49 protein-coding genes, 3 tRNA genes and 1 pseudogene (2 of these 53 cut by a window edge) are annotated in these 57,671 nt (G+C 68.9%); 27 read left to right on the top strand and 26 right to left on the bottom strand.

Annotation, left to right across the window (positions count from 1 at the left end; translation table 11 throughout):
• From murJ to G361_RS0136085, 6 genes are all read left to right on the top strand, one after another.
• On the top strand, positions 1–1,474 hold the 3' end of the coding sequence (murJ, locus tag G361_RS0136110; RefSeq protein ID WP_155982035.1) for a murein biosynthesis integral membrane protein MurJ. The gene continues 2,531 nt to the left of window position 1, outside the view; only the last 1,474 of its 4,005 coding nucleotides appear in the window; its start codon lies beyond the left edge, outside the window; it ends in the stop codon at positions 1,472–1,474.
• A 319-nt stretch (positions 1,475–1,793) separates the two neighbouring features.
• Positions 1,794–2,327, top strand: a complete 534-nt coding sequence (gene sigM, locus G361_RS0136105) for an RNA polymerase sigma factor SigM (protein WP_019932020.1) — start codon at positions 1,794–1,796, stop codon at positions 2,325–2,327.
• Between the two features lie 67 nt (positions 2,328–2,394).
• Positions 2,395–3,174, top strand: coding sequence for a hypothetical protein (locus tag G361_RS0136100; protein WP_019932019.1), 780 nt, complete (start codon positions 2,395–2,397; stop codon positions 3,172–3,174).
• A gap of 113 nt (positions 3,175–3,287) precedes the next feature.
• Positions 3,288–4,238, top strand: a complete 951-nt coding sequence (gene trxB, locus G361_RS0136095) for a thioredoxin-disulfide reductase (protein WP_019932018.1) — start codon at positions 3,288–3,290, stop codon at positions 4,236–4,238.
• A 56-nt stretch (positions 4,239–4,294) separates the two neighbouring features.
• Positions 4,295–4,624 carry a thioredoxin gene (gene trxA, locus G361_RS0136090; protein WP_019932017.1) on the top strand — a complete coding sequence of 110 codons (330 nt, stop codon included), beginning with the start codon at positions 4,295–4,297 and terminating at the stop codon, positions 4,622–4,624.
• 104 nt (positions 4,625–4,728) lie between these two features.
• Positions 4,729–5,919, top strand: a complete 1,191-nt coding sequence (locus G361_RS0136085) for an N-acetylmuramoyl-L-alanine amidase (protein ID WP_019932016.1) — start codon at positions 4,729–4,731, stop codon at positions 5,917–5,919.
• A gap of 88 nt (positions 5,920–6,007) precedes the next feature.
• Here G361_RS0136085 and G361_RS45960 read toward each other — a convergent pair whose 3' ends face one another.
• From G361_RS45960 to rpmH, 9 genes and pseudogenes are all read right to left on the bottom strand, one after another.
• Entirely contained in the window at positions 6,008–6,769 is a 762-nt protein-coding gene (locus G361_RS45960) for a hypothetical protein (RefSeq protein ID WP_036496195.1), read from the bottom strand.
• A 229-nt stretch (positions 6,770–6,998) separates the two neighbouring features.
• Positions 6,999–8,000, bottom strand: a complete 1,002-nt coding sequence (locus G361_RS0136075; RefSeq protein ID WP_026343924.1) for a ParB/RepB/Spo0J family partition protein — start codon at positions 7,998–8,000, stop codon at positions 6,999–7,001.
• 46 nt (positions 8,001–8,046) lie between these two features.
• The gene (locus G361_RS0136070) at positions 8,047–8,976 is read right to left on the bottom strand and encodes a ParA family protein (RefSeq protein WP_019932013.1); all 930 of its coding nucleotides are present in this window, start codon (positions 8,974–8,976) and stop codon (positions 8,047–8,049) included.
• A gap of 379 nt (positions 8,977–9,355) precedes the next feature.
• Positions 9,356–10,111 (bottom strand): 16S rRNA (guanine(527)-N(7))-methyltransferase RsmG, encoded by a 756-nt coding sequence (gene rsmG / locus G361_RS45955; RefSeq protein ID WP_081635742.1) that lies wholly within the window; start codon positions 10,109–10,111, stop codon positions 9,356–9,358.
• Positions 10,112–10,193: 82 nt separating this feature from the next.
• Complete coding sequence (locus tag G361_RS0136060; RefSeq protein ID WP_019932011.1) at positions 10,194–10,763, bottom strand: protein jag; 570 nt, start codon at positions 10,761–10,763, stop codon at positions 10,194–10,196.
• 74 nt (positions 10,764–10,837) lie between these two features.
• Positions 10,838–11,989: a membrane protein insertase YidC gene (yidC, locus tag G361_RS0136055; protein ID WP_019932010.1), complete on the bottom strand. Its 1,152-nt coding sequence runs from the start codon at positions 11,987–11,989 to the stop codon at positions 10,838–10,840.
• Between the two features lie 4 nt (positions 11,990–11,993).
• Entirely contained in the window at positions 11,994–12,371 is a 378-nt protein-coding gene (yidD, locus tag G361_RS0136050) for a membrane protein insertion efficiency factor YidD (protein ID WP_019932009.1), read from the bottom strand.
• 131 nt (positions 12,372–12,502) lie between these two features.
• Positions 12,503–12,865, bottom strand: a pseudogene (rnpA, locus tag G361_RS48845) (ribonuclease P protein component); the annotation flags it as partial.
• A gap of 79 nt (positions 12,866–12,944) precedes the next feature.
• Positions 12,945–13,088, bottom strand: a complete 144-nt coding sequence (gene rpmH, locus G361_RS48840) for a 50S ribosomal protein L34 (protein ID WP_033085250.1) — start codon at positions 13,086–13,088, stop codon at positions 12,945–12,947.
• A gap of 598 nt (positions 13,089–13,686) precedes the next feature.
• On the opposite strand from rpmH, the gene dnaA reads away from it, so the two are divergent.
• From dnaA to G361_RS0135980, 13 genes are all read left to right on the top strand, one after another.
• Complete coding sequence (dnaA, locus tag G361_RS0136040; RefSeq protein ID WP_019932007.1) at positions 13,687–15,492, top strand: chromosomal replication initiator protein DnaA; 1,806 nt, start codon at positions 13,687–13,689, stop codon at positions 15,490–15,492.
• Between the two features lie 930 nt (positions 15,493–16,422).
• Positions 16,423–17,592 (top strand): DNA polymerase III subunit beta, encoded by a 1,170-nt coding sequence (gene dnaN, locus G361_RS0136035; protein WP_026343921.1) that lies wholly within the window; start codon positions 16,423–16,425, stop codon positions 17,590–17,592.
• A 132-nt stretch (positions 17,593–17,724) separates the two neighbouring features.
• On the top strand, positions 17,725–18,951 hold the full coding sequence (recF, locus tag G361_RS0136030; RefSeq protein ID WP_019932005.1) for a DNA replication/repair protein RecF: 1,227 nt from the start codon (positions 17,725–17,727) through the stop codon (positions 18,949–18,951).
• A gap of 172 nt (positions 18,952–19,123) precedes the next feature.
• Positions 19,124–19,762 carry a DUF721 family protein gene (locus tag G361_RS0136025; protein ID WP_019932004.1) on the top strand — a complete coding sequence of 213 codons (639 nt, stop codon included), beginning with the start codon at positions 19,124–19,126 and terminating at the stop codon, positions 19,760–19,762.
• A 329-nt stretch (positions 19,763–20,091) separates the two neighbouring features.
• Positions 20,092–22,134, top strand: coding sequence for a DNA topoisomerase (ATP-hydrolyzing) subunit B (gene gyrB / locus G361_RS0136020; protein ID WP_019932003.1), 2,043 nt, complete (start codon positions 20,092–20,094; stop codon positions 22,132–22,134).
• A 97-nt stretch (positions 22,135–22,231) separates the two neighbouring features.
• Positions 22,232–24,733 (top strand): DNA gyrase subunit A, encoded by a 2,502-nt coding sequence (gyrA, locus tag G361_RS0136015; protein WP_019932002.1) that lies wholly within the window; start codon positions 22,232–22,234, stop codon positions 24,731–24,733.
• 56 nt (positions 24,734–24,789) lie between these two features.
• The gene (locus G361_RS51310) at positions 24,790–25,803 is read left to right on the top strand and encodes a DUF3566 domain-containing protein (protein WP_019932001.1); all 1,014 of its coding nucleotides are present in this window, start codon (positions 24,790–24,792) and stop codon (positions 25,801–25,803) included.
• A 128-nt stretch (positions 25,804–25,931) separates the two neighbouring features.
• A tRNA-Ile gene (locus G361_RS0136005) sits at positions 25,932–26,005 on the top strand.
• A gap of 29 nt (positions 26,006–26,034) precedes the next feature.
• Entirely contained in the window at positions 26,035–26,142 is a 108-nt protein-coding gene (locus G361_RS51305) for a DLW-39 family protein (RefSeq protein ID WP_231387196.1), read from the top strand.
• Positions 26,143–26,155: 13 nt separating this feature from the next.
• Positions 26,156–26,231, top strand: a tRNA-Ala gene (locus tag G361_RS0135995).
• A 142-nt stretch (positions 26,232–26,373) separates the two neighbouring features.
• Positions 26,374–27,384: an adenylate/guanylate cyclase domain-containing protein gene (locus G361_RS0135990; RefSeq protein WP_196814746.1), complete on the top strand. Its 1,011-nt coding sequence runs from the start codon at positions 26,374–26,376 to the stop codon at positions 27,382–27,384.
• Between the two features lie 888 nt (positions 27,385–28,272).
• On the top strand, positions 28,273–29,262 hold the full coding sequence (locus G361_RS0135985) for a daunorubicin resistance protein DrrA family ABC transporter ATP-binding protein (RefSeq protein WP_019931998.1): 990 nt from the start codon (positions 28,273–28,275) through the stop codon (positions 29,260–29,262).
• Positions 29,259–30,104 carry an ABC transporter permease gene (locus G361_RS0135980; RefSeq protein ID WP_019931997.1) on the top strand — a complete coding sequence of 282 codons (846 nt, stop codon included), beginning with the start codon at positions 29,259–29,261 and terminating at the stop codon, positions 30,102–30,104. The genes G361_RS0135985 and G361_RS0135980 overlap by 4 nt, the downstream gene beginning before the upstream one ends.
• 23 nt (positions 30,105–30,127) lie before the next feature.
• Here the strand turns inward: G361_RS0135980 and G361_RS0135975 are convergent, their stop codons facing one another.
• Entirely contained in the window at positions 30,128–30,325 is a 198-nt protein-coding gene (locus G361_RS0135975; RefSeq protein ID WP_019931996.1) for a hypothetical protein, read from the bottom strand.
• A gap of 132 nt (positions 30,326–30,457) precedes the next feature.
• Between G361_RS0135975 and G361_RS0135970 the strand changes: the two genes are divergently transcribed.
• Together G361_RS0135970 and G361_RS0135965 are read left to right on the top strand one after the other, a co-directional pair.
• On the top strand, positions 30,458–30,991 hold the full coding sequence (locus G361_RS0135970; RefSeq protein WP_026343918.1) for a peptidylprolyl isomerase: 534 nt from the start codon (positions 30,458–30,460) through the stop codon (positions 30,989–30,991).
• Positions 30,992–31,000: 9 nt separating this feature from the next.
• Positions 31,001–31,882 carry a rhomboid family intramembrane serine protease gene (locus G361_RS0135965; protein ID WP_036496194.1) on the top strand — a complete coding sequence of 294 codons (882 nt, stop codon included), beginning with the start codon at positions 31,001–31,003 and terminating at the stop codon, positions 31,880–31,882.
• 187 nt (positions 31,883–32,069) lie between these two features.
• Here G361_RS0135965 and G361_RS0135960 read toward each other — a convergent pair whose 3' ends face one another.
• Both G361_RS0135960 and crgA read right to left on the bottom strand, forming a co-directional pair.
• Positions 32,070–32,600: a PH domain-containing protein gene (locus G361_RS0135960; protein WP_019931993.1), complete on the bottom strand. Its 531-nt coding sequence runs from the start codon at positions 32,598–32,600 to the stop codon at positions 32,070–32,072.
• 67 nt (positions 32,601–32,667) lie between these two features.
• Entirely contained in the window at positions 32,668–32,934 is a 267-nt protein-coding gene (crgA, locus tag G361_RS0135955; protein WP_019931992.1) for a cell division protein CrgA, read from the bottom strand.
• A gap of 182 nt (positions 32,935–33,116) precedes the next feature.
• Here crgA and G361_RS0135950 point away from each other — a divergent pair, with 182 nt between their 5' ends.
• The 3 genes from G361_RS0135950 to G361_RS0135935 all read left to right on the top strand — a co-directional run bounded on the left by G361_RS0135950 (position 33,117) and on the right by G361_RS0135935 (position 35,847).
• Positions 33,117–33,758 carry an aminodeoxychorismate/anthranilate synthase component II gene (locus G361_RS0135950; protein ID WP_019931991.1) on the top strand — a complete coding sequence of 214 codons (642 nt, stop codon included), beginning with the start codon at positions 33,117–33,119 and terminating at the stop codon, positions 33,756–33,758.
• A gap of 678 nt (positions 33,759–34,436) precedes the next feature.
• Positions 34,437–35,147, top strand: a complete 711-nt coding sequence (locus G361_RS0135940; protein WP_019931989.1) for a dihydrofolate reductase family protein — start codon at positions 34,437–34,439, stop codon at positions 35,145–35,147.
• Positions 35,148–35,361: 214 nt separating this feature from the next.
• Entirely contained in the window at positions 35,362–35,847 is a 486-nt protein-coding gene (locus tag G361_RS0135935) for a hypothetical protein (RefSeq protein ID WP_019931988.1), read from the top strand.
• 6 nt (positions 35,848–35,853) lie between these two features.
• Here the strand turns inward: G361_RS0135935 and pknB are convergent, their stop codons facing one another.
• The 7 genes from pknB to G361_RS0135900 all read right to left on the bottom strand — a co-directional run bounded on the left by pknB (position 35,854) and on the right by G361_RS0135900 (position 45,752).
• Complete coding sequence (gene pknB / locus G361_RS0135930; RefSeq protein ID WP_019931987.1) at positions 35,854–37,746, bottom strand: Stk1 family PASTA domain-containing Ser/Thr kinase; 1,893 nt, start codon at positions 37,744–37,746, stop codon at positions 35,854–35,856.
• Positions 37,743–39,269: a protein kinase domain-containing protein gene (locus tag G361_RS0135925; protein ID WP_019931986.1), complete on the bottom strand. Its 1,527-nt coding sequence runs from the start codon at positions 39,267–39,269 to the stop codon at positions 37,743–37,745. Before G361_RS0135925 ends, pknB begins: the two co-directional genes overlap by 4 nt.
• A gap of 34 nt (positions 39,270–39,303) precedes the next feature.
• Positions 39,304–40,770, bottom strand: a complete 1,467-nt coding sequence (locus G361_RS0135920; protein WP_019931985.1) for a penicillin-binding protein 2 — start codon at positions 40,768–40,770, stop codon at positions 39,304–39,306.
• The gene (locus G361_RS0135915; protein WP_026343915.1) at positions 40,767–42,236 is read right to left on the bottom strand and encodes an FtsW/RodA/SpoVE family cell cycle protein; all 1,470 of its coding nucleotides are present in this window, start codon (positions 42,234–42,236) and stop codon (positions 40,767–40,769) included. The genes G361_RS0135920 and G361_RS0135915 overlap by 4 nt, the downstream gene beginning before the upstream one ends.
• A complete protein-coding gene (locus G361_RS0135910) occupies positions 42,236–43,696 on the bottom strand; it encodes a PP2C family serine/threonine-protein phosphatase (RefSeq protein WP_019931983.1) in 1,461 nt (486 codons plus the stop codon). Before G361_RS0135910 ends, G361_RS0135915 begins: the two co-directional genes overlap by 1 nt.
• On the bottom strand, positions 43,693–44,160 hold the full coding sequence (locus G361_RS0135905; RefSeq protein ID WP_019931982.1) for an FHA domain-containing protein: 468 nt from the start codon (positions 44,158–44,160) through the stop codon (positions 43,693–43,695). The genes G361_RS0135910 and G361_RS0135905 overlap by 4 nt, the downstream gene beginning before the upstream one ends.
• Positions 44,161–44,354: 194 nt before the next feature.
• Complete coding sequence (locus tag G361_RS0135900; RefSeq protein WP_026343914.1) at positions 44,355–45,752, bottom strand: DUF3662 and FHA domain-containing protein; 1,398 nt, start codon at positions 45,750–45,752, stop codon at positions 44,355–44,357.
• Between the two features lie 271 nt (positions 45,753–46,023).
• On the opposite strand from G361_RS0135900, the gene G361_RS0135895 reads away from it, so the two are divergent.
• Positions 46,024–46,106: transfer RNA gene (locus G361_RS0135895), tRNA-Leu, on the top strand.
• Between the two features lie 148 nt (positions 46,107–46,254).
• On the opposite strand, the gene G361_RS0135890 is transcribed toward G361_RS0135895, so the two are convergent.
• A complete protein-coding gene (locus tag G361_RS0135890; RefSeq protein WP_019931980.1) occupies positions 46,255–46,917 on the bottom strand; it encodes a PhoU domain-containing protein in 663 nt (220 codons plus the stop codon).
• 799 nt (positions 46,918–47,716) lie between these two features.
• The gene (locus G361_RS0135885) at positions 47,717–48,679 is read right to left on the bottom strand and encodes a stage II sporulation protein M (protein ID WP_019931979.1); all 963 of its coding nucleotides are present in this window, start codon (positions 48,677–48,679) and stop codon (positions 47,717–47,719) included.
• A gap of 82 nt (positions 48,680–48,761) precedes the next feature.
• Here G361_RS0135885 and G361_RS0135880 point away from each other — a divergent pair, with 82 nt between their 5' ends.
• The gene (locus G361_RS0135880) at positions 48,762–49,553 is read left to right on the top strand and encodes an RDD family protein (RefSeq protein ID WP_019931978.1); all 792 of its coding nucleotides are present in this window, start codon (positions 48,762–48,764) and stop codon (positions 49,551–49,553) included.
• Positions 49,554–49,556: 3 nt separating this feature from the next.
• Here G361_RS0135880 and G361_RS51300 read toward each other — a convergent pair whose 3' ends face one another.
• The 5 genes from G361_RS51300 to G361_RS45940 form a co-directional block, all read right to left on the bottom strand.
• Positions 49,557–51,137, bottom strand: coding sequence for a DUF58 domain-containing protein (locus G361_RS51300; RefSeq protein ID WP_019931977.1), 1,581 nt, complete (start codon positions 51,135–51,137; stop codon positions 49,557–49,559).
• Positions 51,138–51,140: 3 nt separating this feature from the next.
• Positions 51,141–52,196: a MoxR family ATPase gene (locus tag G361_RS0135870; protein ID WP_081635775.1), complete on the bottom strand. Its 1,056-nt coding sequence runs from the start codon at positions 52,194–52,196 to the stop codon at positions 51,141–51,143.
• Positions 52,197–52,663: 467 nt separating this feature from the next.
• The gene (locus G361_RS45945; RefSeq protein WP_019931975.1) at positions 52,664–53,752 is read right to left on the bottom strand and encodes a DUF4129 domain-containing protein; all 1,089 of its coding nucleotides are present in this window, start codon (positions 53,750–53,752) and stop codon (positions 52,664–52,666) included.
• Positions 53,749–54,651 (bottom strand): hypothetical protein, encoded by a 903-nt coding sequence (locus G361_RS0135860; protein ID WP_026344019.1) that lies wholly within the window; start codon positions 54,649–54,651, stop codon positions 53,749–53,751. The genes G361_RS45945 and G361_RS0135860 overlap by 4 nt, the downstream gene beginning before the upstream one ends.
• Positions 54,652–54,810: 159 nt before the next feature.
• On the bottom strand, positions 54,811–56,427 hold the full coding sequence (locus G361_RS45940; RefSeq protein ID WP_019931973.1) for a DUF4407 domain-containing protein: 1,617 nt from the start codon (positions 56,425–56,427) through the stop codon (positions 54,811–54,813).
• A 917-nt stretch (positions 56,428–57,344) separates the two neighbouring features.
• Between G361_RS45940 and gltB the strand changes: the two genes are divergently transcribed.
• Positions 57,345–57,671: the 5' portion of a glutamate synthase large subunit gene (gltB, locus tag G361_RS0135850; RefSeq protein ID WP_026343912.1), read on the top strand. It continues 4,341 nt past the right edge of the window; only the first 327 of its 4,668 coding nucleotides appear in the window; it begins with the start codon at positions 57,345–57,347; its stop codon lies beyond the right edge, outside the window.

Genomic DNA, 57,671 nt, shown 5'->3' with positions numbered 1-57,671 from the left:
CGCCCGTGGCCTGCGCTTCTGGCAGGCCCTGGACGTGAAGCTCGATCGCGAGGTCGCCCTGACCTTCGTCGACGCCGATCAGAAGGCCACCGACAACTCCGGCCAGGACGGCCCGCAGGGCATCCTGTCGCGCACGCTGCGGCTGGGCCGGATCAACTCGCCGGGCCTGGCCCGCGTACTGGATGTGGTGCGCGGCAGTTCCGGCGGCATCGTGGTGGCCGAGTGGACACCCGGCCGATCGCTGCGGGAGATGGCCGAGACCAGGCCGTCGCCGATCGGCGCGGCCCGGGCCATCCGGGCGCTCGCCGCCGCGGCCGAGCTGGCGCACCGCGGCGGTGGTTCGCTGTCCATCGATCATCCGGACCGGGTGCGCATCAGCGCCTCCGGTGACGCGGTCCTGGCCTTCCCCGGCACGCTGTCGGATTCGGAGCCGCAGGCGGATGTGCGCGGCCTCGGCGCCATGCTCTACGCGCTGATGACCGCCCGCTGGCCGATCCGGGTCGGCGGGGTCTCCGGCGCCGCCGCGACCGTGGGCGGGCTGCCGCTGGCCGATTTCGGCCCGGACGGCACGCCGGTGGAGCCGCGGCAGATCCGGCCCGAGGTGCCCTTCGAGATCTCCGCGGTCGCGGTGCGCTCGCTGGAGTCCAACAAGGGTGTGCGGACCGCCGCGACGGTGCAGCACGTGCTGGAGCAGGCCTCGGTCGTCGACCAGAAGACCGATTTCATCCCGGTGCTGCGGCTGGGCCAGCGGGCGACCGCACCCAGCGATTCGCTCGCCGATCCGGAGCTGCTGGCGGCCGAGAAGGAACGCTCGCAGCGCATGGTGTGGGTGCTGGTCGGTCTCGGCATCCTGGCGGCGCTGGCGGTCGGCGTGATCATCTGGTGGCTGCTGAGCGTCTTCGCGCCCAGCTCCTCCAACGCCCCGCTCAACGAGCAGCGTCAGTTGGGCCTCACCACGGCCAATACGGCGCCGGCCGATCCGGCCACCGGTGGCGCCCCGGCCGCGCCGGGTGCGCCGCAGTCGGCCACCGGTGGTGTTCCGGTGCCGGTGACGGCCGCGTCGGTGTTCTCCCCGGAGGGCACCCCGGACGGCACCGCCAACGTCACCGCGGTACTGGACGGCAACCCGGCCACCATGTGGCGGACCGATCAGTACTTCCAGCAGTTCCCGGCGCTGAAGAAGGGCGTCGGGATCCTGACCACGCTGGGCAGTCCGAGCAAGCTCACCAAGGTGACCATCGATTCGCCGAGCGCGGGCACCGTGGTCGAGATCCGCACCTCGCCCACCGCGGCGACCACGCTCGACCAGACCCAGCTGATCGGCCAGGCGACCCTGGCCGACGGCGCCACCTCGATCGCGGTGCGCGCGGACCAGCCGGCCCGGTACGTGCTGGTGTGGATCACCGCGCTGGCCAATTCCGGTGGTCAGTACCAGACCTCGATCGGCGACATCCGCTTCGAGGCCGCCCCGTAACGGCCCCCGGCCGCGTTTGTGGAAGGGGTGCGAATCTTTCGCGCCCCGTACGTCTGGTTGCTGCCTGTTCGTCGCAGCCGATATGATTCTCAGCGCGCTCTCAGCAGGGAGTTTCCTGGGATCTGGCGTTTCGGTCCTGGATGACGCGAAGGATGCGACGGTTGCCCGTCTCGGTTCCGGGCAATGACGCCGTCGTCTGCGCCGATCCTAGGGGTTTGTATTGCCGTTCGATGTCGATGGGTACGCCGGGGGGACGTCCGAGTCATCCGCAGTAGTCCGTCGTCGTTCGTTCGATCGCGAGGCGGCCACCGATCAGGAGTTGCTCACCGCACATGTCGCGGGGGACCGGCACGCCTTCGGCGTGCTGTTCCGCCGACACTACGACCGGCTCTGGCAGCTGGCGTTGCGCACGTCGTACACGCCGGAGGACGCCGCCGACTCGTTGCAGGACGCGCTGCTGTCCGCGCATCGCAACGCGGGCTCCTTCCGCGGCGACGCCGGGGTGGGCAGCTGGTTGCACCGCATCGTGGTCAACGCGTGCCTGGATCGGATCCGCCGCAACAAGTCCCGGCACAGCCTGTCGCTGTCGGACGAGGCGGTGGGGGAGCCGGCCGCCGCACGGGACGAGTTCGCCGAACTGGAGATGTCGATGGTGGTCGACGCGGCGCTGTTCGCGCTTCCACCGGAGCAGCGCACCGCTTTGGTTGCCGTCGATCTGGAGCGGTATACGGTAGCCGAGGCCGCAGCGATGCTGGGGGTGGCCGAGGGCACGATCAAGAGCAGATGCGCCCGGGGCCGGGAACGACTCAAACAACATTTGGACTTCCTGAGAGAACCGGGGAACCGGAGGTAGCGTCGCAACGTCTTAATTTGCGACGAGATATTTCGAGGTGGCAGCGCCGACCGAGGAGGTGTGCAGAATGACGGCTCGACCGGTGCCGCAACCTCCGTTCTCGCCGACCCTGCTGGCCGATCTGCACGCCGGCAATCTCGCACCCGAGCTGTCCGATCGACTGCGACCGGCGGTCTGCGACGATCCGGAGGCCACGCGTTTCCTGCGTTCCCTCGACGACGTCAGCACCGAATTGCACCGGCTCGGCACCGATCCGCTGATCCTGCATCCCGTTCCGCCGCGCGTGAGCGCCAATCTGGATCGGCTGCTGGACGCGCTCGCCGCCGGGGCCGACCCCGCGGCGCTGGCCTCGGGCCGCCCGCCCGCCGCGACGGCCGCGGTACTGCCGTTGCCCCGGCGCCCGAGATCCCCCCGCCGGGAAGTCCCCCGGCCGCGCTGGGGTGTGGCCGTCGCGGCGGCCGCCGCGGTCGCCGCGGGCGGGGTGGGCGTGGGGGTCGCCGTGCACAACCGCCCGGCCGCGCCGAATGCGCTGCCCGCCACGAGTACCGCACCGCACGCCGACAGCGCCGTCCCCACCGGCGGTCTGTCGGCCGCCGCACTGCTCGACGCGCTCGGCCGCAACGATGTCTCCGGCCCGCTGGCCCGGCCGGGCGCGCTCGCCGCGTGCGCCGCCGCCGCGGGCCTCGACCGCACCGTCCTCGGCGCCATGAACACCCGGTACGGCAGCGATCCCGCCGTCCTGATCCTGCTGGCCGGTCCGCAGCCGCCCACCGTCACCGCCCTGGTCGTCGGTCCCGGTTGTGGCCCCGGCGATCCGCAACTGCTGGAGACCCGCGACATCGGCTGACCGCCGCGGGGCGCGCTGCCGGACGGGCCCGGGAACAACGGCGTTTACGCTGTTGTTGTCCGACACGCCCGCCACAGATTTTCGATACCAGACCAACCCCTCGGAAGGGCTCCATGAGTACGCCAGTTCGCGACCTGATCATCGTCGGCTCCGGCCCCGCCGGTTATACCGCCGCCGTCTACGCGGCCCGCGCCGACCTCGAGCCGCTGCTGTTCGAGGGCACCCAATTCGGCGGCGCGCTGATGACGACCACCGAGGTGGAGAACTTCCCCGGCTTCCGCGACGGCATCATGGGCCCGGATCTGATGGAGCAGATGCGCGCGCAGGCCAAGCGGTTCGGCGCCGATATCCGCACCGAGGACGTCGATGAGATGGATCTCACCGGTCCGATCAAGAAGGTCACCGTCGGCGGCGAGACGTATCAGGCCTACGCCGTCATCCTGGCCATGGGTTCGGCCGCGCGCTACCTGAACGTGCCCGGTGAGCAGAAGCTGCTCGGCCGCGGCGTGAGCGCCTGCGCCACCTGCGACGGCTTCTTCTTCAAGGGCCAGGACATCGTGGTGATCGGCGGCGGCGATTCGGCGATGGAGGAGGCCACCTTCCTCACCAAGTTCGCCACCAGCGTCACCATCGTGCACCGCCGCGAGGAGTTCCGGGCCTCCCGGATCATGCTGGACCGCGCCCGGGCCAACGACAAGATCCGCTTCGTCACCAACGCCGAGGTCACCGAGGTGCACGGCGACACCGCCGTCACGAGCCTGACCCTGCGCGACATCCGCACCGGGGAGACCTCGGAGCTGCCCGCGACCGGTCTGTTCGTCGCCATCGGCCACGATCCGCGCAGCGATCTGGTCCGCGGTCAGCTCGACGTGGACGACGAGGGTTACGTGCTGGTCGAGCAGCCCAGCACCGCCACCACGCTGCCCGGCGTCTTCGCGGCCGGCGATCTGGTCGACCACACCTACCGGCAGGCGATCACCGCGGCCGGGACCGGCTGCCGCGCGGCCATCGACGCCGAGCGGTGGCTCGCCGAGAAGGGCGACATCGCCGCCAACACGCTCTGAATCCGGTCCGGCACGTCGCCGGCCGGGCCCGGCCCAGCAAGTTCGAGGAGACAACCATGTCCGATTCCGCCACCAAGACCGTCACCGACGCCACCTTCCAGGAGGAGGTGCTCGGCAGCGAGAAGCCGGTGCTGGTCGATTTCTGGGCGGCGTGGTGCGGCCCCTGCAAGATGGTCGCCCCGGTCCTGGAGGAGATCGCCGCAGAGCATTCGGACAAGCTGACCATCGCCAAGATCGACGCCGATGCGAATCCGACGGTGTCGCGGGACTATGGCATTCTGTCGCTGCCCACCCTGGTCCTCTTCACGGAGGGCAAGGAGGCGAAGCGGATCGTCGGCGCCAAGGGCAAGGCCGCCCTGCTGCGCGAACTCGGCGACGTGATCTGACCCCGGGCAGGTAGGATGCCGGGCACCGGTCGTGCGACGGACGGCGGGTGTGAGCCGTCGCACGAGTGGGTACCTGGGTTGGCAGAAGGAAAGGGCTCTGACGCATGCACCGACTCCGTCACGGCGACACCGGTCCTGCCGTCGCCGAGGTTCGGGGCACTCTGGCAAGCCTAGGCTTCCTGCACTCCCATGCCGCCGGTGCCGACGGCCACGGTGAGTACTGGAAGGACGCCGACGCCGGCTTCGACGAGAATCTCGACTCGGCGGTGCGGGCCTTCCAGCAGCATCGAGGTCTCCTGGTCGACGGTGTCGTCGGCCCGGCGACGTATCGGGCGCTCAAGGAGGCCTCGTATCGGCTGGGCGCACGCACTCTCATCTATCAGCTGTCCGCGCCGCTGTACGGGGACGATGTCGCCACCCTGCAGCGCCGCCTGCAGGATCTGGGCTTCTACGTGCACCGGGTCGACGGCTACTTCGGCCCGCACACCCACGACGGGCTGACGGCGTTCCAGCGCGAGATCGGGCTGTCCGCCGACGGCATCTGCGGTCCGGATACGCTGCGTGCGCTGGAACTGCTCGGCGCGCGGGTCACCGGCGGCAATCCGCATCGGATCGCCGAGGAGGAGGTCGTGCACCGGGCCGGGCCGCAGCTCAGCGGCAAGCGGATCGTGATCGATCCGGGCCTCGGCGGTTCGGACCACGGCTATCCGGTCCCGACCGAATTCGGCGACGTGTACGAATCGGAGATCCTCTGGGATCTGGCCAGCCGACTCGAGGGCCGGATGGCGGCCACCGGCATGGAGACCTTCCTGTCGCGGCCCTGGGGCACCGGTCCCACCGACGCCGAACGCGCCGACACCTCCAACACCTTCGACGCCGATCTGATGATCTCGCTGCGCTGCGCGACCAATCCGAGCCCGCTGGCCAACGGCATCGCGAGTTTCCATTTCGGCAATTCGCACGGCTCGGTCTCGATGATCGGTCAGGTGCTGGCCGGCTTCATCCAGCGCGAGATCGTGGCCCGAACCTCCTTGCAGGACTGCCGGACCCACGCCCGCACCTGGGATCTGCTGCGGCTCACCAAGATGCCGACCGTGCAGGTCGACATCGGTTATCTCACCAACGAATACGATGCCGCGGTATTGACCAATCCGCGGATGCGCGATGTCATCGCGGAGGCGATCCTGGTCTCGGTGAAGCGGCTGTACCTGCTCGGCCAGGACGACCAGCCCACCGGCACCTACACTTTCGCCGAACTGCTCGCCGAGGAACTGGCGGCTGCCGAGCGAATCTGACGGTGGCCGGGCATCTTTCGCCCGGATCCCCACGAACGACGAAGCCCACCCGAATCGGATTTCGGGTGGGCTTCGTGGTTCCGGTGGTCTAGACGCGCAGCGGCGGTCCCGCACCGATCCGGGTCGGGGCGGTCATCGAGGCGGCGGCCAGCAACTGATCCAGCGCCCGCTCGACGTCCTCCTTCCAGAGATGGTCGCTGTCGAGCTCCATCCGCAGCCGGGGGAACCGATGATGCGGCGCCACCACCTCGAAGCCGACGTCCTCCAGGAAGTCCGCGGCGATCATGCAACTGTCCGGCGTACAGCCGCCATTGGACGATCGGTGCGCGGACGCCGGCGGCGCGAATCCGGTCGGCGGGGTATCGATCCGCTCCATGAGCAGCATCGAACCCTCCGCCCGGGCCGACAGGGTCACCGCGGTCGGATCCTGCCGGATGCCGAACGCCTCGATGGCCCGCACGCCACGACGCATCAGATCGGCCACCACGGCCTTGATGAGTCGTTCGGCTATCTCGTCAGGCTGGTGGGGGAGTTCGGCCCGCAGCGTGGTCAGCAGGACGGCATCCGGACTCACCGGTGAGGTGGGGAACAATGCCGCCCGCGGTACCGCGCTGGGCGGTGAGTAGAGGGCGCATCCGGCGGGCTGTCCGTCGACGAGGGCCACCTGTCCACAGGAGCCCCATTCCAGCAGCACCGTCGACAGCCATGCTTCCTTCTCGAAGACCGGATCGCTGAATGCACGAGAGTCCTCGGCTACGGCGGGGTCGATCTCCCAGAACACACACCGCCGGGCATGTGTGGGGAGTTTGTCGAGTCCGCCGAGAGTTAGTGCGGTCACGCTGGTCGACACCGCTCTGCTCAGCCTCCAGCTGTCCGATTCATCCACACTCACGCTTCCCGCCAGCAAGAATATGCGATCAAACCCAAGACGCCTCATTTCCATCGCTGTCTGTGACGACGGCAACCCGAGACACTCCGCCCATCACCGGGCGATACCCGAACGGAATCGTCACAGTGACGTTTCAACGCCAGGGCCCAGTATCTCGCGTGCACGCGCCTTTTTCGGGTCTATCGATCGGTCACTGAAGCTCGGCCTGTTCCATCAGGCCGACGATGCGTTCCAGATCCGAGACGTCGCCGAATTCGACGACGATGCGTCCCTTCTTCTTCCCCATCGTCACCGTCACCCGGGTGTCGAAGGAGTTCGCCAGGCGCTCCGCGACCTTGTCCAGCCCGGGGGCGTGGATCGGCTTCCGCTTGGCCGCGGGACGGGCATCCGGTTCGGGGTAGCGGTTGGCGAGGGTGACCGCCTCCTCGGTGGCGCGGACGGACAGCCCCTCGGCCACGATCCGCTCGGCCAGCTTCTCCTGGGATTCGGCGCCTGCCTCGAGCCCGAGCAGCGCCCGGGCATGACCGGCGGACAGCACGCCGGCCGCCACCCGCCGCTGCACCGGGATGGGCAGTTTCAGCAGGCGGATCATATTCGTGACGACGGGCCGGGATCGGCCGATCCGATTCGCCAGCTCCTCGTGCGTGACCCCGAATTCCTCGAGCAGCTGGGAATAGGCCGCCGCCTCTTCGAGCGGATTGAGCTGCACCCGATGGATGTTCTCCAGCAGCGCGTCGCGCAGCATGGATTCGTCCGCGGTCTCCCGGACGATCGCCGGGATCGTGCTCAGGCCGGCGGATTGGCAAGCGCGCCAGCGCCGCTCGCCCATGACGATCTGATAGCGCGGCGTCGCCGATCCTTCGACCCGGCGCACCACGATCGGCTGCATCAGACCGAACTCACGAATGGAATGGATCAGCTCGTCCAGGGCCTCCTGCTCGAAGACCTGGCGGGGCTGGCGGGGGTTCGGCTCGATATCGTCCGGCGAGATCTCCCGATAAACCGCCCCGGCCTCCGATTCCACCGGGTCGGGCACCCGGTGCAGATAGGCCGACGCGGGATGCGGACCTATCGGGTCGAGACCGATCACGGTATTCGCCGCCGCATTACCGAGTCCCTGTACCTCGGCGGGACCCGTCGGGATCAGCGAGGCCAATCCCCGTCCCAGACCACCCTTTTTCGCCCCACTCATCGGCCCACCGGCCCCTTTCCCTGAATTACCACCACGCCACGCACGGTCAACGCACGACTGCCCGCGAAGCGATTTCGCGACCGGCGTCGAGATAGCTCATCGCACCGCGGGAACCCGGATCGTAATCCAGGACGGTCATGCCGAATCCCGGTGCCTCCGAAACCTTCACACTGCGCGGAATCACCGAGCGGAGCACCACGTCGCCGAAATGCCCGCGCACTTCGTCGGCAACCTGGTCGGCAAGCTTCGTGCGGCCGTCGTACATCGTGAGAATCACGGTGGAGACGTGCAATTCGGGATTCAGATGCGCCTGCACCAGACCGATGTTGCGGAGCAGCTGTCCCACACCCTCCAGCGCGTAGTACTCGCACTGGATCGGGATCAGCACCTCCTTCGCCGCCACCATCGCGTTGACCGTCAGCAGGCCCAGCGAGGGCGGGCAGTCGATCATCACGTAGTCGATGTCGTAGCCGGCCAGATTCGCTTCCTGGATGGCCGATTTGAGGCGGCCCTCCCGGGCCACCATCGAGACGAGTTCGATCTCCGCACCCGCCAGATCGATGGTCGCCGGAATGCACAGCAGCCGTTCGTTGTGCGGGCTCTGCTGGATCGCGTCCTGCACCGGAATCTCGCCGATGAGCAGTTCATAGCTGGACGGCACGCCGGAGTGATGCTCGACGCCCAGCGCGGTGCTCGCGTTGCCCTGCGGATCGAGATCGATGACGAGGACGGTCATACCCTGCAGAGCGAGCGCCGCCGCGAGATTGACGGTCGTGGTGGTCTTTCCGACGCCTCCCTTTTGATTGGCGACAGTGATGATGCGTTGTTCGCGAGGCTTCGGGATCGTCATGGAACCAGGATGCAGTACCTGGCTGGCACGTTCCGCCTCGATGGCGATCGGGGTATCAGCGGCAGAGATGTTCCCGAAGGAGGTTCGATTGAGTTCGTCCAACTCGTAGGTGCTCCCTTCCAGCATTCCAGGCACCCGCGATGTTGTTTCCCGTGAAACATTCGCTGGACCGTTCGACATACCCAGGCTCCTAACCGAAGAACTTCAAGACGCGTGTCGGCCGCAGCACCAGTGCCGCATCGCTCCAGGAGCCGGAGGGCTCTGCTGAGCAAGGCGCGGACGTAATCCGCTCTGCCCGAAGCTCGTCGGAAGCTTGTCTGAACCAGTCCGGCGAGCGGTTTCGGACACTGCGAGGATGCGCTCACGCTCGACGATACTTAGCTTGCCAGTACCGGACACAATACGGAAGTTGAACCGCAGCAATCCCGTTGCGACACGCACAGAATCGCGCGACTCGCCGAGTGCGGCGATGTTTCACATGAAACATCGCCTCGCCGAGACCGACTCAGCGACGGTTCCGGCCGCGCTTTCCGCCCGCCGTACGCGATGGGCGGGGGAGCCGTTCGACGCTCACGACAACCGTCGGCGGATCGACGATTCCGGCTCCGCATTCGAGCACCTCGGCCGCGCCGCCACCCAGCCGGGTCAGTTCCACCCGATCGCGCTCGATCTCCTCCGCCGCGCTCGACCCCTTCAGCGCGAGCATCCGGCCGTGATCGCGAACGAGGGGGAGCGACCACCGCGCCAGCTTGCCCAGCGGGGCGACCGCGCGCGAGGTCACCACATCCGCCTCGCCGGCCGCGGCCAGCACGGCCGGCTCCTCCGCGCGGCCGCGCACCACCGCCACCGGCAGGCCGGCCGATTCGATGAACTCCGACAGGAAGACGGTACGGCGCAACAGCGGTTCCACCAACGTGATCCGGAGATCCGGCCGCGCCAGCGCGAGTGGGATGCCGGGCAGTCCCGCTCCGCTCCCGATGTCCACGATGGTGGCGTCCGCCGGAACGAGTTCGCCGAGCACCGCGCAATTGAGGATGTGCCGATCCCACAGCCGCGGCACCTCCCGGGGGCCGATCAGTCCGCGCTCGACGCCCGCCGTCGACAGCAGCTCCCAATACCGGCGCGCCAGCGGCAGCCGATCGCCGAACACTCGGGCGGCGACCACCGGCGGCTCCGATGTCACAGTGACGTTCGCGTCCGGACCCTCGGTATCCGCCGCCGCAGCGGGGGATTGGTCCCGGCCTCGTTCCACGTGAAACATCCTTCCCTTCGGATCCGCTTACCTCGGACAAGAGTAAGGCCCCCGGTTCCGAGAACCGGGGGCCCGATGAGCGACCTGTCGATCAGCTCGGCAGAACCACCACATAGCGATTGGGCTCGGCGCCCTCGCTCTCGCTGGTGACCCCGTCCACCGACGACACCGCATCGTGCACGATCTTGCGCTCGAAGGGGGTCATCGGCGACAGGGATTCCGGCTCACCGGAGGAGAGCACCCGCTGCGCCGCCTCGGAGCCGAGCGTGCTCAACTCCGAGCGACGCTTGGCCCGCCAGCCGGCCACGTCGAGCATCAGGCGACTACGGACACCCGTCGCCTGCTGCACGGCCAGCCGGGTCAGTTCCTGGAGGGCGTCGAGGACCTCACCACGTCGGCCGACCAACTTCGACAGATCGCGGCCGCCGTCGATGCTCACGACGGCCCGATCGCCCTCCACGTCCAGGTCGATATCACCATCGAAGTCGAGCACATCCAGCAGTTGCTCGAGATAGTCGCCGGCGATCTCGCCCTCCTCGATCAGCGCCTCCTCGCTGTCGTTCACATCGTCGCCGACCGCATCCAGTTCGGTCTGCGCCGGGTCCGCCGCCGAGGTGTCCAGTGCCACCGTCGCGTCCCCTCCGTCGGTCTCAACAGTCATGTGTCGTTTCCTTCATCTGCATCATTCGTCGTCGAATCCGGTACCGGACCCCGCCGGCACCGGGATGCCCAGGGTCAGCGGCGCTTCTTCTGATTCGGCCGGCCACGATTCCCGGACCGCTTCCGGTTACCCTGGCCCGGCCGGCCGGACGAGGCGCCCGCCTTACCCGACGTCTTCCCGGCGGAGCCGTTCTGCGAGGCGGTCGGCGTGGTGTCCTTCGGCCGGCCGTTGCGGGCGGTGGTGTCGTCCTCGGTCGGCGCATCGATGATCGGAGCGTCCACGGCGGCGGATTTCTTCTTGGGATCGAGCGGTTTGGCGCCGGGCTTGGGCGCGTTCTGCGCACGGCGATCCAGCGCCTCCTGCTTCTTCGCCTGTTCTTCCTTATCGATCCGGCCGAAGACCAGGTGCTGCTGCCCGTAGGTCCAGATGTTGTTGGACACCCAGTAGAGCAGGATCGCGATCGGCAGGAACGGACCACCGACCATCACACCGAGCGGGAACACGTAGAGCGCGAGCTTGTTCATCATGGCGGCCTGCGGGTTGGCGGCCGCCGCTTCGGTCTGCCGGGCCACCGAGGCACGCGCGTTGAAGTGCGTCGCCAGGCCGGCGATGATCATCAGCGGAATCGCCACCGCGGCCATATTCACGATGTGCGGGATGCCGCCGTAATCGGCGAACGCTTCCAGCTGAGCCTTGGGCGTGGTGATCGCCGCCGAGATGGGCGCCCCGAAGATGCGGGCCCGCAGGAACGACTGCACGTCGTCGGCGTCGAAGAGGTAGTTGGCGGTGTGCGCGTTCTGGTACGCGCTCATGGCGGGAGTCTTGCCGAAACCGGCGAAGCCGGAGCTGCCGCCGACCCGGTTGAACGATCGCAGGACGTGATACAGACCGATGAAGACCGGCACCTGGGCCAGCACCGGCAGACAGCCCATCAGCGGGTTGAAGCCGTGGTCCTTCTGCAGCTTCTGCATCTCGACCGCCATCTTCTGGCGGTCGTTCTTGTACTTCGCCTGCAACGCCTTGATCTGCGGCTGAAGCTCCTGCATCTGCCGGGTGGTTCGCACCTGCTTCACGAACGGCTTGTACAGCACCAGCCGCAGCGTGAAGACCAGGAATACCACGGCAAGGGCCCAGGCGAGCCCGCTGTCCATGCCGAAGGCAAACCCGAAGACTCGGTGCCAGAACCACAAGATTCCGGACACCGGATAGTAGATGAAGTCGAGCACGGCTCTATGTACTCCCGTCGGTCGTGTCGCCGGTCACCGCATGCGGAGACCTATTCCAAGGCTTGTCGTCGGCCGACCTGTTCTCGGCCGGAACGCTGACGGCCGCATCCGCAACCGGGGCGGCTGCGCGGTGCCGCTTCGACTCCGGAACGGGGTCCCACCCACCAGGGTGCCAGGGCGCGCACTTGGCCAATCGGACGGCCGTCAATCCGAGGCCGACGAACAGTCCTCGGGTGCGCAGCGCGGTCACCGCGTACTCGCTACAGGTGGGGGTGAACCGGCACACCGGCATGCGAGTGGGGGAGACGTAGGTCCGGTACAGCTCGATGAGAAAGATCAGCAGATTCACGGGCAGCCGGGCCACCATCCGGAATCCGGTCATGACGGCCGGTCTTCGGCCGTATCCCTGGCGGTCATACTTCGAGTGTCACGTGACATCCGGGATCCGTCACCCTGCATCGATGTTTCACGTGAATCAAAGCCGTCACGGGAGGCCGAACGGTTCTCGGGCAGTAGCCGCCGTAACGCGGCCCGCACCTGCCGCTCGAGTTCGGCGGCAGAGGCACCGGCGGCGCCGGGGAGCGCGCGGATGACGACGTCCGACCCATCGGGCAGCTCATCGATCAAACCGGCGCACATATGACGCAGGCGGCGGGCCACGCGGTGTCGTACCACCGCGGTGCCCACCGCCTTGCTGACGATCAATCCGAACCGCGGCCCCCCGACGCGGATAGCCGGATACCGCTCGTCCCCGGACACGGCCGGGGACGGCTGCAGTAGATGCACGACGACATCATGCCTCCCGACTCGTCGGCCACTGCGCACCGTCCGGGAGAAATCAGCACGATGATGCAGCCGATACGGCTCAGGCAACACCCGAGTGTCCGAGCGCGTAACGGGGGGAGGGAGGCAGTGGACCGTACGGCGGACGGGGCATGATGCCGGTGCCGACGGATCAGGCCGTGAGCTTGGCGCGGCCCTTGCCGCGGCGCGCCGAAACGATGGCGCGGCCCGCACGGGTGCGCATCCGGAGACGGAATCCGTGAACCCGTGCACGACGACGGTTGTTCGGCTGGAACGTCCGCTTGCCCTTGGCCACGGTCAACACTCCTCGAGTCGATTGGGCGCCCTTCGAGGCACCCGTAGCTTGTGCGGTGAAACCAGTTCTTCGCGACGCAGAGCGATGTCGTCGAGTCGGGGACTCATCGACACGCCATCGGCGCAACGCCCATCGCGGCCCGGGCAGCAAGCAGCCGCCACCTCGGGCAATGGGTGACTGTACGAGAGTACTGATCGGCTGCGGCAGGGTCAAACTCGGGGTACCCCGACACGCCGCCCGAGTATCGGCGCGGACGGTTGCCGCGGCCGCCGAAACCGGGCCCGACGTGCCGCGACACGGCGTCGATACCGGTCCCTTGCTACCGGTTCACACCCCGGATACTGTGCGTAGCCAGAAGTTAGCTGATCGATGGCGAAGTGCCTCGGCAAGTGACGAACTCCAGCCGCGCAACTCACAGCACTGTGGTTCTCCACATCTGTGGATAATTGTGTGGAAATACCCCCGGAGTGGCATATTCGTACCAGCCACCCGCCCACCGGACGGCTCGTCGCCGATCAGTGCCGATGCCCGTGCTGCTTCGGACACAGGCGTGGCACCGTCTGCTCCTATCGATCTATCTTGCGGGGAGGAAACCTACGTGGACGACGAGCAGAACGTGTTGACCGCCGTCTGGCCCGAGGTGGTGGCCGAACTCACCACCGGCTCGGCCGATGGGGTCATCCCGCCGGTGAGCAACGCCCAGAAAGCCTGGTTGGGCCTGGTCAGGCCGCTGACCGTGGCCCAGGGTTTCGCGCTGCTGTCGGTGCCGTCGTCACTGGCCCAGGAGGCCATCGAACGCGATCTGCGCGAGCCGATTCTCCGTTCGCTGGCCCGCCGGCTCGGCCCCCAGGTGGAGGGACTCGGGGTCCGCATCGCCGCGCCGGCCACCCCGCCGGTCGATCGGCCGGCCGCCTCACCCCGCCACGCCCGGCTCACCTCCCGGCCCGAACGTCCCCGCGAAACCCCGCGCGAACCGGTGGGTTACCCGGCCGCCCCGGACTACGCCACCCCCGCCGACTATGCACCGCCGCGCTATCACGCCCCCGGTGACTACGCCACGCGCCCGGACTATCCCCAGCCCGCGTTCCCACCGCAACCGGTGGCCGGAGAATTGCCGGACGATGACGAGGGCGGGTCCATGCGGCCCGCCCGTCGTGACCTGGACCTGCCCCCGATGCGCGGGGGCGCGGATGCCGCCCGGCAGGAGTCGTTGTTCGCCCCGGAACCGACGCCGCCGGCCCCGGCGGTGCCGGTCGGCCGCCGCCCGATCGAGGATCAGGCCGAGGACGACGAGCCGGTGGTGAACGTCCGCAACTCGTGGCCGACCTATTTCAACAAGCCGCCGGAGCCGCCGCAGCAGGCGGCCGCGCCGTCGGCGGCGAGCCTGAACGCCAAATACACCTTCGAGACCTTCGTCATCGGGGCGTCCAACCGCTTCGCGCATGCCGCCGCGGTCGCCATCGCGGAGGCGCCGGCGCGTGCGTACAACCCGTTGTTCGTCTGGGGCGCTTCGGGTTTGGGTAAAACCCACTTATTACACGCGGCCGGTCACTACGCCCAGCGCCTGTTCCCGGGGATGCGCGTCAAGTACGTGTCCACCGAGGAGTTCACCAACGACTTCATCAACAGCCTCCGCGACGATCGGAAGGTCGCGTTCAAGCGCCGCTATCGCGAGACCGACATCCTGCTGGTCGACGACATCCAGTTCATCGAGGGTAAGGAAGGCATCCAGGAGGAGTTCTTCCACACCTTCAACACCCTGCACAACGCGAACAAGCAGATCGTCGTCTCCTCGGATCGGCCGCCGAAACAGCTCGCCACCCTGGAGGAGCGGTTACGCACCCGGTTCGAATGGGGGCTGATCACCGATGTGCAGCCGCCGGAGCTCGAGACCCGGATCGCCATCCTGCGCAAGAAGGCCCGGATGGACCGGCTGGACGTGCCGCACGACGTGCTGGAACTCATCGCCAGCCGGGTCGAGCGCAACATCCGGGAGCTGGAGGGTGCGCTCATCCGCGTCACCGCCTTCGCCTCGCTGAACGGTCAGCCGCTGGATCTGTCGCTGGCGGAGGTGGTGCTGCGGGATCTGATGCCGGACACCACCACGCTGGAGATCACCGCGTCGACGATCATGGCCGTCACCGCGGAGTACTTCAACACCACGCTCGAGGAGCTGACCGGCCCAGGTAAGGCGCGGCCGCTGGCCCAGGCCCGGCAGATCGCGATGTACCTGTGCCGGGAGCTCACCGATCTGTCGCTGCCGAAGATCGGGCAGGCGTTCGGCCGCGACCACACCACGGTGATGTACGCGGAGAAGAAGGTACGCAAGGAGATGACCGAGCGGCGCCGCGTGTACGACCAGGTTCAGGAACTCACAGCCCGAATCAAACAGCGTTCCCGCTGATCGTTCTCCACAAGCCGATCCCCCCGGTTGACCTGGGGGGATCGGCTTTTTCGTGGTGTGGAGTCCTCGAGGAATTCTTGTGGAGTCCTCGAGGACAACCGTTGTTGTCCACTGGTTTCCCACAGGTCTGCGCACAGGGCGTGCGCGGCTTTGCCCACAGGCAGTGATCCACAGTTCCCACAGGCGAATTCATCCACGGGACCTGACCTGCGCGGACGGCCGATTCGGCATGTGGATTCCTCGAGGAGTCCCGGTGGAGTCCTCGAGGAATCCCCTGCTTGTGCACCGGATTACGCACAGTGTGTACAACCGGCCCGTTCTCCGGGGAGAACTCGAGGATGGCTCGAGGATGACCGTGGGACAGTTCCGCGGCGTCCACAGCGTCTCCCCGTTCATCCTCGAGACACCCGCCGGACATCCCCATGCCGCCACACGTTCCCACCTGCGGATATGGCCGAAGTCCACAGAATCCACAGTGCCTACTACTACTGCAGTTCTCTTCCTTGAATAACTTCTTCTAAAACAGGGTGTGTGGAAAGTCGGCTCGGGAGCGAACGGCCGGACCGCAGTGGGACGAGTCGGCGAACGATCGGCAAGGAGGACAGCGAACCCCGGCGCGGGCGAACGGATCCCGATGCGATTCGCACCCGGGGGCATCGCGCGGAGATGAACGGACCGGCTACGAGACGGACGTCCGATACCCGAGTCGCGTTCGTGCCGGTGCCCGAATGCGCCGCGCCGGGTTGAGGGGTGCCGTAGCCATGACGGTCGCTCCCGAGTACGGTTTGGTGTCGGTCGCCTGTGCCACACTCCGTGGATACGTCGTCGGTGGCCGATTCAGCACGCTGCTCGAGCCGGCAGCCGTTCGGCCGGCAGTGACGAGTCGACAGATCACGACCTTTATCGAGACTGGAGAGGACAGACCGGGCGATGGAGCTTGCAAGCATGAAGTTTCGGGTCGCTCGCGAGGATTTCGCGGAATCCGTCGCCTGGGTGGCCCGTAGCCTGCCGTCGCGCCCGCCGGTGCCCGTACTCGGTGGCGTTCTGCTGGTGGCCGACGAGAGCGGGCTGACGGTCTCCGGATTCGACTACGAAGTCTCCGCGCAGATGCGAGTGGCGGCCGAGGTCGCCGGGCCCGGACAGGTGCTGGTCTCCGGCCGCCTGCTGGCCGACATCACCAAGGCCCTGCCGAACAAGCCCGTCGACGTCTCGGTGGACGGCACCCGCGTGCTGATCGCCTGTGGCAGTGCGAAGTTCTCGCTGCCGACCATGCCGGTCGAGGATTATCCCCAGCTGCCGGAGCTGCCGCCGCAGACCGGTGAGCTCGGTGTGGATGTGTTCTCCCAGGCCGTCGGCCAGGTCGCCGTCGCCGCCGGCCGCGACGACACGCTCCCCATGCTCACCGGCATCCGGGTCGAGCTCTCCGGCTCGCAGATCGTGCTCGCCGCCACCGACCGGTTCCGGCTCGCCGTGCGGCATCTGGAGTGGCAGCCCGGCCGTCCCGATGTGGAGACCGCGGTCCTGGTCCCGGCCCGCACCCTGTCCGAATCCGCGAAGACGCTCGGCGCCTCCGATCTGCCGGTGCAGCTGGCGTTCGGCACCGGCACCGACGGCCTGCTCGGCATCGTCAACGGCGGCCGCCGTACCACCACCCGCCTGCTCGACGCGGAATTCCCCAAGTTCCGCCAGTTGCTCCCCAAGGAGCACACCTCGATCGCGACCCTCCAGGTGAGTGCGTTGATCGAGGCCATCAAGCGTGTCGCCCTGGTCGCCGAGCGCGGCGCCCAGGTCCGGCTGGAGTTCTCCGAACAGGGCCTGCGGCTGACCGCCGGCGGTGACGACGCGGGCCGGGCCGAGGAATGGCTCGAGGCCGAGTTCCAGGGCGAGGCGCTGACCATCGCGTTCAACCCCGGTTACCTCAACGACGGCTTGGCGGCCCTGCATTCGGACCGGGTGACCTTCGGATTCACCACTCCCAGCCGCCCTGCGGTAATGTGCCCGACGGCCGAGGAGGAGCCGGCCGTACTCGACTCGGGGGCCTTCGCCGCGCTGGAGAGCAAGTACATCTACCTGCTGATGCCGGTGCGGCTGCCGGGCTGATGCCCACGGTCTGTGTCCACAGTTGCTCCTCAGCTGTGGACAGTGTTGATGAATCTGTGGATAACTCGCGATCCTCAGGATCACCCAGCGGTCGGCGAGCTCCGGCGGGAATCTCGGCAGGGGGTGCGTAGCGTGTACATCCGGTCATTGACGCTGCGTGACTTCCGCTCCTGGGAGCAGGCCGAGCTCGAACTCCCCGCGGGCCGCACCGTTTTCCTCGGCGCCAACGGCAACGGCAAGACCAATCTGATCGAGGCGATCGGTTACTTGTCCACACTCGGTTCACACCGGGTGGCCGCCGAGGCCCCGCTGCTGCGGATCGGCACCCCCCGGGCCCGGGTCGGGGCCACGGTGGTCAACTCCGGCCGCGAGCTGCGCATCGATGTCGAACTCAATCAGGGTTCGGCGAACCGGGCCCAGATCAACCGCTCGCCGGTCCGTCGCACCCGCGAGATCCTCGGAATTCTGCAGACGGTCTTGTTCGCGCCGGAGGATCTCGCGCTGGTCCGCGGCGATCCGTCCGAGCGCCGCCGCTTCCTCGACGAGTTGTGCACAGCCCGGTTGCCCCGGCTGGCCGCGGTGCGGGCCGACTACGACCGAGTGCTGCGGCAGCGGTCGGCGTTGTTGAAGACCGCCGGTCGGCAGGCCCGATCGCGCTCCGCCGGGACCGAACTGAGCACGCTGGACGTCTGGGACGGGCATCTCGCCGTCCACGGCGCCGAACTGCTGGCCCAGCGGCTGTCACTGGTCCACGAGCTGGCCCCGTACCTGGTCGAGGCGTATCGGTCCATCGCCCCCGAATCGCGGGCCGCGGCCATCGGATATCGCAGCGGCTACCTGCCCGCGGAATATCTGGATCCCGGACGGCCTCCCGATCCGGGCGACGTCGAACAGCTGCAGGCCGTACTGCTGCGGGAACTCACCGCCGCCCGCCCGAAGGAGCTGGAACGCGGCGTCTGCCTGGTCGGCCCGCATCGGGACGACCTGGAGCTCATGCTGGGTTCCGCACCGGCCAAGGGATTCGCGAGCCACGGCGAGTCCTGGTCCTTCGCGCTGGCGCTGCGGCTGGCGGCCTTCGAACTGCTGCGCAGCGCCGGTAGCGATCCGGTGCTGCTGCTCGACGACGTGTTCGCCGAACTGGACCGGCGACGGCGGTCCGCGCTGGCCGCCGTCGCCGCCGGCGCCGAACAGGTACTCATCACCGCCGCGGTCCCCGAGGACGTCCCGCCCGAACTCGAGGCGAATCCGATCCGGGTGGAGACCGCCGGCGAGACCGACCGTCGCACCTCCCGGGTCGATGCCGACGGGCCGGAGCTGTCCGGCGCGCCCGCCGAAGTTGTCCACAGCCACGCCGGTTGACTGTGAACAACTCCGATCGGCGCTGCCCGTCCGGCGTCCCGCGACGCGCCCCGCGACACACCCGCCGAGACATCGATCCGGCCGCCGCGACCGGCTACCGTGTCCTGCACACCGGGACCCGATTCGCCGAGGATCAGCACGTCAGGACCGGTATCGGGGAAGGACGCAGACGATGACCGACGATTACGAGCACGACACCGACTCGTCGTATCGGACGTCCGGCTCCGGCTCGCCGGCGGGTGCCGCCGGCGACGTCCCGGCCGCGGATTCATCCCCAGGTTCCCCCGACGGCGCGCTGCGCGGCGTCGATCTGGCCCGCCGAGCCCTGGAGGAGGCCCGGGCGGCGGCTCGGGCCAGCGGTAAGGCGGTCGGTCAGGGCCGGGCCTCACCGCGCCGCGGCGGAGTGCGCGCGCTGCGCCGGCGCGGTGGCGGCTGGTCGGGCTCGCGGCCGGACGAGCGTGATCCCCAACTGCTCTCCAGCCTGGCGGGTTCGCTGGCCAAGAGCCGCGGCTGGTCCACCCGAGTCGCCGAGGGCATGGTGTTCGGCCGCTGGCCGACCGTCGTCGGCGAGGACATCGCCTCGCACGCGACACCGATCTCGCTGACCGACGGGGTGCTCAGCGTGCAGGCCGAATCCACCGCCTGGGCGACCCAGCTGCGGATGCTCCAGTCCCAGCTGCTCGCGAAGATCAACGCGGCCGTCGGTCAGGGCGTGGTCACCACGCTGAAGATCAGCGGCCCGGCGGCGCCCAGCTGGCGCAAGGGTGAGCGGCACATCAAGGGCCGCGGGCCGCGCGACACCTACGGTTGAGCGGGCGTCGTCATCGTTTCACGTGGAACTGGTGCGCGCGGGAACCGGCCAACCGCTCCGCAAATCCGCTCCGGGCGCCACTGTGGCTCTCGGGATCGTTGACACCTACAACCCGACTCGCCGACATCCGATTTAACGCACCCACGACGCCGCCAGGGGTGTCATAGGTACATCCTGGGCCGGGCCTACCAGTAGGATGGTGGAGTAACTAGCGGCGATACCGTCGGCGCGTTCCGCACAGCCCGCGCGAGGACCCGTAATTCTCGAGCAGCACGACGCCGGGGAACTTCGCGCCCGAGGGATCAGCAAGTAAGGAGAGCTACCGAGCAGTGGCTGCCAACGACTCCAACGCAAGTGGTACGACCAGGGCGAAAGCGGGCAACCAGGAATACGGTGCCTCCAACATCAAGGTCCTCGAGGGCCTGGAGGCCGTCCGCCTCCGGCCGGGTATGTACATCGGCTCCACCGGCGAGCGCGGTCTGCACCACCTCATCTGGGAGGTTGTGGACAACTCCGTCGACGAGGCGATGGCCGGCTACGCCACCAGGGTCGACGTCACCCTGCTCGCCGACGGCGGCGTCGAGGTCATCGATGACGGCCGCGGCATCCCGGTGGAAATGCACGAGCAGGGCGTGCCCACCGTCGAGGTCGTCATGACCCAGCTGCACGCCGGCGGCAAATTCGACTCCGATGCCTACGCCGTCTCCGGCGGTCTGCACGGCGTCGGCATCTCGGTGGTGAACGCGCTGTCCACCCGCATGGAAGTGGAGATCGACACCGCCGGCTACCACTGGAGCCAGGAATACAAGGATGCCAAGCCGAGCAAGCTGATCCAGGGCGAGCCCACCAAGCGGACCGGCACCACCCAGCGGTTCTGGGCCGATCCCGAGGTCTTCGAGACCACGACGTACAACTTCGAGACGGTCGCGCGCCGCCTGCAGGAGATGGCCTTCCTCAACAAGGGCCTCACCATCACCCTCACCGATCAGCGGGTGACGGCCGCCGACGTGATCGACGAGGTGGTCAGCGAGACCGCCGAGGCGCCCAAGCACGAGGAGAGCGCGCCGGTCGAGCAGAAGGTGAAGACCCGCACCTACTACTACCCGGGCGGGCTCGAGGATTTCGTCAAGCACATCAACCGCACCAAGCAGCCGATCCACAACTCGATCGTGTCGTTCCAGGGCAAGGGCACCGGCCACGAACTCGAGATCGCGATGCAGTGGAACTCGGGTTATTCCGAATCCGTCCACACCTTCGCCAACACCATCAACACCCACGAGGGCGGCACTCACGAGGAGGGCTTCCGCGCGGCGCTCACCACGGTGGTGAACAAGTACGCCAAGGACAAGAAGCTGGTCAAAGAGAAGGAACCGGCCCTGTCCGGTGAGGACATCCGCGAGGGCCTGGCCGCCATCGTCAGCGTGAAGGTCAGCAATCCCCAGTTCGAGGGGCAGACCAAGACCAAACTCGGCAACACCGAGGTGAAGTCGTTCGTGCAGCGCACCTGCAACGAGCACCTCGCGCACTGGTTCGAGGCGAATCCGGCCGACGCGAAGACGATCGTGCAGAAGGCGGTGTCCTCGGCGCAGGCCCGCGCGGCCGCGCGCAAGGCCCGGGAGTTGGTGCGCCGCAAGAGCGCCACCGATCTCGGCGGCCTGCCCGGCAAGCTGGCCGACTGCCGCTCCAAGGATCCGGCCCGGTCCGAGATCTACATCGTGGAGGGCGATTCCGCCGGTGGCTCGGCCAAATCCGGCCGCGACTCGATGTACCAGGCGATCCTGCCGATCCGCGGCAAGATCATCAACGTCGAGAAGGCGCGCATCGACCGGGTGCTCAAGAACACCGAGGTGCAGTCGATCATCACGGCGTTCGGCACCGGCATCCACGACGAGTTCGACCTCACCAAGCTGCGCTATCACAAGATCGTGCTGATGGCCGATGCCGACGTGGACGGCCAGCACATCTCGACGCTGCTGCTGACGCTGCTGTTCCGGTTCATGCGTCCGCTGGTCGAGCACGGGCACGTCTATCTGGCGCAGCCGCCGCTGTACAAGCTGAAGTGGCAGCGCAGCGAGCCCGAATTCGCCTATTCCGACCGCGAGCGCGACGGCCTGCTGGAGCGTGGTCAGGCGACCGGCAAGAAGATCAACAAGGACGACGGCATCCAGCGCTACAAAGGCCTCGGCGAGATGAACCCGAAGGAACTGTGGGAGACCACCATGGATCCGAGCGTGCGGGTACTTCGTCAAGTGACGCTGGACGACGCGGCCGCGGCCGACGAGCTGTTCAGCATCCTGATGGGTGAGGACGTGGAGGCACGTCGCAGCTTCATCACCCGCAATGCCAAGGACGTCCGGTTCCTCGATGTGTAGCGGGCCCGCCGCTGGGACATGTAGCGGCCCCCCGCTTGGACGTGTAGCGGTCACGCCGCGAGGACCATCCGAAAAGCCTTCCACTGGAGACTGATTCATGACCGAGACCTCTCTGCCCCCCAGCGGTGGCGACCGTATCGAACCGGTCGACATCCAGCAGGAGATGCAGAACTCCTACATCGATTACGCGATGAGCGTGATCGTCGGCCGCGCGCTGCCGGAGGTGCGCGACGGCCTGAAGCCGGTGCACCGCCGCATCCTCTACGCGATGTACGACAACGGTTATCGGCCCGACCGCAGCTATGTGAAGTCGGCCCGCCCGGTCTCCGAGACCATGGGTAACTACCACCCGCACGGCGACTCGGCCATCTACGACACCCTGGTCCGGATGGCCCAGCCGTGGGCGATGCGCTACCCGCTGGTCGACGGCCAGGGCAACTTCGGCAGCCGCGGCAACGACGGCGCCGCCGCCATGCGCTACACCGAATGCCGGCTCACCCCGCTGGCGATGGAGCTGCTGCGCGAGATCGACCACGAGACGGTCGATTTCATCCCCAACTACGACGGCAAGACCCAAGAGCCGGTCGTGCTGCCGGCGCGTGTCCCCAACCTGTTGATGAACGGCAGCAACGGGATCGCGGTCGGCATGGCCACCAACATCCCGCCGCACAACCTGCGCGAGCTGGCCGAGGCGATCTACTGGACGCTGGAGAACCACGAGGCCGACGAGGAGACCATGCTCGCGGCCTGTATGGAGCGGGTGAAGGGGCCGGACTTCCCGACCTACGGCATGATCGTCGGCAGCCAGGGCATCCACGACGCCTACACCACCGGCCGGGGTTCGATCCGGATGCGCGGCGTGGTGGAGATCGAGGAGGACAATCGCGGTCGCACCACGATCGTCATCACCGAGCTGCCGTACCAGGTCAACACGGACAACTTCATCAACTCGATCGCGGAGCAGGTGAAGGACGGCAAGATCGCCGGCGTCGCCGACATCCACGACGAGTCCTCCGACCGCGTCGGCATGCGCATCGTCGTCACGATCAAGCGGGACGCGATCGCCAAGGTCGTGCTGAACAATCTGTACAAGCACACCCAGCTGCAGACCAGCTTCGGCGCCAACATGCTCTCGATCGTCCAGGGCGTGCCGCGCACCCTGCGCCTGGATCAGATGATCCGGCTGTACGTCGATCACCAGTTGGATGTCATCGTCCGGCGCACCCGGTACCTGTTGCGCAAGGCCCAGGAGCGGGCCCACATCCTGCGCGGCCTGGTCAAGGCGCTCGACGCGCTCGACGAGGTCATCGCCCTGATCCGGCGCTCGGCCGATACCGAGACCGCCCGGACCGGCTTGATGACCCTGCTCGAGATCGACGAGATCCAGGCCACCGCGATCCTCGACATGCAGCTGCGTCGTCTGTCCGCGCTCGAGCGGCAGAAGATCGTCGACGAGTTGACCAAGATCGAGGCCGAGATCGCGGACCTCGAGGACATCCTGGCGAAGCCGGAGCGGCAGCGCGCGATCGTCCGCGACGAGCTGAAGGAGATCGTCGACAAATACGGCGACGACCGGCGCACCAAGATCATCGCGGCCGACGGCGATGTGGCCGACGAGGATCTGATCGCCCGCGAGGACGTGGTGGTCACCATCACCGCGACCGGTTATGCCAAGCGCACCAAGACCGATCTGTACCGCAGCCAGAAGCGCGGCGGCAAGGGTGTGCAGGGCGCCGGCCTCAAGCAGGACGACCTGGTCCAGCACTTCTTCATCACGTCCACGCACGACTGGCTGCTGTTCTTCACCAACCTCGGCCGGGTGTACCGGGCGAAGGCCTACGAACTGCCGGAGGCGGCCCGTACCGCGCGCGGTCAGCACGTGGCCAATCTGCTGGCGTTCCAGCCGGACGAGAAGATCGCTCAGGTCATCCAGATCCAGTCGTACGAGGACGCGTCCTATCTGGTGCTCGCGACGCGCAACGGTTTGGTCAAGAAATCGAAACTTACCGATTTCGATTCCAACCGTTCCGGTGGCATCGTGGCGGTCAATCTCCGTGACGGAGACGAATTGGTCGGCGCCGCGCTGTGCTCGTCCGAGGACGATCTGCTGCTCGTTTCGGCGCACGGTCAGTCCATTCGGTTCTCCGCGAACGACGAGGTGTTGCGGCCGATGGGCCGGGCCACCTCGGGTGTGCAGGGTATGCGTTTCAACACCGACGACGAGCTGCTGTCGCTGAATGTCGTCCGGGAGGAGACATATCTGCTGGTAGCGACCGCGGGCGGCTATGCCAAGCGCACCGCGATCGACGAGTACACCGCACAGGGCCGCGGGGGTAAAGGGGTGCTGACGATCCAGTACGACCCCAAGCGTGGCAACCTGGTGGGTGCTCTGATCGTCGACGACGAGGACGAGCTCTACGCGATCACCTCCGGGGGCGGTGTCATCCGGACGGCTGCGAATCAGGTACGGAAAGCGGGCCGACAGACCAAGGGTGTGCGATTGATGAACCTCGGCGAGGGCGATACGTTGCTTGCAATCGCTCGCAATGCCGACGAGCCCGATCAGGTTTCCGGCGTTGACGACACCGATGGTTCGTAGAACCAGTAAGTTCTCCACCAGCAGCGGCGGCACGACCGATCGAAGGACTTCCCACATTGACCACTCCGAACCAGCCGAATGACGAGCGGCATCACGCCAACGGCGTGACCGAGCGGGTTGCACCCTCTCCGATCCCGCCGCGCCCCATTCCGCGGCCGGCGGCCTCGGGCGAGGTACCGGGTAGTGCCGCGGAGAATTCGACGACGGAAAAGCTGGACAAGAACAACCTGGACTTCGGCGACGGGGACGGCTCCGCCGGGTCCGGGCCGAAGAACTCCGACAACGGCGGCAGCGGTGCGCGCTCGGACGAGAGCTGGTCGTCACAGCTGCCGCAGCGCGAACCCCAGTCCAATCTGAACCGTCCGGGCCACGTGCCGGTGGCCGGGCGTTCGGTGGGGCTCAATGCCGGGGTCAGCAACGCTCGTACCACCGCCGACCTCGCCGCCAAGGCCGCCCGCAAGGAGGCGGCGATGGTGAAGTCGGTCGGCATCGACGGGCCGACCCGCAGCATCGCCCGGCCCGAGCTCATCAAGGACATGCCCGACCTGTCCGATCTGCGGCATCCGCTGCCGGCCGCCGCTCCCGCCGCCCCGCAGCCCGGGGTGCCGATGGCGCCCGTGCCGATGGCGCCGCCGCTGGTGGAACCCACCGGTCCGCAGCAGCGCATCTCGCCCGCCGCGCCGGCGGCGGTCGCGCAGGCCGCGGTCACCGGTGAACCGCTGCGGGCCACCGTGCAGGTGCGGCACATCGATCCCTGGTCGACGCTGAAGGTGTCGCTGGTGATCAGCGTGGCGATGTTCTTCGTGTGGATGCTGGCCGTGGGCTTCCTCTTCATCGTGCTGTCCGGCATGGGTGTCTGGGACCGCATCAACACCTTCACCACCGACATGGTGTCCGACAGCGGTTCGTCCTCGCTGATCGGCGCCGGTTCGGTATTCGGGTACGCGGCTGTGATCGGGCTCATCAACGTGGTCCTGCTCACAGCCCTGTCCACGATCGGGGTGTTCATCTACAACCAGTGCACCGATCTGGTCGGCGGTATCCAGGTCACCCTGGCCGATCCCGACTAGTCCTCCGCTGCCGCCGCCGGACGGCCGGTACCGCGCTCCCCGAGCCCGGTACCGGCCGTTTTGGTCTTCGGGGCCGCCGTACGGTAATCTTCCTCCTCGTTCGAGTGACACACTTTTCGAACGAATCCGGGCCTATAGCTCAGGCGGTTAGAGCGCTTCGCTGATAACGAAGAGGTCGGAGGTTCAAGTCCTCCTAGGCCCACTGGAGAACAGCACAGTAGGGTGGGATTCATGAAATATCTGCTCACGATCGGTGTTGTCGCCGCGGTTGCCTTCGCTATCAGCCGGTTCCGCCAGCGCGACGATGCCACCCTGTGGCACGAGGTCACCACTCGCTGATTTTTCCCGTTCAGGGGCCTTAGCTCAATTGGCAGAGCACTGCCTTTGCAAGGCAGGGGTTAGGGGTTCGATTCCCCTAGGCTCCACCATCGAAGAAATGGATTCGGCACCGCCACCCGGCGGTGCCGACTTCGTCTCCGGCCCGGTCGCGTTCGGCGTCCCGTAATGCGCTCCACCTGTGACAAATCACCAGGTCTTCCGTTCGGTGCCGGTCCGGCCCGTAATGTCGAGATCATGTCCTCCGCGGAATTGTCGAAACTGGTGCAGTCGGTGGTGGAACCGGCGTTGCTGAGCGGGCCGCGGCAGTACAGCCGGGCGGATGTGGCGCAGCGTTCCGGGGTGCCGTCGGAGGTATCGCGCCGATTGTGGGTGGCGCTCGGTTTCGCCGCCGATCCGGACGACTCGTCGCACGAATACACCGAGGCCGATATCGCGGCCGTCCGTGATTTCCGGAGTCTGGACACGTTGTCCACCGCCGATCCGCGGCGGCAGCAGGCGGTCGCGCGCAGCCTGGGGCAGTCGATGGCGCGGCTGGCGGAGTGGCAGGTCGATCTGGTGGTCACGGAGATCACCGATCGGCTGACGGAGTTGCTCGCCGCGGATCCGGCCGCCGACCCGACGGCGACCGCGCAGGCGGCCACGGACGAGGTGCTGGCGCGGCTGCAGGCGTTGCAGACGTATGCCTGGCGGCGGCATCTGGCGGCCGCGCTGTCGCGGTCGATGGACGGGGATCACGCCGACGGGACCGTGCGGGATCTGGCCGTGGGATTCGCCGATATGGTCGGTTACACGCGGCTGACCCGGCATCTGGATCCGGAGGAGCTGGCACAGCTGCTGGAGACGTTCGAGACCATCGGCACCGAGGTGATCACCGCGCGCGGCGGCTGGGTGATCAAGAACGTCGGTGACGAGGTGATGTTCGCCGCGGAGACCGCCGCCGTGGGCGCCGATATCGCGCTGGCGATCCAGGAGGCGACCCGCAAGGACGACACCACCCCCGAGTTGCGGGTGGGCCTGGCGTACGGAGATGTGTTGCAGCGCTTCGGCGATCTGTACGGCTCGACGGTGAACATCGCCGCCCGGTTGACGGGTGTGGCGCGGCCGGGCACGGTGCTGATCGATGACGGCGCGGCCGCGCGGCTGGCGGGTGAGCCGGCGTTCACGTTGCGGCATCTGCGGAGCGTGCGGGTGCGCGGCTTCAGCCGGCTGCGCTCGCATGTGTTGCGGCGTAACAATCGCTGAGTCTTCGTCCGATCCGGGCCGGTGATCTCGCCTGTCCGGTCGAGGCCTGCGGTGGCGGATCGCGCGGGCCGCAGGTGGAAGAACCGTCGTTCGACCGGGGGATCTTGGGACAAGGAAGTCCGGAAATAGGAGCGGGCCTCGGCGAAGGGGGGGAGTTAGCCGAGGCCCGCGTAAGGTCGGCCCGGGGGGGAGGGGCCGACGTGATTGATCCTACGCGACGATCGCCGCTTCCGGGCGTATGAGCGCGGCCACTTTTCCGAAGTTTTTCGCCCCGGCGGTTCGTGGCCGGGGGACCGGTCGCGCCGGGGGTGCACCGGGGTATGGGTCTTCACCTCCGAAATTCCTGTGCCGCAGTGGTTTTCGTGACTACGGCAGCCGTGGCGCGGTGGTGGTTCCGGGTGGCTCGAGCGGGTGGTGATGCGGGTAGCGGAGCCGAATTCCGGGGTCCGCGTCCGCGTCGTCCGGATCGTCCGGCGTGTCGGTGCGGGCCGATCGAGTACGCGCGAAACGAAAGACGCGTACCGCACTACTCGGGATTTCACGGCATCCGCGGACCACCATTGATCGCGAGGCCGCATCCCGTCCCGGCACCCCCCGAGCACCGCCGGATCACGGGATGCGGCCTCGCCGTTTCCGAGGTGCCGGAGCTGTGCACATCGTGGGCGCGGCCCGTGGATCACCTGTGCAGGGCACGCCGCGGCGATGTGCAGTGGCACCGCACAACTGTGGACAACATGTGCAGAAAATGCGGCCGACCTGCGCCGGAGCTGGGGATAGCGGTGGTGGAGGGGGCTGGGGACAAATCGGATGAAACTTGTCGGTGGTCTCCGCAATACTGACTGCGCCGGCCCGGTCCGGCATCCGAAGTCGTCGCCAGTCAGGAGAGTCATGCCCGACGCCATCATCGCCGAGGGGCTGGTCAAACGGTACGGCCGGCTCGTGGCCCTGGACGGGCTCGACCTCACCGTTCCGGAGGGCACCGTCACCGCGCTGCTGGGGCCCAACGGCGCCGGGAAGACCACCACGGTCCGGGTGCTGACGACCTTGCTCACCCCCGACGCGGGCCGCGCCACGGTCGCCGGGATCGACGTCCTGCGTGAGCCGCAGCGGCTGCGGGCGCATATCGGCGCCTCCGGCCAGTACGCCGCGGTCGACGAATATCTCACCGGCTTCGAGAATCTGGAGATGGTCGGGCGGCTGTACCACCTGGGCGTGCAGCGCAGCAAGGAGCGGGCCCGGGAACTGCTGGCCCGGTTCCGGCTCACCGAGGCCGCGGATCGGCCGGTGAAGGGCTATTCCGGGGGTATGCGCCGGCGGCTCGATCTGGCCGGCGCGCTGGTGGCCAATCCGCCGGTCCTGTTCCTCGACGAGCCGACCACGGGGCTGGATCCCCGGGCCCGGCTGGATCTATGGGATGTCATCGAGGAACTGGTCGCGGGCGGCACCACCCTGCTGCTCACCACGCAGTACATGGAGGAGGCCGATCGGCTCGCCGACTCGATCGCGGTCATCGACCACGGCCGGGTCATCGCCCGCGGCACGGCCGACGAGCTGAAGACCCTGGTCGGCGGTGATCGCATCGAGCTCACGGTCGGGCAGGCGGAGGATCTCGGTCCCGCGCGGGAGGCGCTGGCGGGGCTGGCGGTCGGCGAGGTCCATATCGAACCGGCGCTGCGGCGGCTCACCGTGCCGGTCAGCGACGGATCCCAGGCCCTGGTCGACGCGGTCGGAAAGCTGGCGGCGCGTGGCGTGGGCATCCGCGATGTCGCGCTGCGCCGGCCCTCGCTCGACGACGTCTTCCTCACCCTCACCGGCCACGAGGCGGCCGAACTCGTCAACGGCGCCGCCGCGGCGCCGGCGGAAGGATCCACTCGATGACCACGCTCGCCGATCCCGCGCTCGAGCGCACCTCGCTCGCCGAGCGGCTGAACGATCTCGTCGCCGACAGCCTGACCATCACCAAGCGCAATGTCATCAAGATCCGCCGGGTTCCCGACGTGCTGATCTTCTCGACGCTGTCGCCGATCATGTTCGTGCTGTTGTTCGCCTACGTGTTCGGCTCGGCGATCAAACTGGAGGGCACCTCCTACCGCGAGTTCCTGATCGCCGGAATCTTCGCGCAGACAGCGGTTTTCGGCGCCACCTTCACCGGCTCCAGCCTCGCCGAGGATATGCAGAAGGGCATCATCGATCGGTTCCGCTCGCTGCCCATGACCCCGGCCGCGGTGCTGATCGGCCGCACGGTCGCGGATGTCGTCATCAATGTGGTCAGCCTGGTGGTGATGTCGGCGACCGGGCTCGCCGTCGGCTGGCGGATCCGCGGATCGCTGGTGGACGCGCTGCTGGCCTACGTGCTGCTCCTGGTGTTCGCCTACGCGGTGTCCTGGATCATGGCCGTGGTCGGGTTGCTGGTGCGCGCCCCGGAGGTCTTCAACAACGCGAGTTTCATGGTGATCTTCCCGCTCACCTTCATCGCGAACACCTTCGTACCCAGCCGCGAACTGCCCACGCCGCTACGGGTTTTCGCGGACTGGAATCCGGTGTCCGCGGTCACCGAGGCCACCCGCGTGTTGTTCGGCAACAGTACGGCGGCGGTGCCGTCGGAGGCGGTGTGGTCGATGCGGCACCCGACCGCCACGACCCTGATCTGGGTGGTGGTGATCCTGGTGATCTTCGTACCGCTGGCGCTGCGTCAGTTCCGCCGCGCGGTCAGCCGCTGACGGTGCGGCCGGTGGGTGCGGCCTCAGACCAGGACGGTGCTGCCTTGCGGGGTGGCGCCGTTGCGGGAATAGCCGATGCGCGGCGGTTCGGCGGCGGGCGGCGGCAGCTGCGGGCGGCGCGCGCGCAGCACGCCGGCGACGGCGGTGACCAGCGCGATGAGGACCGCGACGATGAGGCGATTACGCAACCTGCCGGATTCCCGAATACTCCCCAGAGCCATGCGACCACTGTGACACAGCGGCGTCGTTCGCGCAGCGTGGCAGGTCACGTGGTCAGCGTGTCGCGGACCACGGCCGATCGAGCCGGGTGGTGATTCCGAGTGGACCGGTCCGTGCGTGGCACCATGGTCCGCGTGACCTCACCGAACCAGACCGCCGTGGCCACGCTGCACACCAACCTCGGCGATATCGCGATCTCGCTCTTCGGTAACCACGCCCCCAAGACGGTGCGGAACTTCATCGGCCTCGCCGACGGCTCCGCCCCGTACACCAAGCAGAACGGTAGCGGTGGCGCGTCCGGCCCGTTCTACGACGGCGTCCTGTTCCACCGGGTGATGGACGGCTTCATGATCCAGACCGGCGATCCGACCGGAACCGGCCGGGGCGGTCCCGGATTCGAATTCGGCGACGAATTCCATCCGGAACTGCGATTCGACCGGGCGTATCTGGTGGGAATGGCGAATGCCGGCCCGGGGACCAAGACCAACGGCTCGCAGTTCTTCATCACCGTCAGCCCGCAGCCGCATCTGAATCGGCGGCACACGATCTTCGGCGAGGTGGTGGATCCGGACTCCCGCAAGGTGGTCGACGCGATCGCCGCCACCCCCACCGACCGCAACGACCGGCCGAAGGATCCGATCGTCGTCTCCAGCATCACGCTCGCCTGAGTTTTCTGGTTGTGTTGTGACGTGAACCCGAATCCGCCCGCACCGACCTGCGTCCGCCACCCCGACCGGGCCACCGGTCTGGCATGCACGCGGTGCGGGCGTCCGGCCTGTCCCGAATGCCTGCGTCCGGCCGCGGTCGGACAACACTGCGTCGACTGCCTCCGGGAGGAGGGCGCGCAGGCCCGGCAGGTCCGGCCCGTGCCCGGCACCGCGGCCGCGCGGCCGAAGCCCTACGCCACCTACGGCCTGATCGCGCTCAACGTGGCCGTCTTCGCGGCGACCGCGGCGCAGGCGCACAGCATCGGCGACAACCAGCTGTCGCGGCTGTTCTACGACTGGGTGCTCGCCCCGCGGATGGTGGCCGACCGCGGGGAGTGGGTGCGGGTGCTCGGCGCCGGATTCCTGCACTACGGACCCATCCACCTGCTGGTGAACATGTTCGCGCTGTACATCCTGGGCCGGGACACCGAACTCGTACTGGGCCGGGCCCGCTATCTGGCGGTCTATCTCACCGCGCTGCTGGGCGGTTCGGCGGCGGTGATGTGGCTGGCGCAGAACGCGGCCACCGCCGGAGCCTCCGGTGCGATCTACGGTCTGTTCGGCGCGATGACGGTCATCCTGCTGCGACTGCGGCAGAGTCCGGTGCAGATGCTGGTACTGATCGCGATCAACCTGATCATCAGCGTCTCGCTGCCCGGTATCTCACTGTGGGGGCATCTCGGCGGCCTGGCCGCCGGCACGCTGGCCACGGTGGGCATTCTGTTCCTGCCGGAGTGGCTCGGGGCGAAGACCCGGGAATCGGCGCGGACGATCGGCTGGGCGGCCGTGGCGGGGGTGGCGGTCGTCGCCATTGCCGCGATCGTGGCCGCGGCGGCGAGTATCGCGGGCTGATTCACTGCGGACCGGGCGGCCGGATCAGGGGGCTGGGGGTCGGTGGGCTCGCCCGGCCGGATCGGGTGACCGGGCCGGGCGGCAGTCGGCGGGCTCGCGCGGCAGACTCGGGCGGTGGTTCGGTGACCGGATCGGGCGGCGGGTCAGTGGACTTGTGTGACCGGGTTCGGTGAGCGGTTCGGGCGGGTCACCAGGTGCCGGGGCGGTCGTCCTCGGGTCCGGTCTCGCCCGGAAAGGCATCGCCCGGATCGGCCAGGCGGTGTACGACGAGCGCGTCGAGTACATCCTGTGGATGAGTTCCGAGATCCCAGCGGCCGAATATCAACAGCCGCTCGTCGCCGTGATGATCCACGTCGATCTCCAGGCTGGGGACACGGCGGCCGAGCCTGGGGGTACTCACCAACCGGGCGCGCCGGATCTGTTCAGGCGAGTACTCCACAGGCCCGAGCACGCCGCGCACGATCAGGCGTGGCGAGGCCCCGATCCGGACCTGTAGTCGCGGCCGCTGCCGGACGCCGATCAGGACCAGGACCAGCAGTAATGCCGCCCCCAGCCCGACCAGCAGGCGGCCGGGCGGGTCTGTGGACAACGCCGCCGCGACCGCCAGCGCGACGCCGCCGAGCGCCGCGACGATCAGCGCGGGCAGCGGGGTGGACCAGGCGAGGCGCGGTCCCGCCGACGGATCGTCGACGGGATGCGCGGACGATTGTTCGCTCACGTCCCCAATTGCTCCTCGAGTTGTCCACACTGCTATCCACAGGTGTGGATATCCACAGTGCTGTGGATCAGCGCCAGCGCATCGTCATGATCAGCCCGATCACCATGAGACCGAAGCCGATCAGGAAATTCCAGGCACCCAGATCGCTCATCCAGGAAATGTGATCGGCACCCAGGTAATACACCAGCAGCCAGACCAGCCCGGCCAGCATGAAGCCCAGCATGACGGTGATGTACCAGGCCGGGGACGGCCCGGCCGCCCTCACCTTCACCGGGATGCGGCTGTTCGGCGTGATCGAGTAATCGGTCTTCTTCCGGACCTTCGACTTGGGCATGACGTCCTCGTATTCGGCGTACAGGTCGTACCGGCGGAGCGCGGCCGTGCGGCCACGCCGGCCATCTACCGGTCTGCCTAAAGGCTATCCCAGCTGGGTATACGTCCGGGGTCCGGAGTGTTGTCGGGGCGCGTGCCGGATATTCCCGCGACCGCGTGTCGGGTGCGACGTAGGCTCGTTCCATGCGCGTACTGGTGGTCGACAACTACGACAGCTTCGTGTTCAACCTGGTGCAGTACCTGGGCCAGCTGGGCGTCGAGGCCACGGTGTGGCGCAACGACGATCCGCGCCTGGCCGTCGTGGACGAGGTGGTGACGGAGTACGACGGGGTGTTGATCAGCCCCGGACCCGGCACCCCCGCGCGCGCCGGCGCGAGTATCGACCTGGTCGGCGCGGCGGCGCGCAGCCTCACCCCGTTGCTCGGGGTGTGCCTGGGTCATCAGGCCATCGGCGAATCCTTCGGCGCAACTGTCACCCGCGCCCCCGAACTGCTGCACGGCAAGACCAGCTCGGTATTCCACAAGGGTGTCGGTGTGCTGGCCGGCCTGCCCGACCCGTTCACCGCCACCCGCTATCACTCGCTGACCGTGCTCGAGGACACCCTGCCCGACGAGATCGAGGTCACCGGCCGCACCGAGAGCGGCATCGTGATGGCGTTGCGGCACCGCACCCTGCCGATCCACGGCGTGCAGTTCCACCCCGAATCGGTCCTCACCCAGGGCGGACACCGAATGCTGGCCAACTGGCTGGAGGTCTGCGGCGACCGGCCCGCCGAGGGACTGATCTCCACCCTCGAGGCAGAGGTCGCAGCACTCACCCTGTGAGTGGTGCCCACCTTTGTGAGTAGCGCACAGCCTGTGAGTGGTGCCCGCCTCACGTGCGGCTGTGCGTTACTCACAGGCTGTGCGCTACTCACAGCGCCAGCCGGTGAGTGGGTGCTGAACAGCATGGCACCCCTCCGGGCGCGGCGGTGTCGAGCGCTCTATGGGTGGTGCTCGGCCCCAATCTCTCAGGGCGACGCGGTAGTTCCGCAGTTCCACCGGGGCCGATTCGCTGAGCGCCCGTCGCGCGGATCCTCAGCGCCCGTCGCGCGGATCCTCGGAGTGCCGGTCGACGCGGGATCCCCGGGGTGCCCTGTCGAGACGAATCTCCGAGGTCCCGTTGAGAGGAATCTCCGAGCTTTCGTCGAGACGAATTCCCGGGTGGCGTCGATCAGCGCAGGTCGCGATCGGATCGTTCGGCGAGCGTGATAGTTGTACACATATGCCGTCCGGCCTGTGGATAACTCGCGCCGGCCTTGTGCGGCAGATTTCGATCGGTCGCACGTGGTCGCGAGTGAACCCCGCGTCGCCGTGCGTCGGCGAGCGCAGGTCGACGGCCGTATCGGGATGTTCGGATGCCGTCCGGACATGTCCGATACGGTCGGTCCCGGTGCCGGACCGCTCGTCCTCGAGTCGCCCCGGGACAATCGTGGTTGTGCACAGGTGTGATGGGATCGGGGGATGGTTCGCCCATACGTACTGCTGTCGGCCGCGGTGAGCATCGACGGATATCTGGACGATGCGTCGCCGCAGCGGTTGCTGTTGTCGAATCCGGACGACTTCGATCGGGTGGATGCGGTCCGCGCGGATTCCGACGCGATCCTGGTGGGGGCACAGACCCTGCGCAGCGACAACCCGCGGCTGCTGATCGGCAGCGAGTCGCGCCGGGCCCGGCGGGTGGCGGCCGGGAAGCCGGAACATCCGGCGAAGGTCACCGTGACCGCGAGCGGCGACCTCGATCCGGAGCTGCGCTTCCTGCACACCGGCGACCGGAAGCTCGTGTACACCACCACCTCCGGGGCCGCCCGGCTCGGCGCCCGGCTGGACGGCCTGGCCGAGGTCATCGCGCTCGGCGCCGAACTCGACTTCGGCGCGCTGCTCGACGACCTCGGCGATCGGGGAATCCGGCGGATGATGGTCGAGGGCGGCGGCCACATCCACACCCGTTTCCTCGCCGCCGGACTGGCCGACGAACTGCTGCTGGCCGTCGCCCCGATCCTGGTCGGCGACCGGGAAGCCCCGCGCTTCCTGCATCCGGCCGACTATCCCGGCGGTTCCGGGCGCAGAATGATATTGACGGACGTCACCCGCCTCGGCGATATCGCGGTCCTGCGGTACCTGCTCCGTGATGCTGACGATCCGCCGGTCGACGACGACACCTCCGGCCGCTGAGTCGTCGGGACGTCCGGTCGACCATCGGTCGTGACGGTGTCCCCGGGATCCGGGGGATTCGCTGTGACGGCAATGCCGTCCGAAGCGTGCGGACGAACGTACCGACAGGTTCGCTCGCCGCGTCGCCGGGAAATCCTGGCGGCGGCCGGCAACCGGCCGGACAGGACCGGCGGCAGATAGTAATCAGGCACCGACACGGAATGGAAGTCTCACAGTGACAACCGATTTCGCGGACCGGCACGTGAGCCCCGCTGCGGAGCACCGGTTCTGGATGCATCACGCCATCGTGCTGGCCCGGCTGTGCCCGGTCAGCGATACCGCGTTCTCGGTGGGGGCGGTGATCGTCGGCGCCGACGGAACCGAACTCGCCCATGGCTATTCGCGCGAGACGGATGCCAAGGTGCACGCCGAGGAATCCGCGCTGAACAAGCTCGGCGACGACCCGCGGCTGGCGCACGCCACCGTCTACAGCACGCTGGAGCCGTGCTCGCGGCGCGCGTCGGTGGACCGGGCGCCGTGCACCGATCGGCTCCTGGCCGCCGGTGTCGCCCGGGTGGTCATCGCCTGGCGGGAGCCGGCCACCTTCGTGGCCGACTGCGTCGGGGTGGAGAAGCTGCGCGAACACGGCATCGAAGTGATCGAGCTGCCGGATCTCGCCGCGGAGGCCATGTCGATGAACCGGCACCTCGACCTGGCCTGACCGGCGTCACGGCGGGCCGAGCACCCCGGTGACGATGGTGATGATGCCGTCCTTGGCGACCGACGATCCGGCCTTGGGCTGCTGATCGATGATCCGGCCCACGTTGCCGGCGTCGAAGGTGCCCTGGGTGGTCTGCGCGATCTGCCCGGCGCCGCCGGTCCAGCCCGCCGATCGCAGCCGGTCCATCGCCTGGGACGGGGTCAGCCCGACCAGGCTCGGCATGGTGATATCGCCCGAGGACACCTGCACGGTGACCGTCGAACCCTTGTCGGCCATCGAGCCACCGGAGGGGGTTGTCGCGATCACCTCACCCTTGGGCCGGGAGGACTGGACCTGCTGGACCGAGATCTTGAATCCCGCGCTCTCCACCAGGTTCGGCTCCGCCACGTCGATCGACTGGCCGACCACCTGGGGCACCCGGACCTGATCCGGGCCGTGGCCGAGGAAGATGGTGATGGGACTGCCGGCGTCCACCTTGGTGCCCTCCGGCGGCGTCTGGTTCACCACCTTGTCCTTCTCGTCCATGCTGGACGCGCTCTGCTGCACCTGCGGATCCAGCTTCAAGCCGATCGAGTTCAACCGTTGCTCGGCCTGTTGCTGGGTGAGCAGCGCCAGCCGTGGCACCGCCACCTGCTGCGGGCCGGTCGACACCTGCACGGTGACGGTGCTGCCCTTGTCGACCCTCGAACCGCCCAGCGGCTGGGTCGCGATGACGTTGCCCGCGGCGACCTTACCGTCCGGCTTCTCCTGCACGGCCACCGAGAAACCGGCCTGCTGCAGGTCGGATTGGGCTGCGGCGGCCGGTTTGTTCGCCAGATCCGGGATCGCGATCTGATCCGGGCGGCTGCCCGGGCCGAGCAGTACCCAGTACAGGGCGAAGGCCACGATCACGGCCGCGGCGGCGCCGAGCCAGATCAGCAGCGAGCGGCGGCCGCCTCGATCCGGGCGGCGCATATCGTGCTCGCCGGTGTCGTCGTCGTAGTTGCGCGGCATCGAATCCATGCTGCCGAGGAACGTGGTGCGGTCCTCGTCGGTCATCACCATCGGGGCGTTCGGCTTCTGCCCGCCCAGCACCCGGATCAGGTCGGCGCGCATCTCGGCCGCGCTCTGGTACCGGTTGGCCGGATTCTTCGCCATCGCCTTGAGGATGACCGAGTCGAGTTCGCGCGGCACCCCGGGATGGACGTGCGAGGGCAGCCGCGGATCCTCGCGGACGTGCTGGTAGGCGACCGCGATCGGGGAATCACCGGTGAACGGCGGTTCGGCGGTGAGGATCTCGAACAGCACACAGCCGACCGAGTAGACATCCGAGCGCGCGTCGACCTGTTCGCCGCGGGCCTGTTCCGGCGACAGATACTGCGCGGTGCCGATCACCGCGGCGGTCTGCGTCATCGGATTCGCGCTGTCGGCGATGGCGCGGGCGATGCCGAAGTCCATCACCTTCACCGCGCCCTGGCGGTTGATCATGATGTTGGCCGGCTTCATGTCCCGGTGCACGATGCCGTTCTTGTGACTGAAGTCCAGCGCCGCGCAGACGTCGGCGATGATCTCCATCGCCCGCCGCGGCGGCAGCGGGCCCTGGCCGCGCACCATATCGCGCAGGGTGTCGCCGTCGACGTACTCCATCACGATGTACGGCAGCGGGCCGCCGTCGATCTCGGCCTCGCCGGTGTCGTAGACGGCGACGATCGCCGGATGGTTCAGCGCGGCCGCGTTCTGTGCCTCGCGCTTGAAGCGCAGGTAGAACGTGGGATCGCGGGCCAGATCCGCGCGCAGCACCTTGATCGCGACATCCCGGCCCAGCCGCAGATCCCGGGCCTTGTGGACCTCGGACATGCCACCGAACCCGATGATCTCGCCCAACTCGTAGCGAGAGGACAGATGCTTCGGGGTCGTCATGGTAGTCCTTGCGAGGCGGTGGCTGGGACGCTGGTGTGGTCGTACTGGTTACCGCTCGAGTAGCCGCCGTAGCCCGAGGTGCCGTGGGCGCCGGGGAAGCTCGGCACTGATGGTATGTCCATCCCCGGGAAACCTGCGCGACCGCTGGTGGTCGGCGGGGTCGGGCGTCCCCGGGTGGTGGTGGTCGGTGCCGTGGTGGTCGTCGTGGTGCTGGGCGCCGGCGTGGTCGTGGGGGTGTCGGTGGTCGTGGTGACCACCGGCGGGGGCGGCGCCGGTCTGGTGGTGGTGTCGTCCTCGGTGGTGGTCGTGAACGTCGTGGTCGGCGCGGCGGTGGTGGTCGGCGGCACCGACACCGAGGTGCTCGGCCGGAACGGGGTGGGTGTCGGCGGCTTCGACGAGCCCTGTAACAGCAACCACAGCACGATGCCGATCAGGATCGCGCCCACCGCGACGCCGGCCAGGGCCTTCTGGCCGTTGGTGAAGCGCGGCCCCGGATCGTGGTAGTCACCGCCGGGCCCGGTGGTCGGCCGGTTCGGCATGACCGTGGTGGCGCCGATCGGCGGCTGATTCCGACCCGGCTGCTGGTACCGGTCGTAGTCGTTGCGGGGCATCACCGCGGTCGGACCGGTCGGCGGCAGGACCCGCGCCGCGCCGGTCGGAGTGCTGCCCATCCCGCGCGGCAGCGGCGGCCGGCGGCCGGAGCGCACCGCGGCCACGGCATCCGCGAACTCCCCGCCGCTGCGGTAGCGCCGGGACGGATCCTTGGTCATCGTGATCTCGATCAGCTCGCGCACGTTGGCGGGCAGATCGGCGGGCATCGGCGGCGGGGTGTCGCGGACGTGCTTCATCGCGACGGTCAGCGCGCCGTCGCCGCTGAACGGCCGCTGCCCGGCCAGCGCCTCGTAGCCGACCACGCCGAGGGAGTACACGTCACTGGCCGAGGTGGCGTCGTCGCCGGTGGCCTGTTCGGGAGCGATGTACTGCGCGGTACCCATCACCATGCCGGTCTTGGTGACCGGTGACGCGTCGACCGCCTTGGCGATGCCGAAGTCGGTGATCTTCACCTGGCCGGTCGGCGTCACGAGGATGTTGCCGGGCTTCACGTCCCGGTGCACGACACCTGCCGCGTGCGCGACCTCCAGTGCCCGGCCGGTCTGCTCGAGCATGTCCAGGCCCTGCGCCACCGACAGCCGGCCGAGCCGGCTCAGCACGGCGTTGAGCGGTTCGCCCTGGACGAGTTCCATCACCAGGTACGCGGTCTCGCCGCCGGCCTGGTCGAAGGTCTCGCCGTAGTCGTAGATGCCGGCGATGCCGGGGTGGTTGAGCTGGGCCGTGGTCTTGGCCTCGGTCCGGAACCGGTGCCGGAAGGTGGGGTCCGCGGAGAACTCCGCCTTGAGCACCTTCACCGCGACCCGGCGGTCCAGGCGGGTGTCCAGCGCCTCCCACACCTGGCCCATGCCGCCGGTGGCGATGAGTCGTTGCAGTCGGTACCGGTCCGCGATCATCGCGCCGTTGGTCAGCATTCCGGCCCCCGTAGGCTAAGTCTGTTCATGTCGTTCAGCCCGTCGGCATGCCGGCGTCGAGCACGGCCCGGGCAACGGGCGCCGCCACCGAGGCACCGGTGGCCGCCAGGGCGCGATCCCCGCCGTTCTCCACGATGACCGCGATCGCGATCTTCGGGTTCGCCGCCGGCGCGAACGCGATGTACCAGGCGTGCGGAGGCGTGTTGCGGGGGTCGGTGCCGTGCTCGGCGGTGCCGGTCTTGGACGCGATCTGATATGGGCGTTGATTCGTGCCGCCGGTGGAGTAGTTCTCCGAGGCGATCATCATGGAGGTCACCGTCGACGCCACCTGAGCGCTGACCGCCTGGCCCACCGAGACCGGTTTGGTCCGGGAGAGTTCGGTGAGGTCCGGATTCTGCAGCTGCTCGACCAGATGCGGTTCCATCCGCACGCCGCCGTTGGCGATGGTGGCGGCGATGACGGCGTTGTCCAGCGGGCTGAGCGCGACGTCGCGCTGCCCGATGCTGCTCTGGGCCAGGGCCGCGGTGCTGGAGATGGTGCCGACCGTGCTGTCGGCCACCGGGATCGGGATGTTGCCGTGCTGCCCGATGCCGAAGGCCGCGGCCTCGTCCTTGAGTTTGGCGGCGCCGACCTTCATACCGATCTCGGCGAAGGCGGTGTTGCAGGACCGCGCGAACGCGTCGGTCATCGACGCGGTCGGCCCGTTGCCACAGGTCGAGCCGTTGTAGTTCTCCAGCGTGGTGGTGGTGTCCGGCAGCGTGATGGTGGGTGCCGCGGTGAACTGGTCCTCGGGCTTGACCCCGGCCGAGAGCGCGGCCGCGGCCACCACGACCTTGAACGTGGAACCCGGCGGATAGGTCTGCGAGACCGCGCGATTCAGCATCGGCTGATGCGGATCCGACGACAGCGCCTCCCAGGACTGGGTGTCGCGGGCGCCGTCGTGGCCGGAGAGCTGGTTGGGATCGTAGCTGGGCGTGGACACCATGGTCAGGATCCGGCCGGTGCTGGGTTCGATGGCCACCACGGAACCGGTGTACCCCTTGCTGGTCAGCTGGTCGTAGGCGACCTTCTGCATGGCCGGGTTGATGGTGGTGGACACGTTGCCGCCGCGCGGGTCGCGGCCGGACACCAGATCGATCAGCCGCCGGCCGAACAGCTGGCTGTCCGAGCCGTTGAGCATCGAATCCTCGGCGTGTTCCAGGCCGGTGCTGCCGTACTGCATCGAGTAGAAGCCGGTGACCGGCGCGTATGCCGCGGGATCGGTCGGATAGGTGCGCAGATACTTGTACCGGTCGTCGGTGGCGACCGAACTGGCCAGCACCGCGCCGCCGGCCGAGATCTGCCCGCGCTGCCGGGAGTACTCGTCCAGCAGCACCCGGGAGTTGCGCGGATCGCTGCGGAGGCTGTCGGCCTTGATCACCTGGACGTAGGTCGCGTTGAGCAGCAGCGCCACGATCATCAGCAGCACGGCCATCGCCACGCGGCGCAACGGTGTGTTCATGCGGGCTCCCCTCCCGTGCGGATCAGTTCCGTGGGGCGCTCCACGACCGCGGTCACCGTGTCCTTCTTGCGGGCCGGGGCGGGGGCGCGCGCGGCGTCGGAGATCTTCACCAGCAGCGCCAGCAGCACGTAGTTGGTCAGCAGCGAGGAGGCGCCGTAGGAGAGGAACGGGGTGGCCAGGCCGGTCAGCGGGAGCAGTTTGGTGACCCCGCCGAAGACCAGGAAGACCTGCAGCCCGAGGGCGAAGGCCAGCCCGGCGGCGAGCAGCTTGCCGAAACTGTCCCGCACCGCCAGCGCGGTCCGCAGACCGCGCAGGACCAGCACGGTGAACAGCACCAGCACCGCGGTGAGCCCGATCAGGCCGAGTTCCTCGCCGACGGTGGCGACGATGAAATCGGTCTTGGCGAACGGCACCTGATTCGGCCGTCCGCTACCCAGGCCGGTACCGGCCAGCCCGCCGGTGGCCAGGCCGAACAGCGACTGCGCGATCTGATAGCCGGTGTTGTGGTAGTCCGCGAACGGGTCGATCCAGTCGGCGATCCGGATCCGCACCCCTTCGGCGCGGTCGTAGGCGACGACGAAACCGGCCACCACCAGGACCGCGCCGGCGAACAGCCAGCCCAGCCGTTCGGTCGCGATGTACAGCAGCGCCAGCGCCGATACGAAGATCAGCAGCGCGATCCCGAGATCCTGTTCGAACACCAGCGCCGCGGTGCAGGCGAGCCAGACCAGCAGCAGCGGACCGAGATTGCGCAGCCGGGGCAGTTCGACGCCGAGCAGATGCCGGCCGGCCGCGGTGAACAGATCCCGCTTGGAGACCAGCACCGCCGCGAAGCAGACGACCAGCGCGACCTTGGCGATCTCCACCGGCTGCAGCGTGAATCCGGTCAGCCGCAACCAGATTCGCGCGCCGTTGGTCTCGGCGTAGCGGGCCGGCAGCACCGCGGGCAGGATCAGGGCGATCAGGCCCAGGCCGCCGAACAGGTAGCCGTGCCGGGCCAGCGTGCGGTAGTCCCGCAGCCCGGCCAGCACCGCGACGAACAGTCCGATGCCCACGGCCGTCCACAGCAGTTGATGGTTCGCGTCCGGCGGGGGTACCGGGGCGAAGTTGGACGCCGCGCTCTGCTCGCTGCCGAGGTCGAGACGATGCACCAGCACCAGGCCGATTCCGTTGAGCAGGGCCACGATCGGCAGCAGCAGCGGGTCGGCGAACAGCGCGTACCGGCGCACCGCCAGATGCGCGACCCCGAACAACGCCAGATCGGCCAGCGCCACCGTCGCGAGTTCCCGGGTGACCTGCTGGTTCTGCCCCGCCTCCACGAGCACCACCGCGATCACCGTGATCGCGACCGCGAACGCCAGCAACATCAGTTCGACGTTGCGGCGGGTCGCGGGGGGTGGCGCGGGAGCGAACCCGCCGGGGGGAATCGGGAACGCTGCGGTCGACGGCGATGCCGGTGCGGACATCAGTCCGCCTTCCTGCAGTTCTCCCCCGGGGTCTGCGGCGGCTGCGCGATGGTGGTCGGCGCCGGCGCCGGCGGCTTGGTGTCGGTGGGCGGTGGCGGGGTGTCGCCGGGCGGCGGCGCCGGTGCGTTGGTATCGACCGGGATCGGCACCGGGGTGGGTGTCGGGGTGACGATCACCGGCTGCTGCGGCGGCGCGGTCAGACAGGCGGGCAGCAGATCCTGGTGGGCCAGGGTCTCCAGCTGCCGGTGGGCCGCGTCGAACGAACCCGGCGGCAGGCCGTTGTTCACCTTGTCGCGACCGGTCTGTTTGAGATCGGTGACCTGCAACTGCCGGCAGCCGCTCGGGAAGCCGGCGCCCGGACTCATCAGGGTGAGCCGTCCGGTGCGGTCGACGCAGGAGACCTGGTCGATGTCGTGGATGGAGTAGCCGAGCACCGCACCCGGCAGGCCGCGCAGGACCACCACGTTGCCGTTCTCGGCGCCGACGTAGTAGTTGCCGCGGATCATCTTGTAGCCGAACGCGAGTCCAGCCACCACGGCGATCAGCAGCGCCAGCGACAGGATGATCCAGCGCAGCCTATGGCTCTTGCGGGGGGCCGGAGGTTCCGCCGCGACGGGATTCCGTCGCGGCGTCGCCCGAGGGGGGCGCATCGCGGCGGCCCGTCCGGCGGCAGTGTTGGGGGGTGGGGTGTCCTCGTCCTCGCCGGAGGCCGCCCCGGCGACGATCGGGTGACTCTGGCCGTAGTCCAGGTCGATGACATCGGCGACGACCACGGTCACGTTGTCCGGGCCGCCGCTGCGCAGCGCCAGCTCGATGAGCCGGTCCGCCGCCTCGTCGGTATTGCCCTCCCGCATCGTGTTCGCGATGGTCTCGTCGCTCACGACGTCGGACAGGCCGTCCGAGCACAACAGGTAGCGGTCGCCGGCCCGCGCCTCCCGGACGATGAGCGTGGGCTCGATCTCGTTGCCGGTGAGCGCGCGCATGATCAGCGAGCGTTGCGGATGGGTGTGCGCCTGTTCCGGGGTGATCCGGCCCTCGTCGACCAGCGACTGCACGAACGTGTCGTCGCGGGTGATCTGGGTCAGCTCGCCGCCGCGGAGCATGTAGGCGCGCGAATCGCCGATGTGTGCGAGGCCGAGTTTGCGACCGGCGAACAGGACGGCGGTGAGCGTGGTGCCCATACCGTCGAGTTCCGGTTCCTCCTCGACCTGATCGGCGATGGCGGCGTTGCCCTCCCGGACCGCGCGATCGAGCTTGCCGAGCAGGTCGTCGCCCGGTTCGTCGTCGTCGAGGTGGGCGAGGGCGGCGATCATCAGCTGGGAGGCCACTTCGCCGGCGGCGTGGCCGCCCATACCGTCGGCGAGGGCGAGCAGGCGGGCGCCGGCGTAGACGGAGTCTTCGTTGTTGGAACGTACGAGACCACGGTCGCTGCGCGCTGCGTAGCGGAGAACAAGTGTCACGATCGCAGCTCGATCACTGTCTTACCGACACGGACAGGGGTGCCGAGCGAAACTCGGACCGGGGTGGTGACCTTCGCTCGATCGAGGTAGGTCCCGTTGGTGGAGCCTAGATCTTCGACGTACCAGTCCTCGCCGCGTGGCGACAGCCGGGCGTGCCGGGTCGAGGCGTAGTCGTCGGTCAAAACCAGTGTGGAGTCGTCGGCGCGCCCGATGAGCACCGGCTGGGTGCCCAGCGTGATGCGCGTGCCGGCGAGTGAACCCTGAGTCACCACTAGAAATTTGGCGCCCTTCTGGCTCCGGTTGAAGGACGGCAGTACCGCGGAACCGCGTGCGGCCCGGGACTGGATCCGAATGCCGGAAGCCGCGTAGATGTCGCTGCGCAGGGTGCGGAGTACCGCCCACACGAAAAGCCACAACAGCAGCAGGAACCCCGCACGGGTCAGTTGCAGGATCAGTCCCTGCACGGCGCTCCACCTCCTGTTCGACCGGTGTCGTAGGTACGGTTCGACCCCCAACCGGCTCGCCGACCGACTGCGGACCTGATGCTGCAGCCGACCGAGTGTTGGCAGCATCATAGGGCCGACGACCGGTTGCGATCACGATACGACCGAGGGGAATCTCGGGTCACTCCGTGATCTGCACCGGCGAGCTTACGGGATCAGACGATTCGGATCAGGATCTCGGAATGCCCGGCGCGGATCACATCCCCGTCGGCGAGCTGCCAATCCTGTACGGGCGAGCCGTTGACCAGCGTTCCGTTGGTCGATCCGAGATCGGACAACATCGCGGTCTGACCGTCCCAGCGCACCTCGATATGGCGGCGGGAAACCCCGGTGTCGGGCAGCCGGAAGTGCGCGTCCTGGCCGCGGCCGATGATGTTGCTGCCTTCCCGCAGCTGGTAAGTCCGCCCGCTGCCGTCGTCGAGCTGCAGGGTGGCCGAGTACCCGGAGCCGGCCCGCGGCGGCTGCTGCGCCGGAGCGGCCGCGTAGCCCGCCCCCTGCTGCGCGTAGCCGGCCTGCTGGCCGTAGGCCTGATCCTCGGCGGCGTAGCCGCCCTGGTTGTTGTAGCCCGCGGGCGCCTGACCGTAGGCCTGCTGGCCGTAGCCGCCGCCCGGCTGCTGCGCGTAGCCCTGATCGGCGTAGCCCTGCTGGGCGTAACCGGCCTGCTGGCCGTACCCCTGATCGGCATAGCCCTGCTGCTGACCGTAGGCCGCGTCGCCGTAGCCCTGGTCGTAGCCGCTGCCCTGCTGAGCGCCGTAGCCCGGCTGCTGCTGACCGTAGGCCTGGTCGGCGTAGCCCTGCTGGTCGTAACCGGCGCCCTGCTGAGCGCCGTAGCCCGGCTGCTGGCCGTACCCGCCGCCCTGCTGGCCGTACCCGGCATTGCCCGCGTTGCCGCCGGCATTGTTGTAGTCGTAGCCGTTCTGGTACTCGCCGTAGCCCTGCTGCGATTCCTGGGCGCCGTACTCGCCGTACTGGCCACGGCCGTACTCGTCGCGATAGCCGCCCTGGCCGGGCGGCGGAGCGAACCCGCGATTGCGTGGATCGGACTCCGCGGGCTCACGGCTGGGGTCGTAGCCAGAGTTCTGCGTCATGGGGCCAGCTCCTGGTTGCGGGTTTGCGGTTCGTTGTGGGGGTCGTCCAGGTCGGTCGGGAGGCCGGTGTGCCGACGATTCCCGGCGACCCACGTCCGGGTCGACCCGGCCGCGCGTCCTGAACTGTCCGGTGTGCAGCGTAGGGGATGCTTCGAATTCGACGTGCACTTCGCCATACGTCTGCCAGCCCTGGTCGTGAATGTAGTCCTGCAGGTGTTTGGCGAACGCGCGCACGGTCAGATCCTCGTCGGCATCCAGTTGTTGCAGGTCGGACGCGTTGACGGTGATCACGTAGCGGTTCGGGGCGAGCAGGTGGCCGCCCTCCAGCTCGGTGACCCGGTCGGCCGCCTCGCGCTGCAGCGCCGCTTCCACCTCTTGGGGGACGACGCTGCCACCGAAGACCCGGGCGAACGCATCGCCCACGGCGCCCTGGAGACGGCGTTCGAAACGGGACACTATGCCCATCGACTGCCTCCTCTCCGTGCGCTCCACGCGGCGCGTGATGTCGTTTCCGGTACCTGCCGTCATTCCGTGACATGCCAATAGGGCGTGTCGTGGGACGGACACGGTCCCTGCATGATATCCACGATCCTCCACACCTGTAACTCTCGGCAGGCTGTGAGAGTTCCCCCGCCCCAGCATAGTGCTGCAAACCGGCCTGGATTGTTGCGGTTAACTACCTGACCAGGCGATTTCTTGTCCGGCAAAAGCCCGTGTTAGTGTTCTCCAGTCGCTCGGGCGAGTGGCGGAATGGCAGACGCGCTGGCTTCAGGTGCCAGTGTCCTTCGGGACGTGGGGGTTCAAGTCCCCCTTCGCCCACAGTAACGCAGTATCGGTATCGGGCCGGTCATCGCAATGTCGATGACCGGCCCGATGCGTTCGGTCCGTTGTGCTGTGTTTGCCTCGGCAGGTACATCGGCTCGGCGGCGTGCGGGTGCGACGCCGCCGGGCGCCTCCGCTGATCCGGTCACTCCTCCGGGATCTGGGCCGACAGCGGCAGGCCGGTGTGGAAGAAACGGATGAGCCGGCCGATCCGGACGCAATGTTCCGCACAGCGCTCGTAGTGATGGACCAGGAGTGCGAGATCCACGGCCATGGCGTGACCGTGCGGCCAGTCCGGATCCGACAGCGATTGCAGCACGCGCTGCCGGGCATCGGCGAGGGTACGGTCCGGCAGTACCTGTGGATCGTCCACCGCCGGATTCTGGGCGGCGATGGCCCGCTGCGCGACCGCGGCCAGCTCGGCGGTGGCGTGCCCGATCTCACCGAGCCGGCCGGTGATGTCCGCGGGCGCCACCGGCGCCGGATACCGGTGCACCACACTGTCCGCGATCCGGCTGGTGAGCCAGCTCATCTGGGCGAGATCGTCGCCGATCTGCATGGCGCTCACGACCTGTCGCAGATCGCGGGCCACCGGGGCCTCCAGTGCGAGCAGGATCACCGCCCGGTTCTCGCAGGCCCCGTGCCGTTGCCGGAGTTGTTCATCGATGGCGAAGACTTCGTACGCAGCGGTGAGGTTCGCTTCGGTCACCGCCACCGCGACCCGTTCGGTGGCCTCCTGTGCCAGGCTCGCCAGCCCGGCGAGCTCCTCGGTCAGTGCCGCGAGCTCGGAGGAGAATTTCGTCCGCACACCGTTATCTTCACTGGTTGCCGCGTCAACCGCACAACTTACGGGAAACCGACCAGGGGGTTCCCCGGCGTGAGGGGTCCGGTGCGGGGAACTACCTGGTTCGGTTCCGTCGGTGTGATCTTCGCCGCAATCGCCCGGATCGGACGGGCGCCGGGGTAACCGCTCCGGGTGGTTCCAGGGGGTGTCGAGCGAACATGGTGCGGCCCCCCTTCCGGTCGAAATTAACCGGTGATACTTCGAAGCGTGATTATCACCTGACTCGCATCTTGAATCGTCGCCTCTAAACAGACTTTGAGTCTGTTTCCCGCGCCGCAATCTGCCCGCCAACAGATGTACAAGAGGTTGACGGCCAGCGTACGGCCATATTTGCGATCACCGTGCGTGGTATCGGAACTGCCGGGCAAACCCGGTCGCGCGCAGTTCCGAAAGGTCCCCGATGATCGGATCCGATGCATCCGGGAGGGTCCTGTGATAGGGGCATTCGGCCCTATTCGGACGCGCAAATCGTTTACTGAAAGTTTGCTGTAATCCCGACCGACCCGTCTCGTACCCCTTGCCCGGAAGGTCCGCCCCGGGTCTGTACAGGCGCGGAGGTGGTTGCATCGCGATAACGATTGTGTAGAGTTGACGGTAACGCTGGCCGCAGCTGAGCTGGACTCGCTGCGGCCAGTGGATCTCAAATCCGGACCTGTCGACACGGTCCGAAGTTACGTTCCGAGACCCTCGATCCGGGTCGTTCGAATCCTTCCGGCGGGTATGCGCCATTCGGTAGCTGACGTACCGGTGATCTCCACCGGCGTTACGGGCGTCGAGCCGCCTCCGCCTGCGCCGCCCACCGGCCCGGTCCGAATACGTAACTCAGGAACGCCACCTCGGCCAGGGCGCCGATCCCGATCCGGACCGGCGCGGGCCAGCCGCTGGGGGTCACGAAACCCTCGATCAGTCCGGATATCAGCAGCACACCCGCGAGCCCCAGCGCGATCGTGGCGGCGGCCCGGCCGCGTTGCGCGAGCGCCCGGGCCCGGCTCGCGCGGCCCGGATCGATCAGTGTCCAGCCCAGTTGCAGTCCGGCGCCACCCGCCACGAAGATCGCGGTCAGCTCCAGCATCCCGTGCGGCAGGATGAAACCGAAGAACGAGTCCAGCCGCCCCGCCTGGGCCATCAGACCGGCCGAGACGCCCAGATTCAGCGCGTTCATGAAGAGCATGTAGACCGCCGGGAGGATCAGCGCCCCGGTGAACAGCGCCCCCGCGGCCACCCAGGCATTGTTCGTCCACACCTGGGCGGCGAACGCGTCGTGCGGATGTTCGGAGTAATAGGTCTCGAACTTGCCGCCCGGATCGGTCAGATCCCCGGTGTCCGAGGGGAGTCCGAGCGCGCGGTGGGCCGTCCCGGATCCCGGCACCCAGATCGCGAGGCCGACCACCACCCCGAGGAAGACCACCGTCACCCCGAGCCACCACCAGCGAGCGCGATACACCTCCGCCGGGAACCGGTGCGTGAAGAATCGGCCGATCTCGGCCCAGGCGTCCGAGCGACTGCCGAGGATCCGGGCCCGGGACCGGGCCAGCACGGTGCTCAACCCGGCCAGCAGCCCGGCCTCCGGCGACTGCACCTGCAACCGGGCCACCTGCTGCGAGGTGCGCCGGTACAGCGCCACGAGTTCGTCGGATTCCGCTCCGGTCAGCCGGCGGCTGCGGGCCAGCCGGTCGAGCCGTTCCCAGTCCCGCCGATGCGCGTAGGCATATGCGTCCACATCCATCGGTGGGCCCTCCCGTGCCGGAAACCGAGCGGCCACCGCATCTGTCGAAGGTGACCTCCCGAAAGGTTAATCTGTGGAGGCCATGGCTGTATTCACCACCGGCGAGGCCGTCGCTCTCGACCTGCCCGTCGCCCGCATCCCCACCCGGGCCGTGGCTTTCGTGATCGATGTGCTGTTGCAGCTGTTGCTCGGCTGGCTGCTCACGATGGTCGCGGTGGCCGTGCTCGCCGCCGTCGATTCCGACCAGGCGTGGTGGGAGACGGCGTTCACGGTGACCTTCGTGGCCGTGCTGGCCGGCTATCCGATCGTGTGGGAGACGCTGCTGCACGGCCGCACTCCCGGTAAGGCGGCGCTCGGGCTGCGGGTGGTGCGCGGCGACGGCGGCCCGATCGACCTCCGGCACGCCCTCACCCGCGGTCTGGCCGCGGTGATCATCGACTTCTGGGGATTCGGTCTCTTCGGCGTGATCGGCGTGCTCACCTCGATGTGCTCGGCCCGCGCGCGCCGGGTCGGCGACGTGCTGGCCGGCACGGTGGTGGTGTACGACCGCAATCCGATCCCGTGGCCCAAGCTCGCCATCATGCCGCCCTGGTTACAGGGCTGGGCACAGCAACTCGACCTGTCCGGGCTCACCGAGGATCTGGCGCTGCCCGCCCGGCACTACCTCACCCGATACTTCGAGCTCACGCCGGAGACCCAGCAGCAGCTGGGGCAGGCGCTGGTGACGGCGGTGTGCCGGAAGATCCGCGCGGTGCCGCCGCCGGGAACTCCGCCGCTGCACATCCTCGGTGCGATCGTCTCGGAGCGGCAGCGCCGCACCCTCGGCGTGCCCGCGCAGCCGAATCTCATGCCGCTGGAACACGTCTCGTGGTAGTGGTCAGACCGCGCCGGACTGTTTGAGTTCCAGATATTCGTCGCCGAGCAGGCCGGGCAGCCGATCGGCGGTGGCCGCGATCACGCCGACGCCGCGGCGCCGCAATGTCTCCCGGACCAGGGCCCGTTCGGCGAGGGCGCTCTCCGCGGCCGCGGCGGTGAACACCTCGGCCGCCGTGGACCTGGTTCCGGCCGCCGCGGCCAGTTCGGCATCGGTGACCGATACCAGCAGCACCCGATGCCGCGCGGTGAGCACCGGCAGCACGGGCAACAGGTTCTCCTCCACCAGCGCCCCGTCGAGGCTGGTGAACCAGACCACCAGGCTGCGGCGGCGGGCGTATCGCATCGCCGTGCGAACCAGACCGCCGGTGTCGGTGTCGACCAGCGCGGGAATTACCCCGGACAGCGCGTGCATCAGCTTCGGCTGCACACTCCGACCGGTGGCGTTGCGAACCTCGGCGCGCACCGAGCGGTCGTAGGCGATCAGGTCGACGGTATCGCCGGCCGCCGCCGCCAGCCCACCCAGCAGCAGCACCGCCTCGATATTCGCGTCCAGCCGGGTGCCGTCCGTGATCCGGGCCGCCGCACTGCTGTCGGCCGCAGCGCTGTCGATGCCGTTGATGTGGTCGCCTGCCGCAGTGCCGTGGGCGTGGCCCACCGGCATGCCGTTGGTGGGGCCTGCCGAAGTGCCATCCCTGCGGCCTGCCGCAGCGCTGTCCGTGTCGCGTGCCGCAGTGCTGTCCGTGCGGCCCGCCGCAGTGCTGTCCGTGCGGACAGCTGCGGTGCCGTCTGCGCGGCCCCCGTCTGCGCGGCTCGCCGCAGTGCCACCGGCCCGGTTCACGCCGACGCTGTTGACGCGGCCCGCCGAGGACCGGCCCGTGTCCAGCAGCATCAGTACGTGGCGGTTGCGTTCCGGCCGCCAGGTGCGGACCAGGACGTCGGCCGCCCGGGCGGTGGCGCGCCAGTCGATGGCCCGGACGTCGTCGCCCGCGACGTATTCGCGGAACGAATCGAATTCCGAACCCTGACCGCGCATGTTGACCACATTGCGGCCCTCGAGGTGCTGCACCTGCTTCACCTTCGACACCAGGATCCGTTCGCTGTGGAACGGCGGCAGCGCGCGCACCCGGGCCGGGACCGTGCGGCGCACCTGCCGCCCGGCCAGGCCCAGCGGGCCGATCAGTCGCAGGGTGATCGGGCCGGCCACCCGGTCGCCGCGCTGGGCGGGCACGAGCTGGGTGGTGATGCGGATCTTGGTGTTCGCGGGCAGCCGGAGCCGGTGTGCCGCAATCGGACTCGCGTGGGCGCTGGCGGGCCAGTCGTCCCACAGCCGGCCGCGGATCGTGCGGGTGCCGGTGTTGACCACCGTGAGGGTCACCTCGGTGGCGCGCCCGGCCCGGACCACCGTCAGCGCCGGTCGCGACAGATCCAACTGCGCGACCCGTCCCGCGACGGCCGCGTCGGCGGCGATCAGGACGAGCAGTACCGCGGTCGCCACCAGCACCCCGGCCCAGGAGGGTACGGCGAGCATCACGATCAGTGCGGCCACGCCCGCGAGCGCGGCGGTCCGGCCCGTCACCACCATCGGCTACACCGGGACCGGGACCGAGAGCAGCAGCCCCGACAGCACACTCTCCGCGGTCACCCCGTCCAGTTGTGCCTCGGGCCGCAGCTGCATCCGGTGCCGCAGCACGGTCATGGCGACCGCCTTCACATCGTCGGGCGTGACGAAGCCGCGGCCGGTGAGCCAGGCGTAGGACCGGGCGGCGGCCAGCAGCGCGGTCGCGCCGCGGGTGGAGGCGCCGTGCTGCACCGCCGGTGAGGTGCGGGTGGCCCGGCACAGATCCACGATGTAGGCGAGTACCTCGGGACCGACCGACACCGTGCCGATCGCCGCGCGGGCCGCCGCGAGATGGGCGGCCCCGGCCACCGGCCGCAGACCGGCCGCGGCCAGATCGCGCGGGTCGAATCCCGCGGCGTGCCGCCGCAACACGTGGAACTCCGCTTCCCGGTCGGGCAGGGTGACGTCCACCTTGAACAGGAACCGGTCCAGTTGCGCCTCGGGCAGCGGATAGGTGCCCTCCTGCTCGATCGGATTCTGGGTGGCGACGACCACGAACGGATCGGGCAGCGGCCGCGGCTGCCCGTCGACGGACACCTGCCGTTCCTCCATCGACTCCAGCAGGGCCGACTGGGTCTTCGGCGGCGTGCGGTTGATCTCGTCGGCGAGCAGCAGGTTGGTGAACACCGGACCGTGCCGGAAGGTGAATTCGGCCGACCGCGGATCGTAGATCTGCGATCCGGTCACGTCGCCGGGCATCAGATCGGGCGTGAACTGCACCCGGGCATGCGCCAGATCCAGTGCCGCGGCCAGTGCCCGGACCAGCAGCGTCTTGGCCACACCGGGTACGCCCTCGAGCAGGACGTGGCCGCGGCACAGCAGCGCGAGCACCAGGTACAGCACGGCCGGATCGTTGCCGACCACGGCCTTGCCGATCTCCGCGCGCAGCGCCCCGAGTGCCTGCCGCGCCTCGTCGGCGGTCGGCACGGGCGTCACCGCGGGCGGGGCGTCCAGCCGCGTCGTGGCGTCGTTGTCGGCGGGCCGCCCGTTGTCGGTCGGCGTGGCATCCGTCAGATCAGTCATCTCGGCCTTTTCGGCGTCGGCGGCCGTCGCACGTTCGGCGGCGGTTCCGGTGGTGTCGGGTATTTCGGTGTGGCCGGTCGCCGCATCCCGGTCGGACGTCGTCGGGTGTCCGGTCGTCGCGGTGTGAACGGGTGCGGCGGTGTGGCCGGTCGCCGCATCCTGGTCGAACGTTGTCGGGTACCCGGTTGCGGCGGTATGTCCGCGTGCGGCGGTGGTGTCGGGTGTGATCGTGTCGCCTGGCGCCACATCTTGGTCGGACGTCGTCGGGTGCCCGGTTGCCGTGGTGTGTCCGCGTGCGGCGGTGTGGCTGGGCACCACGTCATGGCCGGACGACCTCGTATGTCCGGTTGTCGCGGTGTGGTCGGGTGCGGCGATACGGTCCGGTGTGGCGGTGTGGTCCGGTGTCGCGGTAGGTCCGGAGGGTTCGGGTTCGCGGCCGGGCGGGTGATCGGGGGGCGTCGGTTCGGTCACACCGCCTCCATCGACGGGGGACGGCCCGGGGTGCGCGGGGCGGGATCGTGGCGATGATCCCGGTTGCGGTCCATTCCCGCTTCGATGACGAGCAGGTAGCCGGCCACCGCGGTGAGGGTGCCGGTGTCGGGGACCGGACCGAACAGGGTTGCGCCGAGATGGATCGGGGCGAGTCCGGTGCGGCGGGCGATCGCGGCGATCACCTGTGGGGGCGGGGCGCCGGCGGGCAGGTCGAGGGCGGGACGGATGCGGCGCAGGGTGGCCGTCCGCAGGATCGCCGCCACGTGATCGGGATCGTCGGCGCGGCGATAGAGGGCAGCATGGCCGGCCAGCAGTTCGTGGGCCGGCGCCTCCACGGGACGTGGCTCGCCGACCAGGGCGCCGCGGCGGCGGGCCCGCCACCACACCACCACGGCGGCGGCCAGCAGGCACTGCAGACCGCCGAAGGCGATCCAGTGCGGCCAGCGGGCGAAGATCGAGTCGTTCCCGACGCCCCAGTCGTTGTCGGGCGGCATGGGCGGCGGCGTCGGGGGCGGCGTGGTCGGGGAGGTCGGCGCGGGGTGCGGCGGATGCGGTACCGGCGGGGCGTGCGGCGCACCGGCCAGCCGGATCAGCAACAGGACCAGCAGCGTGACCAGCACCACCGCCAGCAGCGTCAGCCAGAATCGGCGGCCGCCGGGGACGGCGGGCAGCGGGCGCCGCGGGCGGCGGGTGCGGCGGCCGGGTGCGGTGAGTTCGGTCGGTTCCGGCGGCGGCGGTGGGGCCTGTGAGAACCGGTCCGATTCGGCCAGCCGCCGGTACTCGTCGACCGTCGCGGTCCGGCCGCCGTACACGACCTGGTCGAAACTGGCGGCGGCGTCGGACAATTCGACCAGGGGCGCGGCGTCGGCGGCGGTCTCCTGCGCGGTGCGCGAGCGCCGTACCGGCAGGGCGCCACCCTGTTCCAGACCGCGCAGGACCGCTCGGAAGCGTTCGCGCAGGGCGGTGTCGAAATCCTGCCGCGCGGCCGCGGTGTCGGCGGCGGCGCGATGTGTGCCCGCCGGTCCCAGCGCGGCGGGCGGGGGTACCCGGTCCGGATCGGTCACCGCACCCCCTCGGGGACGGGCAGGCGGACATCCCAGGCCTCGCGGCGGCACCGGCGGTCGACGTAGGCCGGCACCCGTGCGGCGGACTCCACCAGTTCGGTGAAGACGAACACCGCCAGCGCCGTGGCGACCGCCAGCGCGATCACCGGCCAGAGATGTGTGCCGGAAATATCGGCGACGAACAGCATCAGCCCGATCAGTGGCGGCGCCAGCAGCAGCGAGACCAGGCGCAGCGTCCAGGACAGCCGGGCGAGCCGCCATTCCGCGCCGCTCGCCAGGGTCCGGGCGCGCCGGGACGCGATGCCCGCCGGCACCTTCTCCTCGAACAGCGCCGGCACCGAGGCGAATTGGCGGGCGCGCAGCCAGCCCAGCCACAGCAGCGACAGCGGCACCGTGATGATCAGCGGAATCCCCAGCGCGAGGACGCCGAGACCGACCAGGGTGTAGCGGATCTGCAGGATCAGCAGGCCGCCGAATCGGCCGGCGAATTCCGCCAGCGCCGCCCGGACCCCGATCGGCTGCTGCCGCACCCGCGCGAGCCCGATCGGCACGGTGATCCCGCGCACCACGAATCGCAGTGCGCCGCCGCACAACGCGGTGGCGAGGATCGCCGTCCACGCGATACCCGCATCCGAACCCCCGGTGGCGGACGAGACCGCCGCGGTGATCGCCAGTACGGCGGTCTCGGCGACCGCGAAGCCGATACCGCACACCGCGGCCAGGGTCGCGATCTGCGGTTGGATCAGGGCGAACGGCAGATCGAGCAGCTCCCGGAAACCCAGGGGCCGCAGCGGGATCGACTCGGGCGCGTCGAGCCCCACATCCGCCGGATCGAGCCGTACGGCACCCCTCGCCGGATCGGGCGATGGACCGGCCCCCGCGGCCTCGCCTGGAAACACGCGGCCGAGTCTATCCGGATCGAGTGACATCCGGCTCGATCCGGCGCGACGGCCGGAACCGGAACCGGTCGCGGACGGGCCGGATCGGCCGCCACCGGGCAGTTCTCGTGTTCTACGTGAAACATCGCCGCCGCGAACCACTTCGGAAAGTGATGCGGGTCACCGGTGCGGAAGCTCCCGTGTGCCACGGGATTCCGTGCGTCCGGAGGTATCGGAAAGCTGGTGACCGGCATCGGAATTCGCCGCACCGACCGGATTCAGGTACGCGGGATCGTCGAGATCGATGATCGGATGCGCGGCGGCCGGCGCGGCCGTACCGCCGACCTCCTGCGTCTCGACGGTGACCCGCCGGGTGCGGCGCAGGGTGAAGGTGATCTCCTCGGCCTCCTCGAAGACCTGCCGCACGCTGCGCAACGGCGCGGTGGCGGTCCCGAACGCGGTGTCGACGGCCTGCGCGACGAAGGCGGGCACCAGCGGCCGGATCAGGCGCGCGGCCGCGCCGGTGAACGGGATCGCGCCGAGCAGCGGAAGTTCGAGGTCGCCACCGGTGGTGGTCGCGGGGGTCGAGCGCTGGGGTGGGGTCACGGGGTGCTCCTCGTCGGCGCGGGTCTCCGGATGGGATTCGGGGCTGTCGAGGGCGGCGACCGCGCCGCGCGCCGGTTCGTGGCGCGCCGGGGTGACGCCGATCTCGAGCCCGCCGAGGGCCGCGACCACGCGGCGGCGCTGCCGTTCGGCGTCGATCGCCATATCGGCCTCGGCGGCCGCCCGGGCCGCGGCCGACTCCCGTTCGACCCGCAACCGTTCGGCGGCGGCACGAGCCTCCGACCGGGCGACGGCGACCGCGGTCGACTCCTCCTGTTCGGCCCGCGCGACGACGGTCCGGGCGGCGATCCGCCGATCCAGGGAGGTCTCGCCGCGCCACCAGCGCAGCAGCAGCGGCAGCAGTGCCAGCAGCACCGCGACGGCGGCGGTGGCCAGCCGCAGCACCAGGGCGCCGGGATGCGCGGCGGTCTCGGCGTTCATCGCCACCCAGCGCGCGCCCAGGCCGTGCCCCGATCCGGACAGCGCGCCGGCCCGCGCCTGCGCCACGGAGCTGTCGGCATCGATCACCCGCTGATCCAGGGCGGGGATCCGGGCCTGCGCGGCGGCCAGCCGGGCGCGGGCGTCGTCGAGCATGGCGTCGGCGGTGCGTACCTCCGGGCCGTAACCGGGCACGCCGGTGATCATCGTCTGCGGGCAGTCCGGCGTCGGGTGATATTCGCACCGGGCGACGACCAGGGCCTGCTCGATATCGGTCCGGGCCTGGACCAGGGTGCGGTCGAGTGCGGCGCGGTCGGTGCGAGCGGCGTCGGCGGCCGTGCGGGCGGCGACCACCGCGGGGGCGGTCTCGGCCGCCTGCCGGGCCTGGTCGTCGAGCCTGCGGCCGACGGCGGCGCCCAGCAGTACGGTGCTCGCCAGTTCGGCGACGACCAGTCCGGCCAGGACGGCCGCCACGATCCGGGCGATCCGCTCGGCCCGCTCACCGTCGGCGCGGGCGGACTGCGAGGCGGTGACCAGCGTCCGCGACAGCCCGCCGAACAGCAGTGCCGTCCCGGCCGCGCCGGCGGTGATCGCGGTCGGCGACCAGTCGGCGGCGGCGCCGGCCAGCGCGGTGGCGGTACCGGCCGCGGCGGCGACCAGGATCACGATCGCGCCCGACACCGTGTATCCGGACCGTTCGTACCGATCATCGAGGTCGGCGCCGGCGCCACCGAGCCAGGTGAGTGCGGCGGTCATGATTCCCAGCCTCTCCGGTCCCGATGGGCCCTCGCCGGCGCCGCATCGGCCGGTCGGCGGGCGAACCACCGGAGCGGAGGACACGGGCAGGCGACGGTTTCGGCTTCAGCGTGGCAGGCCGACGGCGCGTGTACCGCGCGTCGCGGCCGGGATGTGGTTATCGTCACAAGCTCACACCCCGGCCCGCGGCGGTGTGACGCATTACACAGTAACGCTCGGAAACCCTCGGCTATCGTTCGCTGTTGATTAGCCGACCGAGTGCCGTACAGAATCATGCCGTACGGTCGGAACATATGCAGGGCATGTCGCTCGCGTATCGGCAATGTCACGGGCAGGTGTCCGGAAAGTTAGCCGTACCGGTCGGTGGTTTGTCGGGACCGGCCCCGGGGAATTCTGCTTCGGTGCAGGTGAGAAGGCATGTCGCGAGCATGCGGGAGATCTGGCTACCGAGGCGGCCCGGTACCGGGCACAGTGGTGAAGCCGACTGAGGCGATCCGCGTTGCCTGCTTTACACTGGAGAACGCGCAGGTAGTGGAGGACCGATGAAGAAGCCCAGGTAGACGAGGTAATTAGCGCAACCTTAGTTGGTTGCGCCCCGGTCCTGACTTATCGTTTGCTCTGACGTCGGTACCAAATGTCCGACTGCTTCACCCGGAACGAGCCGGCCCCTCGCGGTCGGCGAATACGAGCTATCCCTACCGGGAGGGAACGGCGCGGTGTGGCGGAGACGCAGTGTCCCGCTACCACCGAGCACCCGACGACGGCATCCGGAGCGGGTGGACAACTGGAAAGTTGACTGCAGGGAAGACCATCAGCGCCGCTGGTCTGGAGAAACGTCCGTCCGGATGCAGTCTAGACGGAGGCGTTCGACGAAAGCCGCATTCATCGAAGGCCTGATTTTTTTGAAGGCAGAGGGCATGACGCAACTTCCTGGCCATAGGTCACCTGGCCCCGTCGGTCTCTATGACCCGGCGTACGAGCACGACGCCTGTGGTGTCGCGTTCGTCGTCGACATGCACGGCCGTCGCAGTCGCGACATCGTCGACAAGGCGATCACGGCGCTGCTGAACCTGGAGCATCGCGGCGCCGCCGGCGCCGAGCCCAACTCGGGCGACGGTGCCGGCATTCTCATCCAGCTCCCGGACAAGTTCTTCCGGGCCATCCTGGCCGAACAGGGGGCGGGCTTCGAGTTGCCGCCGGCCGGTTCCTACGCCACCGGTATCGCCTTCCTTCCGCAGGCCCGC

The sequence above is a fragment of the Nocardia sp. BMG111209 genome (assembly GCF_000381925.1).
GTDB lineage: Bacteria > Actinomycetota > Actinomycetes > Mycobacteriales > Mycobacteriaceae > Nocardia.
This window is presented reverse-complemented; position numbering and strand designations above follow the sequence as displayed.

Bases quoted from the DNA above. Each gene is read 5' to 3' on its own strand.
- G361_RS0135920 (WP_019931985.1), bottom strand. From the start codon at position 40,770: ATGAACACACCGTTGCGCCGCGTGGCGATGGCCGTGCTGCTGATGATC.
- G361_RS0136060 (WP_019932011.1), bottom strand. From the start codon at position 10,763: ATGACTGTTGAGACCGACGGAGGGGACGCGACGGTGGCACTGGACACC.
- G361_RS0135900 (WP_026343914.1), bottom strand. From the start codon at position 45,752: ATGGGCATAGTGTCCCGTTTCGAACGCCGTCTCCAGGGCGCCGTGGGC.
- G361_RS0136075 (WP_026343924.1), bottom strand. From the start codon at position 8,000: ATGAGTGGGGCGAAAAAGGGTGGTCTGGGACGGGGATTGGCCTCGCTG.
- G361_RS0135880 (WP_019931978.1), top strand. From the start codon at position 48,762: ATGGCTGTATTCACCACCGGCGAGGCCGTCGCTCTCGACCTGCCCGTC.
- G361_RS0136070 (WP_019932013.1), bottom strand. From the start codon at position 8,976: ATGCTGGAAGGGAGCACCTACGAGTTGGACGAACTCAATCGAACCTCC.
- G361_RS0136025 (WP_019932004.1), top strand. From the start codon at position 19,124: ATGACCGACGATTACGAGCACGACACCGACTCGTCGTATCGGACGTCC.
- crgA (WP_019931992.1), bottom strand. From the start codon at position 32,934: ATGCCCAAGTCGAAGGTCCGGAAGAAGACCGATTACTCGATCACGCCG.
- gyrA (WP_019932002.1), top strand. From the start codon at position 22,232: ATGACCGAGACCTCTCTGCCCCCCAGCGGTGGCGACCGTATCGAACCG.
- G361_RS0135870 (WP_081635775.1), bottom strand. From the start codon at position 52,196: ATGACTGATCTGACGGATGCCACGCCGACCGACAACGGGCGGCCCGCC.
- G361_RS45940 (WP_019931973.1), bottom strand. From the start codon at position 56,427: ATGACCGCCGCACTCACCTGGCTCGGTGGCGCCGGCGCCGACCTCGAT.
- rsmG (WP_081635742.1), bottom strand. From the start codon at position 10,111: ATGTTTCACGTGGAACGAGGCCGGGACCAATCCCCCGCTGCGGCGGCG.
- G361_RS0135885 (WP_019931979.1), bottom strand. From the start codon at position 48,679: ATGGATGTGGACGCATATGCCTACGCGCATCGGCGGGACTGGGAACGG.
- trxB (WP_019932018.1), top strand. From the start codon at position 3,288: ATGAGTACGCCAGTTCGCGACCTGATCATCGTCGGCTCCGGCCCCGCC.
- G361_RS0135980 (WP_019931997.1), top strand. From the start codon at position 29,259: ATGACCACGCTCGCCGATCCCGCGCTCGAGCGCACCTCGCTCGCCGAG.
- trxA (WP_019932017.1), top strand. From the start codon at position 4,295: ATGTCCGATTCCGCCACCAAGACCGTCACCGACGCCACCTTCCAGGAG.
- G361_RS0135925 (WP_019931986.1), bottom strand. From the start codon at position 39,269: ATGCTGACCAACGGCGCGATGATCGCGGACCGGTACCGACTGCAACGA.
- G361_RS0135975 (WP_019931996.1), bottom strand. From the start codon at position 30,325: ATGGCTCTGGGGAGTATTCGGGAATCCGGCAGGTTGCGTAATCGCCTC.
- G361_RS0135985 (WP_019931998.1), top strand. From the start codon at position 28,273: ATGCCCGACGCCATCATCGCCGAGGGGCTGGTCAAACGGTACGGCCGG.
- G361_RS0135915 (WP_026343915.1), bottom strand. From the start codon at position 42,236: ATGTCCGCACCGGCATCGCCGTCGACCGCAGCGTTCCCGATTCCCCCC.
- pknB (WP_019931987.1), bottom strand. From the start codon at position 37,746: ATGACGACCCCGAAGCATCTGTCCTCTCGCTACGAGTTGGGCGAGATC.
- yidD (WP_019932009.1), bottom strand. From the start codon at position 12,371: ATGACCGGATTCCGGATGGTGGCCCGGCTGCCCGTGAATCTGCTGATC.
- G361_RS0135940 (WP_019931989.1), top strand. From the start codon at position 34,437: ATGGTTCGCCCATACGTACTGCTGTCGGCCGCGGTGAGCATCGACGGA.
- dnaN (WP_026343921.1), top strand. From the start codon at position 16,423: ATGGAGCTTGCAAGCATGAAGTTTCGGGTCGCTCGCGAGGATTTCGCG.
- G361_RS0136085 (WP_019932016.1), top strand. From the start codon at position 4,729: ATGCACCGACTCCGTCACGGCGACACCGGTCCTGCCGTCGCCGAGGTT.
- G361_RS0136100 (WP_019932019.1), top strand. From the start codon at position 2,395: ATGACGGCTCGACCGGTGCCGCAACCTCCGTTCTCGCCGACCCTGCTG.
- G361_RS51305 (WP_231387196.1), top strand. From the start codon at position 26,035: ATGAAATATCTGCTCACGATCGGTGTTGTCGCCGCGGTTGCCTTCGCT.
- G361_RS51300 (WP_019931977.1), bottom strand. From the start codon at position 51,137: ATGGTGGTGACGGGCCGGACCGCCGCGCTCGCGGGCGTGGCCGCACTG.
- G361_RS0135950 (WP_019931991.1), top strand. From the start codon at position 33,117: ATGCGCGTACTGGTGGTCGACAACTACGACAGCTTCGTGTTCAACCTG.